Source organism: Bradyrhizobium sp. NBAIM01, assembly GCF_020194115.1.
Lineage (GTDB): Bacteria > Pseudomonadota > Alphaproteobacteria > Rhizobiales > Xanthobacteraceae > Bradyrhizobium > Bradyrhizobium yuanmingense.
Genome location: NZ_JADYVU010000014.1, coordinates 111,431 through 152,787 on the forward strand (window position 1 = coordinate 111,431; position 41,357 = coordinate 152,787).

The window sequence follows — 41,357 nt, forward strand, 5'->3', positions numbered from 1 at the left end:
TCACCCCCGAAGCAATCAGCGATAGAAATCTCCGGTAAGGTACATCGGCCGGCCTCCGCGCGCTGTATTCGAGGAGCAACACTCCGATACATTTGGTACTTCGATACTGTTTGATCACAACGCGCCGCAACACGGCGCCTTAAGCCTGATGACGGCGCTCCAGGCTGAACTATCCGATCGTCGGATGGCTTCGCACCGGCGCGGCCGAGTTCAGGTCACGCCCCTGCCTCACCGCCCCGCCGGAATCAGCGCCCGCATGATCTCCGGCTTCCAGCTTTGACGCGCGCTGTCGAAGGCTGCGAAATCATGATCGAATTGCCAATAGGCCCAGGCCCAGCCGAGCCGCTCCGCGCTTCGCGCCACGAACGACAGATATCTCGTCCGTGCTTCGGCTGGCGCGGCCTCGTATACGCCGAACTCACCGAGATAGATCGGACGCTTCTCCCGTTCGGACCAGGACCGGATCTTGTCGAAATCGGCGCGCGCCTTCTGCTCGTCCTCCGGCGTGCCCCAATCGAGCGGGCCTATTTGCGAGAACGTCGGCGACCACGGTGCGCCCTGATGGGTGAAGCGGATCGGCGCGTAATAGTGAAACGTGACGATGATATTTCGGTCATCCGGCGGCAGGACCAAGTCCTCGACGGGCATCTCGTCGACGTTGAGAACCGCGGCGATCACCGGCCGCCGGGGGTTGGTGGCGCGGATGATGCCGAGACATTCGTTCAGAAGGGCGTTCCAGGCGGCGGACGTCATCTGCCCGCCCGGCTCATTGAGCACCTCGAAGACGAGCCTCGGATATTTTCCGGCATAGCGCGCGGCGATTTGCGTCCAGAACGCTTTCAGCTTCCCGGCGCACGCGGAGACGTCGCGCTGACAGATATGGGTATCGTGCTCGTCCAGGATGGGGATGAGATTTCGGGCGAGCACCTCCTCGATCACGGCATCGAGCCGCCTCAAGACGATCTCATCCAGCGCATTCTCCGGGTCCATGAACTTGAAGCCGAAGAAATTGATCCGGACGTGCGAGAACCCGGCGCGCCTGATCGCGGTGAGGTTGTCCAGACGAAATGGCGCGTTCCGGCCTCCCTCCCAAATGCCGTCATAGCCGAGGATGTTGACGCCGCGCCCCAGTTTTGGGGGCGCGGACGCGGCCTGTCCGGCTGCTTCTGCCGGGGAGCAGATTGCAAGCACGGAGAGCGCGAAGGCGAGACCGAAAGTCACAGCCCAGCGGACGCAGATGGCATTCATCCTGGCTGCCCCATCATTGCTGCAGGCCTTGCTGTGGCACCGGCCTGCACACCGCGAAGAAGAATGCGACGAGCAGCACCGAAGTGAACATCGTCGAGCGAAGGAACATCGTCTCCGTGAAATTCGATTGAAAGCTGAGGACGACGAATCCGATGATGAGAGCGCAGTGGCGACGGTCGATCGTCCGCGTGGCGATCAGGTACAGGACCTTTTCCGAGAACAGATAGACGCTCGCCACGAACAGCACGTATCCCAGGAATCCGGTTTCCATCGCCACCGCGATATAGCCGCTATGATAATTGTCCAGCACCCAGCCGTGGTTCTGGTTGAAATAGTCGTAAATCGCAGGGCGCGTCCAGAACCCGTTGATGCCGAAGCCCAGCAGCGGCGCATCGTCGAAATGGCCGATGGCGTACTGCCAGATGAAGGTCCGCTCGGTCAGATTGATGGTCGATTCGCCGAGATGGATGGAATCGTAGCCCGTGACATAGAAATACAGGATCAGGAGCGCAGCCAGGATGCACATGACGACCGGCAGCACCGCGTAAATCCTCATGCAGCGGATCGACCATAGGGAGGTCATGAGTAGTGCACCGGCGGCAATTGCAACGGCACCGGCACCACGCGATTCCGAGGCGATGACGCATGTCGATGCCAGGAGAAACGTCAGCAGAAAAACTGTCCAGCCCTGGCCCGTCATCTTCTGATAGCAGGCAAAGAACATCAGATAGGCGCTGATGAAACCGAGGGTCTGCTTCGATTCGTAGATTCCCTGCCACTGGCCGTTGTGCATCCAGCTCTGATCGACGCCGATCTCGGGCACGAAAACCGCGCACAGGGCCGAGGCGGCGACCAAGATGAAGAGTCCCAGCGCCGTCGCTCCGACGATCTCGTCGATGTCGATCCGCGTGATCAGGCAGTACGCACCAAAGGTCGTCATCACGAGGGCCGCGCTCTTCATGATCGCCGCGGTGGCGAGGCCGGTCCAGAGCACAGAAACAGCGGCGAGAGCATAGAATGCGACCAGCGCGATGAAATCGGGATTGGGCTGCACGCGCAGGCAGGGTCGCACGAAGGCACTGGCGTAGATCAGGATGACCCACATCAACAGCGCAACGGCCTGTTGCACGAAGCTCCATTCTGCGGGAAGCAGCGCGGGCTGCAGGACACCCATCGACGCGATCACATTGACGGTGATCGAGCCACGCATCACGATTCTGGCGAGCTTCTCCACGCCGACGCGGGGCGCTGTCCAGATCGCGCTGGCGTCCTCCTCGGAATCGTGCAGGCTGGTCATGAGCGGACCGCCTGAAGCGCGGCGGATCTTCCCACACCGTGCACTACGAGCGCCTTCGCACGCGCGCCTACCGCGGGCATCGGCCGGTCGAGGCCTGATTCCCAGAGCCGCTCTCCCGCCGCGGCGGCGAGGCGCAACGGCGTCATTCCATTCCCAGTCACGTCCGCTCGGTCCACGGCTTCGAACGGCTCTCAGCGGATGTTGGCGCCGCCCACTGTGCCGTGCGTCTCAGGCGGGAAGATTGTCGTACCTTCTACCTTTGAGATCAAGGTGGCATGACGGGACGCCGCCCTCACAATCAGGTGCGAGACACGATTGGGCCCTTGCCGGGCGGGAAAAAAGAAAGGTTACGCCGCCGTTGCCGGCGGCAGCGCCAGCACGGAATAAATCGCCTGCGCATCGCGCGAGGCGCGGAGCTTCTTGGCGATGTCCTGGTCGCGCAGCAGGCGGGCGATGCGGGCGAGCGCCTTGAGGTGATCGGCGCCGGCGCCTTCAGGGGCGAGCAGCAGGAAGACGAGATCGACCGGCTGGCCGTCCATCGCCTCGAAGTCGATCGGACGATCGAGCCGCGCGAACAGGCCGAAGATCTTCTCCAGCTTGGGCAGCTTGCCGTGCGGAATGGCGACGCCATAGCCGACCGCGGTGGTGCCGAGCTTCTCCCGCTGCAGCAGCACCTCGAACACCGAGCGCTCGTTCTGCCCGGTCAGCTCGGCGGCCTTGGCCGCCAGCTCCTGCAGCGCCTGCTTCTTGCTGTTGACTTTCAATGCCGGGAGAATCGCCTCGGGCGCGACCAGATCGGTAATCGGCATGGAAGCTTTCCGAGGTGAATTAAACCGTCAGGTTCCGATTTGGCCAGCTTGATAGACCAAGCTCGGCCGGCGTCAATAACATGAAGCAGGAGGCGGACTTAGCCCCGATCCAGATGTGGGGGGCTTCTACTCCAACGCAATCCCGGTGCCAACTCCCGCGTGCGGCTTTGCCCCCGTCATTGTTAAGGGCCGGGATGGTACGGGCGCCGGCTGGCGGGCCTAGCCACCGCCCTGGCCGTCCACCTTGGCTCCCGGCGGGTCGATCCAACCCACATTGCCGTCCGCCCTGCGGTAAATGATGTTCACCCGACCGGACGAGCCATGCTGGAATACCAGGCAGGGTGCCCCGCTGAGATCGAGTTCCATGACGGCTTCGCTGACCGAGAGCCGCTTCAGCGACGTGGTTTGCTCCGCGATGATGACGGGGCTGTAGCCGGCGACTTCCTCTTCGCCCTCTCCGGGCGCTTCCAGCACATAGCTGGTGGCGTCGAGCGCAGCCATCGCCTCGGAGGCGGCATGGGCCTTGCGCGCGGAGCGGTCCTTGAGCCGGTTCTTGTAGCGCCGCAGCCGCTTCTCGATCATCACCAGCGCCTGGTCGGCACTGGCATAGGCATCCGGTGCGTTCGAATCGGCTTCCAGCGTGATTCCTGAATCGAGATGCAGGGCGCAATCGGTGCGAAAGCCGAAGCCGTCCTTGCTCAGCGTGATGTGGCCGGAATAATTGCCGTCGAAATATTTGCGCAGCACCTCGTCGGTGCGGTCGGCAACGCGGCCGCGCAGCGCCTCGCCGACGCTGATGCTCTTTCCCGAGATTCTGAGAGTCATGTGATGCCTCGCTTGGTTGGTGCCCAGCTTGGATCGGTCTCGATGGGGCATCGAGAGTAGCGCGATTTGGCGCCAGCGCAATCAGGCCGGTTCGGGATTGCGGGAGCGATCGGACAAGGCGGTAGAGAGGACGTTACCAAGAGCGCTCTGCTTGTCGCGGCGGCGTTGCACCGAGGAAGGTATGCGCATGGCTTCGCGGTACTTCGCGACCGTGCGGCGGGCAATATCAATGCCCGAGGCGCGCAAGCGTTCCACGATGGTGTCGTCCGACAGGATCGCGGAGGGCTCCTCCGAATCGATCAGCTGCTTGATGTGGTGACGCACCGCTTCCGCCGAATGCGCTTCGCCCCCGTCGGCCGAGGCGATCGAGGCCGTGAAGAAATATTTCAGCTCGAACGTGCCGCGGTTGGTCGCCATGTATTTGTTGGCGGTGACACGCGACACCGTGGATTCGTGCATCTGGATGGCGTCGGCGACGGCCTTCAGATTGAGCGGGCGCAAATGGGCGACACCGTGGGTGAAGAACCCGTCCTGCTGGCGCACGATCTCGGTCGCCACTTTCAGGATGGTGCGGGCGCGCTGGTCGAGCGCGCGCACGAGCCAGGTCGCGTTCTGCAACGCATCCGTGAAATAGGACTTGTCGCCGTCCTTGCCGATCTTCTTCGACAGCTCGGAATAATAGGTCTGGTTGACCAGCACGCGCGGCAAGGTGTCGCTGTTGAGCTCGACATGCCAACCGCCGTCGGGACCCGGGCGGACATAGACGTCGGGCACCATGGTCTGCAGGCGCGCCGAGCCGAACTTCATGCCGGGCTTGGGATTGAGGCGGCGGATCTCGCCGATCATGTCGGCGATGTCCTCGTCGTCGACGCCGCAGATCTTGCGAAGAGCCGCGATGTCGCGCTTGGCGAGCAGATCGAGATGCTCGACCAGCGCCTGCATCGCGGGGTCGTAGCGGTCGAGCTCGCGCAGTTGGATCGCCAGGCATTCGCTTAAGGAACGCGCGCAGACCCCGGGCGGATCGAATTTTTGCAGCACGGCGAGGACGCTTTCGACCTCGGCCTGCGACGCGCCGAGACGCTCGGCGGCTTGGCCGAGATCGGGCGGCAGATAGCCGGCCTCGTCGACGAGGTCGATCAGGTACTGGCCGATCATGCGTTGCGCGGGCGCGGTGAAGGCAACCGAGAGCTGCTCGGCGAGATGGCCCGACAACGTCGTCTCGGCCGCGACAAAAGCTTCGAGATTGTAGTCTTCGTCACCGGAGGCGCCGCCGCCCCATTCGGTATAGGTGGTTGGCGCGGCATCCTGCGCGTTGCGCGCGGCCGCCTCGGCCGGCTCCTCGGAGAAGACATTGTCGAGGCCGGTGTCCAGGGTTTGCTCGATCTCGGCGCGGGTGCCGAGATCCTTGCTCATCCATTCTTCCTGGCCCGGCTCGAAGCCTTCCGCGCTGCCGCCGAAGCCGTCCTCGCCCTGGCCATCGCCATGACCGTCACCTTGGCCGCCCCCGGAATCGCCGTAACTGCCGGCCTCGGCCGAAGCTTCGCCCGCGGGGGCCTCGTCACTGGCCCGTTCCAGCAGCGGGTTTCGCTCGAGCTCCTCTTCCACGAAGGTCGTGAGATCGAGATTGGACAATTGCAGCAGCTTGATCGCCTGCATCAGCTGCGGCGTCATGACCAGCGACTGCGATTGCCGGAACTCTAATCTCTGCGTAAGCGCCATGAAGCAAGAACCGATCCCAAAAGTTGGTCCGATTTTTGCTTATCCTAGTCTCAGCCCGATGTACACGGCTTGACGATTGGAAAAAAGGGCTAGAGGCGGAATTCCTCGCCAAGGTAAAGGCGGCGCACGTCCGGATCGGCAACGATCTCATCCGGGGTTCCCTCGGTCAAGATTTCCCCGGCATAGACGATATAGGCACGGTCGGTGAGGCCGAGCGTCTCGCGGACATTGTGGTCGGTAATCAGCACGCCGATGCCGCGATTGGTGAGATGGCGGACGAGGTCCTGGATGTCGCCGACCGCGATCGGGTCGATGCCGGCGAAGGGCTCGTCGAGCAGCATGTAGTTCGGCCGCGTCGCCAGCGCGCGCGCGATTTCGACGCGGCGACGCTCGCCGCCGGACAGCGCGATCGACGGTGATTTCCGTAAGCGCGTGATGTTGAACTCGTCGAGCAGCGAGTCGAGCTGCTGCTCGCGCTTCTTGCGCGAGGGCTCGACCACTTCGAGCACGGCGCGGATGTTCTGCTCGACGGTGAGGCCGCGGAAGATCGAGGCTTCCTGCGGCAGATAGCCGATGCCGAGCCGCGCGCGCTGATACATCGGCAGCTTGGTGACGTCGTGGCCGTCGAGCTCGATCGCGCCGCGATCGGCCTTGATCAGGCCGGTGATCATGTAGAACACGGTGGTCTTGCCGGCGCCGTTCGGGCCGAGCAGGCCGACGGCCTCGCCGCGGCGCACATAGATGCTGACGCCGCGCACCACCTGGCGGCTGCCAAAGGCCTTTTCCACGCTATGCACAGCCAGGAATCCGGGCCGCTTCAACAGCTGCGGCGCGCCGGCACCGTTGGACCTGGCGGCCGTTCGGACGGGATGAACCGCCTGCGGACGCAGCTCGGCCTGATAGTCGGCCTCGTAGTCGCCCGTGTAGTCACCTTGGAACTGGTCGGGCCCGCGGGGCTGGTCGCGGGCAATCGGCGTGTCCCTGACGGGACTGGGCACGAGGCCGCCGACGCTGTCCCCGAGCGCAGTGATGTCCTGACGCGCAAATCCTGGCCGGCCGCGCTTGGCGGGGCGCCGACGGAACATGCTGAAGAGATCGACCATCCCCGCCTTCTAGCCTTTGGCGTCGTCTTGCGCGAAATCCGCGCGATCTGTCGCGCCAGCCTGAGCGATTGGCCGACGCAGCATGGGTGAAGGAATGTCTCATGCCCAGTGAAACACGCCCGAATAGCGGCGGACCCCGCTTCGAAAGCCCTGCGCGCTAGATACAGGCTCGCCGGGCAGGCTTCAACCCTCGGTTCGGCCGCATCCGAACCAAGCCGTTGAATTCATTTTGGTTTACTTGCACCGGGTAACTGCAAAGGCGGCGCGCCGCCGGGCTTGCCCGAACCGCAATCGTTGCTGGAGCCCTGCGGCAGCAGGACCTGAACCCGGCCGCTGTCGGATTCCACACGTGACACGCCGGTCGTCATATCGACAGTCAGCCGATCGCCCCGCATGACGTTCTTGCACTGGGTCATGACGACTTGGCCCGAGCCCCCGCCGAACATGGTGATCAGGTTGGTCTTGGTGTCGAACACGGCGGTCTCCCCCGTCACCACCTGGTCCTTCTGGGTGACCACGACATTGCCGCGCGCCTCGAGCCGCTTGATCGAGGAGCTGCCGCCCGGACCCGGCTGCGCCGACTGCATCGGCGCGCTCTTGGTCGCTTTCGCCGCAGGCTGCGGCGCGGCCGGCTTGTCGCCGCCGCCCGAATCGTAAAACACCACCAGCGTCTTCGAGGTCATGGTGGTGTCGCCCTGCACGACCTTCACATTGCCGGAGAAGGTCGCCTCCTTCTTCTTGTCGCGCATCTCGAGCGAGGCCGCTTCGATCTGAATTGGCTGATCGCGGTTTTGCGTAAAGCCCTGCAGCGCGTTGTTGGGCGCAGTCGCCGAACTCTGCGTGCGGCCTTCACCGGATACGATCAAGACACCAAAGGCAAGCGCGGCTGCGCTGACGATCGCGCTGCGCCTGTTGTCGTTGCGCGAGAAGAACTTCATCATGAAAATCACTTCGAATTGGCAGACTTGTTCTGAGGCGTGCGCGTCTTCGTCGGCGCAGGCTCGGTTGGTCCAGGCTGAGCAGCGGCGGGTTCATCCAGCTTGTCCAGATGCATCACCACATTGCCCTCGAAGCGGATGACGTCGCCGCCTTCGGTAATTCGCAGGCGATCCGCACTCAGCGTGCCATTGGTCAGCTTGACGTCGACGCGCTCGTCCGAGGAGACCGTGCCCTTGCCCATGTCGACGAAGGCCGAGTTCAGCCGGGCTTCGTAGCCGGTCGAGGTGCGTAGCAAGATATCCTTGCGCAGATCGAGCTGCTGCTGCTTGTTGTCGAAGCGGCCGGTGCGGGCATCGAGGAACAGGGTCGACTTGTCCTCCATCAGCACTTTCGCACGCAGGTCATTGAGATCGACATGATCGGGATCGGTGATGTCCTGCGTCGCGGTCTTGGCCCAGAGCTCGTAGGGCCGCTGGTCCGGCGTGTAGCCGGCGAGGTGCGGCGATTCCATCGTGATCTTGGTGCCCGACACCACCAGATTTCCGGAGTCGAGCGGCAGCTTCGGCATCAGCATGCGGAACGGATTGAAGATCGAGACGCCGACGATGACAGCCATGGACAGCACCACAGCACCCGGGACCGCGATGCGCAGAATCCGCACCAGGCGGCTGTGGCGGGCCGCGCTGGCAAACTTCGCCGCAAGCGCGGCGTCGTAGGTGGGGTTCTGGGCCGAATTCACCGGGGTTCCTGCTTACCTGTCTCCTGACGTATCGCTCGCCTTGTCCGGTCGAGGGGGCGCACCCCATTCTATCCGGCGCCGCCCAAATATGCAGCCGGCGACAGGCCGTTACGAAAGTGTCCGAAACGGGGCGGCAATCCCGGGCCAACCGCCACGGGGGCCTTCAGGAGTGCGCGAAAATGTCCTCTTCCGCCCAGCCCTGGAGGTCCAGCAGGGCGCGGGTCGGCAGGAAGTCGAAACAGGCCTGCGCCAGGTGGCTGCGGCCTTCCCGCACCAGCATGGCGTCCAGTCGCTCGCGCAAGGCATGCAGATGCAGCACGTCGGAGGCGGCGTAGGCGAGCTGCGGCTCGCTCAGGCTGTCGGAACCCCAGTCGCTGGACTGCTGCTGCTTGGAGAGGTCGATGTTGAGCACCTCGCGGACGAGGTCCTTGAGGCCGTGGCGGTCGGTGTAGGTGCGGGTCAGGCGGGACGCAATCTTGGTGCAATAAATCGGCCCGGTCATGATGCCGAAGGTTTGGTACAGCACCGCGACGTCGAACCGCGCGAAGTGGAATATCTTCGTGACCCCAGGATTGGCGAGCAGCGCCTTCAGGTTCGGCGCGTCGGTGTGGCCCTTGGGGATCTGCACCACGTCGGCGCTGCCGTCGCCGGGCGAGAGCTGCACCACACAGAGACGGTCGCGGTGCGGGTTCAGCCCCATGGTCTCGGTGTCGATCGCCACCGCTCCGGTGTAGCGGGACAGGTCGGGCAGGTCGCCGCGGTGCAGGCGTACGGTCATGAAACCCTCGGGTCGAATCGGTGCGTCGATATCATAGGCTAGAGCATGATCCGGAAAAGTGTGCAGCGGTTTTCCGAAAAGATCATGCTCAATCAATAACCTAAAGCGCGATGTCGATTCATCTTAATCGCATCGCGCTTTAGTCGAATGGATCGCGATGTAGCCAGTCGCGACAGGTCACGCAAGCGGCCGTGACCTTACGGGTCGGTCAGATCGCGGCGAGCATGATGCAGACCATCGCCGCGACTGCGGTGCGGCTGGGGCCGTCCCGGAACGCGTACAGGATCGGATCGTCCGGCATCTCGCGGCGATGCGCCATCATCAGAGCACGGCCCAACCAGTACAGCAGCAGCGGCGTGAGCAGCCACAGCATCCAGGGGCGGCTGTAGAGCGGCGTCACCGCCGAGGACGAGACGTAGAGCGAGAACACGGTCACCGCGTTCATGGCGCTTGCCGCCGCCATCGCGGCGATGACGTTAAGGTCGGTGACGCGATAGTCGCGGTTGGAGGGATCGGCGAGGCCCACGCTCTCGCGCATGCTGAGCTCGCTGAAGCGCTTGATCAGGGCGAGCGAGGTGAACACGAACAGCGAGAAGATCAACAGCCATTCCGACAGCACCACGCCGACGCCGACTGCGCCGGCGACGATGCGAAGCGTGTAGAGGCCGGCGAGCGTGACGATGTCGACCAGCATCTTGCGCTTGAGCACGAGCGAATAGGCGATCGTGGTGGCGAGATAGAGGCCGAGCACGCCGAGAAACTGCGGCGAGATGCAGAGGCTGGCGGCAAGCGCGAACAACCACAATGCGGGAATGGCCGACAGCGCCGACGAGATCGGCAAATCGCCGGCTGCGAGCGCGCGGTGGCGCTTGCTCGGATGCTGCCGGTCGGCGGCGAGATCGAGCAGATCGTTCATCAGATAGGCGCCCGAGGCGCAGGCCGAGAACGCCAGGAATGCGAGCAGCGCGTAGCCGAGCGTCGAAAGGTTCAGCTGATGCGCCGTGAGCGCAGGCACGAACACCAGCGTGTTCTTGGCGTATTGATGGACCCGCAGCGCCTTCACCCAGGTGGCGAGGCCGGCTCTACGGACCTCGCGATTTTCGATGCGCGTGATGGAGGCACAATCGAACGGCACGCGCCCCGCCGCGAGATCGGCGTGCGTGACGACGCCATCGAAGCCGAGATGCGCTGAGATCGCCGCGGCATGAGCGGCGAGCCGATCCGCGACGAGATAGATCTTCTCACCGCGCGCCCGTGCCGCCAGCGCCCGGTTCATCACATCGGAATCATAGGGCAGATGGGCGTAGTCGATCTCGGCTCGCGCCAGGATCGCCGTGAGCGCCGCCATCCCCGCCCGTCCGCCCGCACCGAAGCGCGCCAGCATGCGGCCGGGGCTGGAGAACAGCGCCTCCATCAGCAGCTCGGAACGCAGCAGCGCGCCTTCGAGGTCGATGACAAGGGTCCGGGCCGGCGACGGCTCGGACACGCGAGGATCATACTGGGAGGCACGCTGCTCCATCCGAAAACGCTCTGACTTGCCGTGACATGACCGGCATTCGGCCGGGGGAGCAGGAAATTGGACGGCCAACCCTATGGGAACATTCACTAAAGGCGGATTAATTCACCTGGAGAGATGGGGGCGAGGCGCTGTTGCTCGGATCCCACAATCCGGCGCGAGCTTCCTGTCCCGGCAGAACTTTTGCTTCGCGTGCCGTGGACATCGTCCCGACCCACCCTATCTGCCAGTTTCCCTCGCCGGGGGGGCCCACCCTGAATCAGGTGCCATGACCGAACCAACGCTCGCTGCGCCGATCGACGACCAGCGCCCGCGCGGATTTTCGCGCTACCAGGTGCTCCTCATCGCGCTGCTGGCGCTGACGCAGTTCACGATCATCCTCGACTTCATCATCATGTCGCCGCTCGGCGCCATCCTGATGCCCGCGCTCGGCATCACGGCGGGGCAGTTCGGCGTTGCCGTATCGGCCTACGCGTTCAGTGCGGGACTATCGGGCATCCTCGCCGCCGGCTTTGCCGATCGTTTCGATCGCAAGCGCCTCCTGCTGTTCTTCTATGTCGGCTTCACGCTCGGCACGCTGCTGTGCGCGGTGGCGCCGAACTACCATGTGCTGCTGATCGGCCGGATCGTGACCGGATTGTTCGGCGGCGTGATCGGCGCGGTCGTGCTCGCCATCATCACCGACCTGTTCTCGTTGCAGATGCGCGGCCGCGTGATGGGAATCATCCAGACGGCGTTCGCCGCCAGCCAGGTGCTCGGCATTCCCGCCGGCCTGTTTCTCGCCAATTACTGGAGCTGGCATGTCTGCTTCATCGCCATCGTCGTGCTGTCGATCGTGACGATCGCCATCATCGCCTTTGCCATGGAGCCGGTCGACGCGCATCTGAAGCTGAAGCAGGACAGAAACCCGTTCCGCCATCTGGTCGCGACGGTCAGTGAGCCGCGCTACACGCTCGCCTTCGCCGTCACGACGCTGCTGGCGACCGGCGGCTACATGCTGATGCCGTTTTCCAGCGCCTACACCGTGCACAATCTCGGCATCGACATCACGCATCTGCCGACGATCTATCTCGTTTCCGGCCTGTTCAGCATCGTCACGGGACCGCTGGTCGGCCGCGCCAGCGACGCGTTCGGCAAATATCCGACCTTCGTGTTCGGCTGCGCCATGACCGTCCTCATGGTGCTGATCTACACCCATCTCGGCCACGTCTCGCTCGCGACCGCAATCATCGTCAACGTGCTGATGTTCGTCGGCATCTTCTCGCGCATGATCCCCTCGCAGGCGCTGATGTCGGCGATCCCGGAGCCCGGCCAGCGCGGCTCGTTCAGCGCGGTCAGCGCCTCGCTCCAGCAACTGTCCGGCGGGCTCGGCTCGGTGCTCGCCAGCGCGATCATCGCCCAAGGCGCGGACGGCGCGCTACTCCATTTCGACCGGATCGGCTACGTCGTCGTGACCACGACGATCGTCACGCTGGTGATGATGTATTTCATGCAGAAGGCGGTGGCGGAGCGGACGGGAAAGCGGGTGGTGTGAGGGGGAGAGGAGCCGCCGTCCGAATTCGTTTTCCGCGCGGTGGAAGTCACCTGCTTTGTGGTGGACACAGTGCCACACGTCACGCAGCCACGTTCTTCGCTAGTTTTATCCGATCGGTCCTCGCGACTCGACAAGAAACAAGACCAAGGGCGGGAAATGAGAAAGCTGACACGACGAACATTCGTGATGGGTTCGGCCGTCGCGTTGTGCGCGCCGGCTGTAAGGACCGAGGCGCAATCCGCGTGGCCGTCCAAATCGATCAGGATCATCGTGCCCTATCCACCGGGCGGCCAGACCGACGGCATCGCGCGCGCGTTCGGCGACTTCCTGGCGCGGCAGGTGGGCAAGCCGGTCATCGTCGAGAACAAGCGCGGCGCCGGCGGCGTCATCGGCGTGGCAGAAGCGAAACGCGCCGATCCGGACGGCACCACCATCCTGTGCACGATCTCGTCGTCGCTGATCCAGAACCGCGTCACGGTAAGAGACCTGCCCTACGATCCCGAAAATGATTTTACCTATCTGACGATGGTCATCGGCGCTGGCGGTCCGGTCGTGGCGGCGAAGAAGACCGGTGCGACCAATCTGCGCGAGTTCATCGAATACTGCAAGAAAGTCGGCAGCGTGAACTGGGGATCCTACGGCGTGGGCTCGACGCCGCACGTCCTGAGCGAGACGATCGCCAAGCAATACGGCATAAAGGTTCAGGTCATCCAGTATCGCGGCGAGGCGCCGATGTGGAATGACGTCGCCGGACAGACGCTTGATGGCGCCGCCGGGAGCTATGCCGCAGCCGCGCCCGTCATCCAGGCCGACACCGGCAACCTGATCGGCGTGGTCGGCACCCGTCTGCCGCCCCATCCGGACACGCCGACCATGACCGAGCAAGGCGCCGTCGGCGACTTCTACAATCTGCGTCCCTTCACCACGTTTGCGGTGCCGTCCGGCGCGCCGCGGGATATCGTCGATCGCCTCTCGCCGCTGCTGATCCAAGCCGGAACCGATCCGAAAGTTCAGCAGATGCTGAACAACTTCATCCTGTCATCGCCGGCCGATTTCGAAACGACGAATCGGATCTTCAAGCGCGACAGCGACGTGATGCTCCGCATCCTGGGCGATCTCGGCGTCAAGCCGTCGGATTAGCCGCGTCGCGGCCCAGCAGCCCAGTGCGCTTCCTGCTCCTCGTGGCTCTCCGTATTCGGCGCCTAGCCGACATCGAGCGTGTGGACCATGGCGACACTCCGGGCGTCTGCCGGCGTGTCAAATGCACGGTCGTCGTTGCGGAGCCGCCCAGATGGTTTCCAGATATGACGTGCAGAAGGCGGTGGCGGAGCGGACCGGGAAGAAGGTGGTGTGAGGAACGGCTCCTGCTCCACATTCGGGTGAACCCACGCCGGGCCTCCGGTGACCAAGGTTGCATCGATGCGCCGAACGGAGATCTCCCGTGAAATTCAAGCTTGCCGCCGCGATCCTCGCCGCAAGCCTCCCGCTGGCATCGATGGCTTTCGCCCAAGACACCGCCCAGAGCACCGCGCCAGCCGACCTTGCCGTGATCGATGCCTGCCTGAAGAAGGTGGAGAAAACCGGCGGTTTCGGCAGTGCCTGCGTCGGGCTCGTCGCCGACCCCTGCATCAAGGCGGCAGAGGGCGCGAATGACGATGTCGCCAGATGGAAGGCCTGCGCGGCGCGCGAACTCGCCGTCTGGACGCAGAAAACCAGTGAGGCGCTGAAGAAGGTTCAGGCCGGCGGGTTCGCCGACGCGATCAAGGCCGTCAATGACTCGCAGAAAGTTTTCGCCGCCTCGCGTGATCGCCTCTGCGCGGTCTTCGACAACGTCGACCCCGGCATGTACCGGGGCGGCGCGAGCTACTGCCGCCTGCGCGAGACCGCGAACCGCTCGCTGAGCCTCATCAAGCTGGGCGCTGCGGTCAACGAGCACTGAGGCTTCCTAGGGGGGCTCGGGTCACCGGCCTTGCCGGCACCTTCCGACGTGGCGACGACGGCCATTCGGCGCCATGAGCGCCGTGCTTCGGTGTCGCGGACCGGTCAGCAGCTCGATGTCCTGCGGATGAGCGATTTCAATCGCTTGAGCAGGGGATGGTGCCCAGGAAAGGACTCGAACCTTCACGGCCGTTAAGCCACTGGCACCTGAAGCCAGCGCGTCTACCAATTCCACCACCTGGGCATGCCGTTTGGGGCACGGAGGCGGTTACTACGGTTCGGTGACGCCGTTGTCAATTCATGCGTGAGGCCGGGGTCGGGATGCCGATTGCGCATCGCAAACCGGCCCGATACAAGCCTGACAAGACGCACTCTTTTCCGCAGGAATGGCTCCCATGGCATCGAATCTGGACACGCTGGTCACGGTTTTCGGCGGATCTGGGTTTTTGGGCCGCAGCGTCGTCCGCGCCCTGTGCAAGCGGGATTACCGGGTTCGGGTTGCGGTGCGGCGGCCGGAACTCGCCGGATACCTGCAGCCGCTCGGCCGGGTCGGGCAGATTCACACCGTGCAGGCGAATCTGCGCTATCCGGCCTCGGTCGAGGCGGCGCTTCGTGATTCGCATGTCGTGATCAATCTGGTCGGCGTGCTCACCGAGAGCGGCGGGCAGACGTTTGACGCCGTCCAGGCCAGGGGCGCCGAGACCGTCGCCAAGGCGGCGGCCGCCGCAGGTAGCGCGCTGGTGCATGTCTCGGCGATCGGGGCCGATGCGCAGTCGCCCTCACGCTATGCCAGGGCCAAGGCGGCCGGCGAAGCCGCGGTCCTGGCCGCGGTTCCCTCCGCCACGATCTTCCGCCCGTCCGTGATGTTCGGCCCCGAGGACCAGTTCACCAACCGCTTTGCCGCGCTGGCACGGATGTCGCCGGTGCTGCCCCTGATCGGCGGCGAGACCAAGATGCAGCCGGTCTATGTCGGCGACGTCGCCAGCGCGATCGCGGATGCGGCCGACGGCAAGGCCAAGGCGGGCGCCACTTACGAGCTCGGCGGGCCGGAAGTGCTGACCATGCGCGAGATCATCGAGGCGATCCTCGAAATCACCGACCGCAAGCGCATGCTGGTGCCGCTGACATTCGGCCTCGCCCGCTTCCAGGCCAACTTCCTGCAATTCGCGCCGGGCGCGTTCAAGCTGACGCCGGACCAGGTCACGCTGCTCGAGCGCGACAATATCGTGTCGGACGCGGCGAAGGCGGCCGGGCTGACGCTGGAAGGCCTCGGCATCCAGGCCGACTCGCTGGAAGCGATCGCCCCGCAATATCTCTGGCGCTTCCGCCCGCAGGGCCAGTTCCAGCGCATGAGCGTGTGAGGGATCTTCTTTACCTCGCCCCGCTTTGCGGGGAGAGGTCGGATTGCGCAGCAATCCGGGTGAGGGGTACAGGTCTCTCGAAGACCGCTCGTGCGGAGAGAGACCCCTCACCCCAACCCTCTCCCCGTAAGAACGGGGCGAGGGGGTGCACTGTCGCTGGAGCGAAGACTGGCCTGTTACACGACTTTCAAAACTTCAGCTTCTTGAACACCGCTTCCGGCAGCGTCTTGATGATCAGCATCACGAGACGCCATCTGCCGCTGACATAGACGATGTCGGTCTTGCTCTCGACGGCGCGAAGGATCTCAGCGCCGACGACGGGGGCTTCGACGGTGAGCGGGCCGATCAGCTTCATGCCTTCGGTCATCCTGGTGCGGACGAAGCCGGGCTTGACCGTGACGACGTGGACGCCGCCACGGCCGGCGCGGGCGCGCAGGCCGGACAGGAAGGCGGAGAAGCCGGCCTTGGCCGAGCCATAGACATAGTTGGAGGCGCGGCCGCGATCGCCGGCGACCGAGGACACGCCGACCAGCGTGCCGCTGCCGCGGCCCAAGAACTTCTCCGCGAACAGGCCGAGGATCAGGGCCGGACCTTCGTAGTTGGAGCGCATGATCGCGGTGGCCTGGGCGAGATCGCTCTGCGCGCTCTCTTGCACACCAAGCAGGCCGACGATCGAGATGACGACATCGGGCAGCGCGGGCAGGCCGCCGACGAAGCCCTCGAACGAGGCGGTGTCGAGCACGTCGAATGTGTGAACACCGACCTCGACATTGTAGCGCGCGCGAAGATCGGCGGCGTCAGGCTCCAGCGCGCCGACGTCGCGGCCGGCGAGCCCCACATCGTATCCCGCTTTGGCAAAGGCGCGCGCCGTGGCGCGGCCGATGTCGGATGAGCCGCCCAGCACCAGTACAGACTTGCGCGACGTCACGGCCTAGACCTCATCGAACAGACGTTGTGAAAGCTTGGAGCGGATGTTGCCGGCGGGGTCGAGCGCTTTGCGGATCGCGTTGAAGCGCGGCAGGGCGGGATAGCCGGCTTCGAGCGTCTCGCGCGACTGGCGCGCATCCTTGGCAAGATAGAGCCGGCCACCGGCCGCGACAACGAGACGGTCGATCTCGTCGAGAAAATTCAGGATGTCGCCGCGCACAGGGAAATCCAGCGCCAGCGTGTAGCCGGGCAGCGGAAACGACAGGATGCCCTCGCCCTCGCCGAGCTTCTTCAGCACCGCGAGGAAGGAGGCATCGCCGCGCCGCGCGACGCGACCCAGAATCTCGCCGACCACGTCCCGCGCGCCGTTCTCCGGGATCACGCATTGATGCTGCAGAAAGCCGCGCTTGCCGTAGATGCGATTCCAGTCGGCAATGCTGTCGAGCGGAAAGAAATAGGGATAGAGCGAGACCACATGGCTGCCGCCGGCGCGGCGCGCGCCCATGCGATAATACAGCTCGTTGAAAACGCGGATGCTGAAGCGGTTCAGCGTCATCGAGGGCAAATCGATGGGCACGCCAAGACCGGGATGCTTGCCGGCGGGAAACGCCGCGGCCCCGGCAGGAAGCTCGTCCTTGCCGGCGTGCTCGCCGAGATAGATCAGCGAGCGGCCGAGATCCTTGCCGCGGGCGGCGCAATCGATCCAGGCCACCGAATAAGTTGCGGCATCGCCTGCATCGAGCGCGCGCATCGCGGCATCGAGATCGGATGCCGAGATCACGCGCTCGCGGATCCATCCCGTTTCGACCTTGCGCAGCCGCAAGGTCGCTTCGAGGATGACCCCGGTCAGGCCCATGCCGCCGATTGTCGCAAAGAATGCGTCGGAGTTCTGCTCGCGCGAGGCTTCGATCAATTCGCCCTCGCCCGTGCGCAGCAGGATGCTGTCGACATAGCGGCCGAAGCCGCCTTCACAATGGTGATTCTTGCCGTGCACGTCGGCGGCGATGGCGCCGCCAATCGACACGAAACGCGTGCCGGGCAGCACGAAGGGCAGGAAGCCGCGCGGGCCGAAGGTCTCGATCAGGTCCGAGAGCAGCACGCCGGCCTCGAGGCGGATTCGGCCGGTCGCCGGATCGAACCACCTGATGCGGTCGAAGCCCGTCATCGTCACGGTCCTGACGGTCCCGATCGCGGCATCGCCATAGGCACGGCCATTGCCGCGCGCCACGGTGCCGGACACGATGGCGTCGGCAACCGACGCGAACGCGCGCGGACGCAGCATCTCGGTATCGACGACCGGGAAGCGCCCCCAGCCGCTGACGAGGGTCATGGCTCAGCTCCTGCGCCGGGCGCGCCGCCCGGCATTGCGAAACTGAGTACCGATCAAAAGCTTATATTGCGTTGAAGGCGTAGCCCGGATGGAGCGCAGCGTATACCGGGATCGTGCCCCAAGTGATGACGGACCGGGATGCGCTGCGCTCCATCCGGGCTACGGACCAAGGGCCTACCGTCCCAGCGCCAGCGCGATCAGGCCGAGGGTGCCGACGATCACGCGCCACCAGGCGAACAGCAGGAAACCGTGCCGGGTGACATAGGTCAAAAACGTCTTCACCACGATGATCGCGGTGATGAACGACACCACGAAGCCGATCGCGACGATGTTGATGTGGTCCATCGTCATCTCGGCGCGGCTCTTGTAGAAGTCGTAGGCGAACGCGCCGATCATGGTGGGGATCGCCAGAAAGAACGAGAATTCCGCCGCCGCGCGCTTGTCGGCTCCGAGCAACATCGCGGCGACGATGCTGGCGCCGGAGCGCGACACGCCCGGGATCATGGCCACGCACTGCGCGATGCCGATATAGAGATACATCAAGAGCGGAAATCTGGTGGCATCATACTCGCGCGGCTTGAGCTCGAGCTTGTCGACCCAGAGCAGGACGGCGCCGCCGACGATCAGTGTGAAGCAGATGACCCACGGATTGAACAGCAGGAGCTTGATGTACTTACCGGCGACGAGGCCGACGATGACAGCGGGCAGGAATGCGACCAGCACGCCGATCACGAAGCGGCGAGCATAGGCATCGCCCGTGAACAGGCCGATCACGACGTCCCACAGCTTGCGGAAGTACAGCCCCACGATCGCGAGAATCGCGCCCAGCTGGATCAGAACCGTAAACGAATCCCAGAACGCGCCTTCGCCGAGATGAAAGAAGCGCTCGGCGATCAGGAGGTGGCCGGTCGAGGATACGGGAAGGAACTCGGTCACGCCCTCGATGATGCCGAGGATCACTGCCCGTATAGCGTCTGACATATTTACGGTCCATTTCGGCTGGAAAAGCGGGGCTCTTCTCGCCTATTCGACCCCATGCCGCAATCGCAAAATGCCAAATCACGCCCTTGCTTCGAGGTTTTGAAGGACTAGTGTGGCGCCGCACAAACATTGATGGATTCTTAAGCACCATCACATAGTCAAAGGCTTCATGTTTACGCTGTTTCATCATCCGTTCTGTCCGCATTCGCGCTTCATTCGCCTGATCGCGGGTGAATACGGGCTCGACCTGAAGCTGATCGAGGAGCGCAGCTGGGAGCGGCGCGAGGCGTTTCTGCTGCTCAATGCGGCCGGCACCACGCCCGTGCTGGTGGACGACGAGCAGCCGCCGATTCCGGGCGCGGCCATCATCGCCGAATATGTCGATGAGGCCTATGGGGCCGGGATGGGCCCCAAGCGCCTGATGCCGGAGACGCTTGCCGAGCGTGTCGAGGTGCGCCGGCTGATGGCCTGGTTCAACGAAAAGTTCTTCGAGGAAGTCTCGCATCCACTCGTCACCGAGCGCATCTACAAGCGCTTCATGAGCGAGGAGAACGGCGGCGGGCCGCCTTCGGCCGACGTGATGCGCGCAGCGAAGGCCAATGTGCGCTATCATCTGGCCTATATCGGCTGGCTGGCGCAGACCCGCAACTTCCTCGCCGGCGACCGGCTCACCTACGCGGATCTCGCCGCCGCGGCGCACCTTTCGGCGATCGACTATCTGGGCGACGTGCCATGGAGCGAGGACGACGCAGCAAAGGCGTGGTACGCGCGGGTGAAATCCCGCCCGTCGTTCCGTCCGCTCCTCAGCGAATGGCTGGCCGGCGTGCCGGCGTCGCGGACCTATGTGGACCTGGATTTCTGAGCTGCGACCCGACTGAACTGAAGGCGGCGCTGGCGCGCGAAGCGCACGCGCTCGGCTTCGACTGCATCGGCGTCACCGCGCCGGGCTCGATCGATGCAGCCGGACAACACTTCCTCGAATTCATCGCCTCGGGCGGCCATGGCGACATGGATTGGCTTGCGAACCAGCCGGAGCGCCGCGTCGACCCGCGCGGGCTGTGGGCCGATGTGCGCAGCGTGATCATGCTCGGCGTCAATTACGGTCCCGACTCCGATCCGCTCGCGATCCTGAAGCAGCGCGCGCGCGCGGCGATCTCGGTCTATGCGCAAGGCGACGACTATCACGACCTCATCAAGAAGCGGCTGAAGGCGCTGGCGCGCTGGCTGGTCGCGACCGCGCCGAGCGAGGTGAAGGTGTTCGTCGACACCGCGGCAGTGATGGAGAAGCCGCTGGCGCAGGCCGCGCATCTGGGCTGGCAGGGCAAGCACACCAATCTCGTCTCGCGCGAGTTCGGCTCGTGGCTGTTTCTCGGCGCGATCTACACCACGCTGGAGCTGCCGCGCGACGAACCCGAGATCGATCATTGCGGCTCGTGCCGAGCCTGCCTCGACATCTGCCCGACCGCGGCGTTTCCAGCGCCCTACAAGCTAGATGCGCGGCGCTGCATCTCGTATCTGACCATCGAGAACAAGGGCCCGATCCTGAACGAGTTTCGCAAGAGCATCGGCAACCGCATCTATGGCTGCGATGATTGCCTTGCCGCCTGCCCCTGGAACAAATTTGCGCAAGAGGGGCGTGAGGCAAAACTCGCCGCGCGCGACGAGTTGCGCGCGCCCTCGCTCGCTGAGCTGGCACGGCTGGACGACGCGGCATTCCGTGCGCTGTTCACGAAATCGCCGGTGAAGCGCATCGGCCGCGACCGGTTCGTGCGCAATGTGCTGATTGCGATCGGCAACTCAGGCGAGGTGGCGCTGGCTGAGGCGGCGCGGCGATTGTTGGATGACGCAAGTCCGCTGGTGCGCGGCGCGGCGGTGTGGGCGCTGGGCCAGTTGCTGGCGCGCGAAGAGTTTGAGGCGATGAAGGGTGCTGCGATCAGTAACGAGCACGACGAGAGTGTGCGCAAGGAGTGGCGCGCCGCTTCCTAGCTCACCGTAGTCATTCCCCGCGAAGGCGGGGAATCCAGTACGCCGCGGCCTATCGATTCAATCACAACTGCCGCGGAGTACTGGATCGCCCGGTCAAGCCGGGCGATGACACTCGTGTTGTGGCTGGCACATGCTCTCACCACCCTTGATTTCCCCGCCCATTCCCGCAATCTCGCGCGTCATGACAAGCATGCCTTTCTTCACCCGCGACGGCGATACATTCCATCCGACGGAAGTCGCCAACGGTCCATGGGATCCGAAATCGCTGCACGGACGCGTCATCGTCGGCCTGCTCGGCTTCGTCATCGAGGAGCGCCATTCCGGGCCCGAATTCGTGCCGGCGCGGCTCACGGTCGACATGTTCCGGCTGCCGACTATCGACAAGCCGATCGAAGTGACGACGCGGCTGGTGCGCGACGGCATGCGCATCCGCGTGGTGGAAGCGGAGTTCTTTTCCGGCGGGGTCAGCATGGCGCGCGCCTCGTGCCAGCTGCTGCGCAAGACGCAAAATCCCGATGGCAATGTCTGGTCGCCGCCGAACTGGGACGCACCGAAGCCGGCCGAGATCCCCAAGCCGACCGATCCCAGGCTCGGCATGAACGGCAAATGGGCGACACGCCCGATCGTCGGCCATATGGGCTCGCTCGGCCCGCGCAGATTGTGGATGAGCGAGGTGCGCGAGCTCGTCGCGGGCACCCCGATGACGCCGTTCGTCCGCGTTGCCACCGGCGCCGATTTTGCGAGCCCGTTTGCCAATGCCGGCGACCAGGGGCTCGGCTACATCAACAGCGATGTCACGATCTATCTGCACCGCCTGCCCGTGACAGAGTGGATCGGCTTCGAGGTGGTGAACCACCAAGCCAGCGACGGCGTCGCGATCGGCGAATGCTGGCTCTATGACGAACAGGGTCCGATCGGCACCGCGACGGTGGCCGCGCTGGCGCAGCGCAAGCCGATGGTGAATCCGTCGAAGCGGTAGGAGCGCGCGCCTCTCTCCGGTCGTCATTCCGGGATGCGCCGTCAGGCGCAGACCCGGAATCCATCGGGCCGCAGGCCAAGAGTTGAAATGGATTCCGGGTTCGCGCTTCGCGCGCCCCGGAATGACGACCTAGTCCAAATGCCGCTGCATCTCCGGCCGCGCCTTCAGTTCGGCACCCTGCTTGGCGACGATCTTCGCGATCCGCTCCGGGGCGAAGTTCAAATCGACGAACGCCGGCGCGGTGTTGGCGACCTCGTGATAGCTCGCGATCCTGCCGCCCTTCAGCGTCATGATCGCAACGCCCTCGAACATCGCCCGCGCGCCGTTTGCTTCCGGCAGGGTCGATCTATAGCTGAAGGTGTAGCGCGCATAGAGCGTGGTGCCGTCGGTGACGGGATCATGCATGTCCCAGCGGAAATCGGTCGCCGTGCGGTAGAACCAGTCGTCGATCATCGCGGCGATCTTCGCGCGGCCGGCGAAGGCGCCGTAGAAGACATCGTGATAGACGCCGTCCTCGGTGAACAGCTGGGCGAAGGCTTCGCCGTTGCGCTGCTCGACGGCATCGCAGAAGGCGCGCAGCATGGCGGTGGTGGTCATTGGCGTTGCCTCCCAGTTGTTATGCCCTCTCCCCTTGCGGGAGAGGCCAGCTCCGCTCGTTGACGCGCATTTCGTTCGGGTGAGGGGTTGCTTCCGCGAGTCCAACTCTCATTCGGGCCCGTGGAGAGAACCCCTCATCCGACTTCGCTTCGCGAAGCCACCTTCTCCCGCAAGGGGAGAAGGAAGAGGACACATCACCCGATCTCAGCCACCGCCGCAAGAATGCGCGCGATGTCCTGCGGGCGGGAGAGGCGGTGATCGCCGTCCTGGATCATGGTCAGCACGACGTCGTCGGCCGGCAGGCGATGAGTCAGCGCAAACGCGTGCTGCCAGGGCACATCAGGGTCCTTCGCGCCTTGCAGGATGCGGACGGGGCAGCCGAGATCGATGGCGCTGCCGAGCACGAGGTGATTGCGTCCCTCCTCGATCAGGTTCCGCGTGATCGGATAGGGCGAGCCGTCGCCATATTCCGACGGGCGCAGCCAGAAACCCTTGGTCTCGATCTCCTTCTTCACTGCGGGCGAAAAATTCTTCCACATCAGCTCTTCGGTGAAATCGGGCGCCGGCGCGATCAGCACGAGCCCTGCAAGCGACGCTTTGCCGGCACGCTTCCTGATCTCGCGGGCGAGCAGCAGCGCCATCCAGCCGCCCATCGACGAGCCGATCAGGATTTGCGGGCCGTCGCAGAAGCGTTCGAACACCGCAACGCTATCCTCGAGCCAGCTGCCGATCGTCCCAATGGCGAAATCGCCGCTGGATTCGCCGTGGCCGGAATAGTCGAACCGGACGATTGCGCGGCCGCGCTCGTGGGCCCAGGCATCCAGCGCCACGGCCTTGCCGCCCTGCATGTCCGACTTGAATCCGCCCAGCCAGACCAGGCCGGGGCCTTTTCCGGGACGGCGGCGCACCGCGATCCTGCGTGCGGACGGCCCCTCGCCCACATCGATGAATTCAAGCGCGGCATCGGGAATTGCGTCGGTCATGGAACGTTTACTCTGGCTGTGCGGTTTGAGCTGTCCGGACCTGTTCCGAAAGCACGACCGGCATCGCTATTGGTCCTTTGGGACGCTTGCGGAACAGAGGCAAGGTGTCTATGTCGGTCAGCGTGCCGAGGGCCGTGACCAAAATGCCTCGCATTTGAGGGTTTTTCGCGCCTCGCACCAGCGACTTGCTTGCCGGCAAACGCATCTTCCTTCAAAATAGCCGCTTCTTTCACAACTTTGGAGAACCACCCATTCGCCGTCCTAATAAAGCTCCGCCCGCTGCCAGCAAAGACGGGCCGCGCATCAATGATGATATCCGCAATGCGCAAATCCAGCTGATCGACCAGACCGGTGACAACAAAGGCACGGTCGAGACCGTCGTCGCCATCCGCATGGCGCAGGAAGTCGGGATGGATCTGGTCGAGATTTCGCCGAATACCAGCCCTCCCGTCTGCAAGATCATGGACTACGGGAAGTACAAGTATTCCGCTCAGAAGAAAGCCGCGGAAGCCCGCAAACGGCAGAAGACCGTCGAGATCAAGGAGATCAAGCTCCGTCCGATGATCGACGACCACGATTACGACGTGAAGATGCGCGCGATGCAGCGCTTCTTCGAAGAGGGCGACAAGGTCAAGATCACGCTGCGCTATCGCGGCCGCGAAATGGCGCACCAGGAGATCGGCACCAAGTTGCTCGACAAGATCAAGACCGACGTCGCCGAGCTCGCCAAGGTCGAGCAGGACGCGCGGTTCGAAGGTCGCCAGGTCGTAATGGTGCTGGCACCGCGCTGACGCGCAACGCTTTAGGACCTCGAGAATTCAACGGCCCGTCCGGATCCCCGGCGGGCCGTTTTGTGTGTCAGGTCCTCGTCGCCTGCCAGGTTCCGCTGCACTGGTCGCCGGAGATAATTCCCTTCCACGACCCGGCGCCGTTCACGCCGGCGAGCCGGCCGCCGCCACTGGCGTGGGAGGCGCCGACCGAGACCTGCACGGCGACAGCGCCGGAACGGTTGACCCGGCCCGAGACCCGGCCGCCGCCGGCGGAGGAGACGCGGGTGCCGGTCACGGTGAAGGGAACGCTGTAGCCCGAGCTGCAATTGCCGCGGGTGGTGGCGAAGGTGACGTTCCAGATGCCGTCATAGCCGCCGGCGCGGGCGTCAGCCGCCTGTGGCAGCGCAGCCGCGGCGAGCACGGCGAACAGCGCCAGAGGGCGCGGGCGGACGAATGAAATCAGAAGTTGCGGGAAATGAGCCATTTTGGACCTGCTTCAGGCGAGAAGGCTTGGACATGAGGGGTGGCAGCGTTCAATAGTCGGCGGGCAGGTTGCGGCGGTTCATCGTTGCCAATTGGCCTCTCCTCTGTCATAAGCCCAGCCTTCACCGCCCGGCTGATTTACGGGCTGCCGTGGCGGTGTCTCGTGCGGGTTTCGCGCCTGTTCGCAAAACTTGAGCACAATCAACGCTCTAACGAGCATTTTTGACGGTCCAGCCGCCTTCGCGGGCGGATCTCTGTGGCCATTAGGAGAGCCAAATGCCCAAGCTGAAGACCAAATCGGGCGCTAAAAAGCGCTTCAAGGTGACTGCCACCGGCAAAGTGATGCACGCCCAGCGCGGCAAGCGTCACGGCATGATCAAGCGGACGAAGAAGCAGATCCGTCAGCTCCGCGGCACCCGCGTGCTGTTCAAGACCGACGGCGACAACGTCAAGAAGTACTTCTTGCCGAACGCCTGATCGGGTCCACGATCATTGCCACCTCTGCCGCGCATCCCGCGGCGATCCGATAACCAAGTCATCTCTGAAGGATCTCGTCATGTCTCGCGTCAAACGCGGTGTGACCGCCCACGCCAAGCACAAGAAAGTCTACAAGGCCGCCAAGGGCTTCTATGGCCGCCGCAAGAACACCATCCGCGCCGCCAAGCCGGCCGTGGAAAAGGCCCAGCAATACGCCTTCCGCGACCGCAAGCGTCGCAAGCGCACCTTCCGCGCGCTCTGGATCCAGCGCCTCAACGCCGCGGTCCGTCCGTTCGGCCTGACCTACAGCCGATTTATCGACGGCCTTGCCAAGTCGGGCATCACCGTGGACCGCAAGGTGCTGTCGGATCTCGCGATCCGCGAGCCCGCCGCGTTCCAAGCGATCGCCGAGAAGGCCAAAGCCGCGCTGGCGGCGTAAGCCGCCCCACTGCGCGACTTGCGCAGCGTTCAGCTTGTGATGGCCCGGGCAGAGGCGCGTGTCGCGCGTTCATCGCCCCGGCCGTCATCTCTCGCGCATACACTTCTCCGACGTGGATGCCCGGCGAATCTAACGCGAAGATGCGCTTCGCGCTTTTGGCCGGGCGTGACGGGCTAGGATCATCGGCTCAGCATCCTGGCCAAAAGGGATTGCCATGACCGATCTTGCCCAGCTCCAAGCCCAGATCATCGCCGACATCGCCGCCGCTGCCGACGAGGCCGCGCTCGAGGCCGTGCGTGTTGCAGCCCTCGGCAAGAAGGGCTCGATCTCGGCGCTGCTCGCCACGCTCGGCAAGATGTCGCCGGACGAGCGCAAGACGCAAGGCGCGGCGATCAACCAGGCCAAGGACGAAGTCAGCCAGGCGCTCGCGGTACGGCGCGATGTGCTGAAGTCGGCGGCGCTCGATGCGCGGCTGGCGTCCGAGACCGTCGACGTGACCCTGCCGCTGCGCGATGCGCCGGCTGAGGCCGGCCGCATCCATCCGCTGAGCCAGGTCTGGGACGAGCTCACCACCATCTTCGCCGACATGGGATTCTCGGTGGCCGAAGGCCCCGACATCGAGACCGACGATTACAACTTCACCAAGCTGAATTTCCCGGAAGGCCATCCGGCGCGCGAAATGCACGACACGTTCTTCTTCCATCCGAAGCAGGACGGCTCGCGCATGCTGCTGCGGACCCACACCTCGCCGGTGCAGGTGCGCACCATGCTGAGCCAGAAGCCGCCGATCCGCGTGATCTGCCCGGGCCGCACCTATCGCATCGATTCGGACGCGACCCACACGCCGCAATTCCACCAGGTCGAGGGCCTCGTCATCGACAAGAGCTCGCATCTCGGCCATCTCAAATGGATCCTGCACGAGTTCTGCAAGGCGTTCTTCGAGGTCGACCACATCAACATGCGCTTCCGGCCCTCGTTCTTCCCGTTCACCGAGCCTTCGCTCGAAGTCGACATCCAGTGCCACCGCGACAAGGGCGAGATCCGCTTCGGCGAGGGCGAGGATTGGCTCGAGATTCTCGGCTGCGGCATGGTGCATCCCAACGTGCTGCGCGCCTGCGGCATCGATCCCGACGAGTACCAGGGCTTCGCCTGGGGCATGGGCATCGACCGCATCGCCATGCTGAAATACGGCATCGCCGATTTGCGCCAGCTGTTCGACAGCGACGTCCGCTGGCTGAGCCACTATGGCTTCAAGCCGCTCGAAGTGCCAACGCTTGCCGGAGGGCTCAGCACGTGAAATTCACCCTCTCCTGGCTGAAGGATCATCTCGAGACCGACGAGCCGCTCGAAAAACTCGCCGACAAGCTCACCATGATCGGGCTCGAGGTCGAGAACATCGAGGACAAGGCGAAGGCGCTGAAGCCGTTCACCATTGCGAAGGTGATCTCGGCCGAGCAGCATCCGAATGCGGATCGCCTGCGCGTCTGCATGGTCGACACCGGCGACGGTGGTGCGCCGGTGCAGGTGGTGTGCGGCGCGCCGAATGCGCGCACCGGGCTCGTCAGCGTGTTTTCGCCACCCGGCACCTACATTCCCGGAAAGGATATCACGCTCGGCGTTGGCACCATCCGCGGCGTCGAGAGCCGCGGCATGTTGTGCTCGGCGGCCGAGCTGCAGATCTCCAACGATCATGACGGCATCATGGAATTGCCGGCGGACGCGCCAATCGGTGCTGCCTATGCCGAATGGGCCGGCCTCGGAGATCCCGTCATCGAGATCAATCTGACGCCGAACCGGCAGGACTGCACCGGCGTGCACGGCATCGCGCGCGATCTCGCCGCCGCCGACATGGGCAAGTTCAAGGATCCCACGATCAAGCCGATCAAAGGCGAATTCCCCTGCCCCGTGAAGGTCACGGTCGAGGATGCCACGCTCTGCCCGGGCTTCGCGCTCCGCCTCGTGCGTGGCGTCAAGAATGGGCCGTCACCGGAATGGCTGCAGAAGCGGCTGACCGCGATCGGCCTGCGTCCGATCAACGCGCTGGTCGACATCACCAATTTTGTGACCTACGACCGCGCACGCCCGCTGCACGTGTTCGACGCCAAGAAGGTGAAGGGCAATCTCGTCGTGCGCCGCGCGCGCGAGGGCGAGAGCCTGCTGGCGCTCGACGGCCGCACCTACAATCTCGATCCCGCCATTTGCGTGATCGCGGACGAGCACGGCGTCGAATCGCTCGCCGGCATCATGGGCGGCGAAGCATCGGGCTGCGACGAGAACACCACAGACGTGCTGATCGAATCGGCGCTGTGGAACGAGATCAACATCGCCCAGACCGGCCGCAAGCTCGGCATCAATTCGGACGCGCGCTACCGCTTCGAACGCGGCGTCGATCCGGCCTTCATGGTGCCCGGCATCGAGCTCGCGACCAAGCTGGTGATGGAGATGTGCGGCGGCACGCCGTCCGAAACGATCGTGGTCGGCAAATCATTCGCCGACGACCACATGATCGACTTCCCGGTCACGGAAGTGAAGCGCCTCTCCGGCATCGAGGTGCCGCAGGTCGAGATGAAGCGCATCCTGACCCATCTCGGCTTCATGATGGCGGGTCCCGGCCCGGTGGTAAAGGTCGCAGTGCCCTCGTGGCGCTCCGACGTGCACGGCAAGGCCGACATCGTCGAGGAGATCGTCCGCATCTTCGGCGTCGACAAGGTGCCGATGACGCCGTTCGAGCGCGGCGACGAGCCGCGCAAGCCGGTGCTGACGCCGCTGCAGCTGCGCAACCGCCGCGCGCGGCGCGCGCTCGCGAGCCGCGGCATGGTCGAAGCCGTGACCTGGTCGTTCATCGCCAAGCCTGCGGCCGAATTGTTCGGCGGCGGACAGCGCGAGCTCGAGGTTGCCAACCCGATCGCCTCGGATCTCTCCGACATGCGCCCGACCCTGCTGGCCGGCCTGATCGCGGCGGCGCAGGCCAATGCCGATCGCGGCTTCGGCGATGTCGCGCTGTTCGAGGTCGGCCAGGTGTTCAAGGGCGATCGCCCGCAGGACCAGTTCATGGCGGCGAGTGGCGTGCGCCGCGGCCTTACTTCGTCCGAAGGGCTCGGCCGGCACTGGACCGGCTCGGCGCAGGCCGACGTGTTCGACGCCAAGGCCGATGCGCTGGCGGTGCTGGCGGCAGCCGGCGCGCCGATGCAGGCGCTGCAGATCGTGGCGGGTGGTCCCGGCTGGCTGCATCCGGGCCGCTCCGGTACGATCCAGATCGGACCGCAGAACGTGCTCGGATATTTCGGCGAAGTGCACCCGAGAGCCCTCGAGGCGCTCGGCGCCGACGGGCCGCTTGTCGTGTTTGAGGTGATCCTCGACCGCATCCCCGAGGCGAAGAAGAAGCCGACGCGCGCCAAGCCCTTGATCGAGCTCTCGGCGTTCCAGCCGGTGTCGCGTGACTTCGCTTTCATCGTCGACCGCGCCGTCAAGGCCGGCGACATCGTTCGCGCGGCGCAAGGCGTCGACAAGAAGCTGATCACCGGCGTCAATGTCTTCGATATCTACGAAGGCAAGGGCATCGATGACGGCAAGAAGTCGATCGCGATCGCGATCACGCTGCAGCCGCGCGAGAAAACCCTGACCGATCAGGAGATCGAGGCCGTCGCCACGAAGATCGTGGCCGAGGTCACCAAGAAGACCGGCGGCACGTTGCGCGGATGAGTCCTGCTGACTTCCTTCCGAAGGACGTCAGCCTCACGATCGCGGCGGCGCTCTGCGCCGTCGCTTTCGTTTCGGGCACAGCGCGCGGCTTCTCCGGCTTCGGTTCGGCGCTGATCTTCATGCCGCTGGCGAGCAGCATCGCGGCACCGCGGCTCGTTGCTGCCCTGCTTCTCGTCATCGATTTCGTCGCAGCCGCGCCGCTGCTGCCAGATGCATGGCGGAAGGCCGATCGCAAGGCCACGGCCGTGATAGTGCTGGGCGCGCTGATCGGCGTACCCATCGGCACCTATTTCCTCAGCGTGCTCGAACCCGTTACCACGCGCTGGATCATCTCCTGCTTCGTAGCGGCGCTGCTCCTTCTGCTGCTGTCGGGCTGGCGCTATCGCGGCAAGGACCATGCCTGGCTGTCGGTGGGCATCGGCGGCCTCTCCGGCTTCTGCAGCGGGCTCGCGCAAACCGGCGGCCCGCCGATCGTCGGCTACTGGCTCGGCCGCCCGATCGCGCCGATGGTCGCGCGCGCCAATATCGTGCTGTTCTTCGGCGCCTCGGATTTCTTCTCGATGGTCAGCTACGCGACGACCGGCCTGATCAGCCGCGAATCGCTGGTGCTGTCGCTGATCGTCGGCCCGGTCTATGCGGTTGGCGTTGCGTTCGGCAGCTCATTGTTCGGCCGCGCCAGCGAGAGGGTGTTTCGCGGCATCTGCTACGCGCTGATTGCGATGGCGGTGATCTTTGGATTGCCGGTGCTGGATGGCGTGCTGCGATAACATCTCCGCTGTCGTCCCGGGGCGCGCGTAGCGCGAGCCCGGGACCCATAACCCCGGGGAGTGGTTATGGGGCAAGGTGGCAACTCCGAGTCTTCGCCAAACCACTCCCTGTGAGTATGGGTCCCGAATCTGCGCTCCGCTTCGCTGCGCCTGTCCGGACGACAGTGGAATTTATCGCGGCTTGATCGTCTTACTGCTTCGGCACGCGCCGCTTCTTCGTCGACTGGGTCGGCACGTCGGCCGGCTCGTCCTTCAGCGCGCCGATCTTGCGCAGGGCTGCATCGGCGGCGCGTTCGCCGCTTTCCCAGGCGCCGTCGACGGTGCCCCAGAGCGTCTCGTGCGTGGCTTCGCCGGCGAGGAACACATTGCCGATCGGCTCGGCCAGGGTCCTTCGCGACAGCTGGCCGCCCGGCGAGGCTGCCGACATCGCGCCCATGACGTAAGGCGAGGCGTTCCAGCGCGTGGCGCTGGTCTTCTGCACCACGGAAGCGGCCTCGCTGCCGAACAGCTTCGTGATCCATTCCCTGGCGAAAGCCACCATCGCCTTCTCGCCCTGCTCGGCGAGATCGCGGCCGAACGAGCCGCCGACATCGATCGAGCACAGCGAGGAGCCGCCGATATTGGCTAACATCAGCGCCGTGCGGGTCGAATTGCTCTGCTCGATCAGGATATCGTCGCGCGACAGGCCGAGCGGATTGCCCGGCAGCTGCAGCACGATGCGATCGTAGCTACCGAGGCTGAGCTTCGATGCCGCATCCAGCGTCCGCTTGGGAATGTCGGGCGCGAACTTGATCGCGCCCGATGTCAGCACATTGGTCGAGACCGTGACGATGGCGGCGCGCGCCGCGATCTTGCCGGCTTGCGTCTCGATGCTGACGTCGCGATTGCTCCAGGCGATGCGGCTCGCCGGCGTCGACAGCGCCACCGGCGCCTGCTCGGCGAGCCTAGCGATCAGTGTGCCCAAACCCTGCCGGCAGGCGATCGCCGCGTTGCGGTCCTGCGCGCGTCCCTTGTCGATCGCGGAGAGCTCCTTCAGGTCCTTGCCGGCAAAGCTCGCGCCCAGCATGAACTCGGCCGCGCCGGCCCAGTCGCCGAGATCCTTCGGCATCACCGATGCGCAGGAGGTGTCGAGCTTGCCCCGCCCGGCCTCGTCGATGGCGCGGTTGGCGCGCACCAGGGCGGCCAGGAACTGCTCGGTCTCGCCCGCGCGGGCATTGCGGCGGCCGATGCGCATTCTCTGGCCCGAGGGCGCCGGCAGCACGTCCAGCCCGGCACTGCGCGCCAGCCGGATCATCGGGTTGGTGTCCGGATTGTACATCCAGCGCGCGCCGCGGTCGAACGGCGTGTCGAAGGTCGTGCTGTCGGTGATGCAGCGGCCGCCGACTTGCGCGGCCGCTTCCACTACGATGACCTTGCGGCCCGTTGCCAAGATACGCCGCGCCGCGGCAATTCCCGCCGCCCCCGCGCCGATCACGACGATGTCAGCCTCGCGCGGCAGGGGCGCGGCGGATGCGCGCAGCACCGGCATCGCCGCAAGGGCCGCCGACGCCGAAAGAAAGCCGCGGCGCGTGATTGTCATGTCATGGTTTCCGGGGACTTGCGGCGAACGTGAACAGCCCGCGAACCTTGCCGTATCCGATGTTGCGCAGCAACCAGGATGGTGAATCAACCATGCTTGATCTCACAGAGTGATGAACCGAATTGCAACACGTTTCGACCATGATAGAGAAGGGAAAAAGACGGCCGGAAAAGGCCGTGGGGGGTTGAGATGGGGACGGTCCTGGATTCTGTCGGCAAGGTGATTGCCGCGTACCTCTCAAAGGAGGTGCCGGGCTATGAGCCGTTCACGCCGAGCGACCCCGAGCATCTGCGCGGCATCATCGAGCCCGGCGACGTGCTGCTGGTCGAGGGCAACAACCGCATCTCCGGCATCATCAAATACTTGACGCAGTCGACCTGGTCGCACGCCGCGCTCTATGTCGGTCCGATTGATGGGGCAGAGGAGTCCAATGGCGAGCCGCATGTTCTGATCGAGGCCAATATCGGCGAGGGCGTCACCTCGGCGCCGCTGTCGAAATATTTCCCCTATCATACCCGCGTCTGCCGTCCGGTCGGGCTGTCCTATGAGGATCGCACCACGGTGTGCCGCTATGCGATCAACCGCATCGGCTTCGGCTACGACACCAAGAACATCGTCGACCTCATGCGCTATCTGTTCCCGCTGCCGATACCGCAGCGCTGGCGCCGACGCATGATCGCGATCGGCTCGGGCGACCCGACCAAGATCATCTGCTCGGCGCTGATCGCGCAGGCCTTCGACGCCGTGCGCTACCCGATCCTGCCGAAGATCACCAAGGCCGGCAGCCGCGCCGCACGGCGCGAGATCCTGCACATCCGCGATTCCTCGCTCTACATGCCCCGCGACTTCGACATCTCGCCCTATTTCGAAGTCGTCAAACCCACCATCGTGCACGGGTTCGACTACACCGCCTTGCACTGGGCAGACAAGCAGAAGCCGCTCGAGGAGGTGGCGGGCTCATTCAGTGTGTTTCCAGAAGCGCTCGTGGCGCCGCCGCTCGCTCCTGAAGCGGCTGACGAAGCGACGTCGGGTGAAATTCCGGCTCAAGAAGTGAGCGCGCCGCCTGCGCGAGCCAGCGTGGCTTTCTCCGAGCATTTTGTACAACTGAGCGAGCTCGCGATGTATCGCGCGCGGGCGCGGGAGATGACGGCTTAGGTTCGCACGGTCTCGTAGGGTGGGCAAAGGCGCAAAGCGCCTTGCCCACTTTCTGGCGCGATCACTGATCGATGGTGGGCACGCTCCGCTTTGCTCACCCTACGAGACTTCGCCACGAGCGCAGCGAAGCAACGACGGTGGAGAGAGCGCGCGCTACCGATCCGCCCGTCCGATCACCGCCATCAGCTCCGCGATCTTGGCGCGCTGGTCGGCCTTGTCGCCGCTCGCGATGGCGTGTTCGACGCAATGGGCGACGTGATCCTTCAAAACCTCTTCCTCGACCCGGCGCAACGCGGCGCGCACCGCCGCGATTTGCGTCACGATGTCGATGCAGTAGCGGTCTTCCTCTACCATTCTCGAGAGGCCACGAACCTGGCCCTCGATCCGGCCGAGGCGTTTTCCGACGGATGCCTTGATGTCTTTGCGCATGGGGTCTATATACCCCTACCGGGTATAGGTTTCAAGAGCAAGCGCAAAGGCCGGAACATGGCAATGAACGACAACGAGCACGAGCATCGTCACAGCGCGGCAACGCATTCCGGATGCGGCTGTTCCACGAAAGCTGCAGCGCCGGCTGCGAAACCCGAGGCTTCCTCGTGCTGCGGCGGCCACGGCGATCATGCCGGCCACGACCATCACCACGGCGACGCCGCAACCAAGGTCAAAGATCCCGTCTGCGGCATGATGGTCGATCTCGCGACCTCGAAGCATCGCATCACACATCGCGGCGAGACATTCCATTTCTGCTCGGCCGGCTGCCGCACCAAGTTCGCCGCCGATCCCGCCAAGTATCTTGCCAAGGACAAGGCGCCCGAACCGGAGATGCCCGCGGGCACGATCTACACCTGTCCCATGCACCCGCAGATCCGCCAAGTCGGTCCGGGCACGTGCCCGATCTGCGGCATGGCGCTGGAGCCTGAGGTCGCAAGCCTTGAGACCGGCCCCAATCCCGAGCTCGCCGACATGACGCGGCGGTTCTGGATCGGCGGCGTGCTGTCCCTGCCGCCGATCGCGCTGGAGATGGGCGGCCATCTCGCAGGCCCCCACAGCTGGATCGATCCGACCGTGTCGAACTGGATCCAGCTCGTCTTTGCAACGCCCGTGGTGCTGTGGGCCGGCTGGCCGTTCTTCGTTCGCGGCTGGCAATCGCTGCTGACGCGCAATCTCAACATGTTCACGCTGATCGCGATGGGTACGGGCGTTGCCTATGTCTACAGCGTGCTCGGCACGGTCACGCCCCAGATCTTCCCCGCCACCTTCCGCGGCCATGAGGGCGCGGTCGCAGTCTATTTCGAGGCGGCCGCCGTCATCACCGTCCTGGTGCTGCTCGGCCAGGTGCTGGAGCTGCGCGCCCGTGATGCGACCTCGGGCGCAATCAAGGCGCTGCTGCAGCTCGCGCCGAAGACCGCGCGCCGCGTCGACGCCGACGGCAGCGAGCACGAGGTCGAGATCGACACGCTGCACGCCGGCGATCGCCTGCGCGTCCGTCCCGGCGAGAAGGTGCCGGTCGACGGCATCATCCTCGAAGGCCGCTCGTCGCTCGATGAATCGCTGGTAACGGGCGAATCCATGCCGGTCACCAAGGAGACCGGCGCAAAGGTCATCGCCGGCACGCTGAACCAGTCCGGCAGCTTCATCATGCGTGCCGACAAGGTCGGGCGCGAGACGCTGCTGTCGCAGATCGTGCAGATGGTCGCGGACGCGCAGCGCTCGCGCGCCCCGATCCAGCGCCTGGCTGACCAGGTCTCCGGCTGGTTCGTGCCGGCCGTGATCGTCGTTGCCCTCGCCGCCTTCGGTGCCTGGGCCTGGTTCGGACCGGAGCCGCGGCTGGCCTTCGGCCTGGTCGCGGCTGTCAGCGTGCTGATCATCGCATGTCCCTGCGCGCTCGGCCTCGCGACGCCGATGTCGATCATGGTCGGCGTCGGCCGCGGCGCGCAAGGCGGTGTGCTCATCAAGAACGCCGAGGCGCTGGAGCGTATGGAGAAGATCGACACGCTCGTGGTCGACAAAACAGGCACGCTGACCGAGGGCAAGCCCAAGGTGGTGACGATCGCGCCGGCGTCCGGCTTCGCGGAAGAAGACATCCTCCGGCTGGCGGCCACCGTCGAGCGCGCCAGCGAGCATCCGCTGGCCGACGCCATCGTGCGCGCGGCCAAGGAAAAGCAGCTCACCCTCGGCCAGGTCGAGCAGTTCGACTCGCCGACGGGCAAGGGCGCGACGGGCAAGGTCGACGGCAAGACCATCGTGCTCGGCAATGCCAGATATCTGTCGTCGATCGGCGTCGACACCCATTCGCTCGCCGCCGAAGCCGAGCGGCTGCGCGGTGACGGCGCCACCGTGATCAACATGGCCGTCGACGGCCGGCTTGCCGGCCTGTTTGCGATCGCAGATCCGGTCAAGGCCTCGACGCCGGAGGCGCTGAAGGCGCTCGCGGCGGAAGGCATCAAGGTGATCATGCTGACCGGAGACAACCGCACCACGGCCGAGGCCGTGGCGCGCCGGCTCGGCATCGCCGAGGTCGAGGCCGAAGTGCTGCCGGACCAGAAGAGCGCGGTAGTGACCAAGCTGCAGAAGGCCGGCCGCAGCGTCGCCATGGCCGGCGACGGCGTCAACGACGCGCCGGCGCTGGCGGCGGCCGAGGTCGGCATCGCCATGGGCACCGGCACCGACGTGGCGATGGAGAGCGCCGGCGTGACGCTGCTCAAGGGCGACCTCGTCGGCATCGTCCGCGCGCGAAAACTGTCGCAGGCGACGATGAGCAACATCCGGCAGAACCTGTTCTTCGCCTTCATCTACAACGCCGCCGGGATTCCGATCGCCGCCGGCGTTCTCTATCCGGCGTTCGGTCTGCTGCTCTCCCCGATCATCGCCGCGGCGGCGATGGCGCTGTCCTCGGTCAGCGTCGTCGGCAACGCGCTGCGGCTGCGTGCGACGCGGCTGTAAGGACGCTGTGTAGCCCGGATGGAGCGTAAGCGAAATCCGGGGGTCCTGCCGCATATTGCACCGTCCCGGATTGCGCTTCGCTCCATCCGGGCTACGGTTCAGAGGACATAAGCGGGAGCATCTGATGCAGCGGATTACCATCACGATCGAGGACGATCTCCTGGCGGAGATCGACGCCGCGGCCGAAGCGCGCGGTTACCAGAACCGCTCCGAGATCATCCGCGACCTCGCGCGCGCCGGCCTGCAGCAGAGCGCCGAGGACACCGCGCAAACCGGCCAATGCGTTGCCGGCCTCATCTACGTCTATGACCACGCAGCGCGCGATCTGTCGAAACGGCTGGTGCAGGAATTCCACGGCCACCACGACCTCGCGCTGGCGACGCTGCATGTCCACCTCGACGACAACAATTGCATGGAGATGACGGCGCTGCGCGGCGCGGCCTCCGAGGTCAGGCATTTCGCCGATCACATCATCGCCGAACGCGGCGTGCGCTACGGCCGCGTGGTGATGATCCCGACGGGGGACGGCAAGTCGGCGAAGGCGCGCAAGCACGGGCATAGACACGACTAGGCTGAATCTTACCCTCCAGGGGAGGGTAAAGAAGAAATCGCGCCACCTTCACCGACAAGGGGAGACGGCCCACCGCCCTTGCCGAAGCCGCATCCGGTGTCTACCTCTCGCGCAGTGTCTACCTCAGAGGGTCCCCCATGCTGGATGCCGCCATTAAGGCGCTGTCGCAATTGATCTCGCCGCCGATGCGCTCGATCCTGTGGCGGTCGATCGGGCTCGCGTTGGTGCTGATCACCGTGCTGGCGATCGGCTTGCAGCGGCTGCTCAGCTGGTTTGCGACCTCCGGCGAGGTGTGGCTGGAAGGCCTGCTCGGGCCGGGCTGGCATTCTTCGATCGAGGTTCTCTCCTGGATCGTCTCGATCGTGACGGGTCTCGGCGTCGTGTTCGGCGGCATCTTCCTGATGCCGGCGATCACCTCGCTGGTGGCGAGCCTGTTCGTCGACGACGTCGCCGACATCGTCGAGCGCGAGCATTATCCGGCCGAGCGGCCGGGCGCGGCACTGCCGTTCAGCCGGGCGATGCTCGAGGGCATCAAGACCGCGCTCGTGGCCATCCTGGTCTATCTCGCCGCTCTGCCGCTGGTGCTGTTCGCCGGCGCCGGTTTCCTGATCTTCTTCCTCGCCGCCGCCTGGCTGCTTGGCCGCGAATATTTCGAGCTCGCCGCGATGCGCTTCCGCCCGCCGGAGGAGGCCAAGGCGATGCGGCGCGACAATGCCGCGACCATCTTCACCGCCGGCCTGTTCATCGCCGCCTTCGTCTCGATCCCGATCGTCAATCTGGCGACGCCGATCTTCGGCATGGCCTTCATGGTCCACATGCACAAGCGCCTGTCAGGCCCGCGGCCCGAGTTGATCGAGCCGGCGCGGCAGGTGCGATAGCGGCGCCGAGGCAGCGCTGCCTCACACCGTCTTCTCCGGCCAGCGGCAGAGATCGTTGATCAGGCAGACTTCGCAGCGTGGCTTGCGCGCGATGCACGTATAACGGCCGTGCAGGATCAGCCAATGATGCGCGTGCAGCATGAACTCGGCCGGGATCACTTTTTCGAGGCCGAGCTCGACCTCGAGCGGCGTCTTGCCGGGCGCTAGGCCCGTGCGATTGCCGACGCGGAAGACGTGGGTGTCGACTGCCATCGTGTGCTCGCCGAAGGCCATGTTGAGCACGACGTTGGCGGTCTTGCGACCTGCGCCGGGCAACGACTCGATCTCGGCCCGCGTGCGCGGCACCTCGCCGCCGAATTCACTGAGCAGCTTGGCCGACAGCGAGATCACGTTCCTGGCCTTGGTGCGGTAGAGGCCGATCGTCTTGATGTACTCGCGCAAGCGCTCCTCGCCGAGATCGAGCATCTTCTGCGGGGTGTCGGCAACCTCGAACAGCGCACGCGTCGCCTTGTTGACGCCGGCATCGGTCGCCTGTGCCGACAGCACCACCGCGACCAGCAGCGTGAACGGGTTGACGTGCTCGAGCTCGCCCTTGGGCTCCGGATTGGCCTTGCGGAAACGGCTGAAGACTTCGTGGACCTCGGCCGGCGTCCACGGTCTTGTGGCTTTAAGTGATTTCTTCGCGGGCGCCTTCGGCTTGGTCGCGGCCGGTCTTGCCATTTTCTTCGGCACCGCCGCTTTGCGCGGGACCGGCTTGCGGGTGATTTTCGCCATGATCGGGATATACTGATGGACGATGAGCACAGGCAACGAAATTGCGCGATCGCGATCTGAGAGCGAGGATGAGCCTCAGATCTTCTCCGCGCTGCTGACGCCGCACCGCTCGCTGAACCGCACCGGCTTTCTCGCCGTGATGCTGTTCCTGAGCACCGTCGGCTTCGTCACGGGCCTCGCTTTCCTGATGATGGGCGCCTGGCCGGTGTTCGGCTTCTTCGGTCTCGACGTGCTCGTGATCTGGTGGGCCTTCAAGGTCAATTTTCGCGCGGCACGGGCCAGCGAGGAAATCGTGGTGACGCCGTCGGAATTGCGGGTGCGGCGCGTCAGCCATCGTGGCCAGGTTGCCGAATGGACCTTCAATCCGCTCTGGGTCCGGCTCGACCAGGAGGTCGATGAGGAATACGGCATCGAGCACCTTTATCTGATCTCCCGCGGCCGCCGCCTGCTTATCGCGGGCTTTCTCGGGCCGGCAGAAAAGGCCAGCTTTTACAATGCCTTGGTGGGGGCTCTCAACGCCGCGCGGCGTGGCCCGACCTATCATCCGGCGACCTGAGCACAGTCGGAAATCGGGTGGTTTCGCGCCAGTCCCTCCCCTACATTTCCGGTCATGATGACCCTTGCGATACATGACCAGCGCCTGGCCAGGCCGGGCACCCAGAACGCCGCGTTGCGCGACTATGATTCGGTGCGGCGGGCGATCGCCTTCATCTCGGCGAACTGGCGCGCGCAACCGACCATCGAGGCGATGGCGGATGCCGCTGGCGTCACGCCGGATGAGCTGCACCATCTGTTCCGCCGCTGGGCTTCGATCACGCCGAAGGCTTTCATGCAGGCACTCACCCTCGACCACGCCAAGAACCTGCTCAGGGATTCCGCCAGCATCCTTGACGCGGCGCTCGACTCCGGCCTGTCCGGGCCGGGCCGGCTGCACGACCTCTTCGTCACCCATGAAGCGATGTCGCCGGGCGAATGGAAGAACGGCGGTGCCGGCCTCACCCTGCGCTACGGCTTCCATTCCTCGCCGTTCGGCACCGCGATCGTGATCGCCACCGATCGCGGCCTGTCGGGCCTCGCCTTCGCCGATCACGGCGAGGAGAAGATCGCGCTCGCCGACATGACGCGGCGCTGGCCGAACGCCACCTATGTGGAAGATCACGAAGGCACCGCGCCGCTCGCCGCGCGCATCTTCGATCCAAAATTGTGGCGGCCGGATCAGCCGCTGCGCGTGGTGCTGATCGGCACCGATTTCGAAGTGCGGGTGTGGGAGACGCTCTTGAAGATTCCGATGGGCCGCGCAGTGTCCTATTCCGACATCGCCTGCAACATCAGGAATCCCAAGGCTTCACGCGCCGTCGGTGCCGCCGTCGGCAAGAACCCGGTCTCCTTCGTCGTGCCCTGCCATCGCGCACTCGGCAAGAGCGGCACGCTCACCGGCTATCATTGGGGCATCACCCGCAAGCAGGCGATGCTGGGCTGGGAGGCCGGGCAGCTGGGGCTGCAGTAGGCAAGATGCAGTAGGATTTCGAAGGGTGGGTTAGCGCAGCGTAACCCACCTCTCTGGTTTCCGCAGAACAGAAGTGGTGGGTTACGCCAGCGACTGCGCTTTGCGCAGTCGCCGTCTAACCCACCCTACGGCACCGCGCTTGCGGCAAAGTCTACCCCGCCAGATCCAGCTTCGAGGCCACGGTCGAATCCGCGTTGAGGCGGTAGATGATCGGCACGCCGGTGGCGAGCTCGCGCTTCAAAATGCCTTCGGGCGAGAGCTTCTCCAGCACCATGATCAGCGCGCGCAGCGAGTTGCCGTGGGCGGCAACCAGCGTGCGCTTGCCGTTGAGCACACCGGGCAGGATCTCCTGCACGTAGTACGGCAACGCGCGCGCGAGCGTGTCCTTCAGGCTTTCGCCGCCGGGCGGCGGCACGTCGTAGGAGCGGCGCCAGATCAGCACCTGCTCCTCGCCCCATTTCTTGCGGGCGTCGTCCTTGTTGAGACCGGAGAGATCACCGTAGTCGCGCTCGTTGAGCGCGAGGTCCTTCGAAGTCGGCAGACCCTCCTGGCCGAGCTCAGCGAGGATGAGATCGAGCGTGTGCTGCGCGCGCGTCAGCACCGAGGTGTAGGCGACGTCGAACACCAGGCCCTGTGCCTTCAGCTTGCGGCCGGCTTCTTTGGCTTCCTTCACGCCGAGCTCGGTGAGGTCAGGGTCCTTCCAGCCCGTGAACAGGTTCTTCAGATTCCATTCGCTCTGGCCGTGGCGCACGAGCACGAGAAGGCGTTCGCTCATTGACTGCTTTCCGTTGCTTGATTGGATCAGATATCGTCGAGGCCGAGCACGTCGGCCATGGTGTAGTGCCCCGGCTTCTTGCCGTGCGCCCACAGCGCGGCCTTGAGCGCACCATGGGCGAACAGCATGCGGTCCTCGGCCTGATGCGACAGCGTCAGGCGCTCGAACGGGCCGAGGAAGGTGACGCTGTGGTCGCCGGCCACGGTGCCGCCGCGCAAGGAGGCGAAACCGATATTGCCCGGCCGACGGGCGCCGGTGATGCCGTCACGGCCGCGTTCGGAATGGTCATCGAGAGTAACCCCGCGGCCGCTCGCTGCGGCCTGGCCCAGCATCAGCGCGGTGCCCGAAGGCGCATCGACCTTCATACGGTGATGGGTCTCGACGATCTCGATATCAAAACTCTGGTCGAGCGCCTTGGCAACGCGCTTGACCACGGCGGCGAGCAGATTGACGCCAAGACTCATATTGCCCGACTGCACCACCACGGCGCGATTGGTGACGCTCTTGATCACGGCATTGTCCGAGCCGGACAGGCCGGTCGTGCCGACGACGTGCACGAGGCCGCGCTCGGCGGCGATCGCGACATTGGCGATGGTCGCCGCAGGCACTGTGAAATCGAGGATGCCGTCGGCCTCCTTGCACATCGCCCAGAGATCGGCGGAGAGCTTGATGCCGTTGGCGGGCAGGCCGGCGAGCACGCCGGCATCCTTGCCGAGCAGCTGGGAGCCCGGCGCCTCCAGCGCGCCGGCCAGCACGGCGCCCTCGCTTTCAGCAATCGCCCGCACCAGCGCCCGGCCCATCCGGCCGCCGGCTCCCGCAACAATCAAGCGCATGTCGGACATGGTGTGATCCTCTTCGAGGCCGTTGTAGCGGGGGGAGGCAGTTCCGGCAACCGAGGCCCAAGAGGGCGATGCGTGCCTTTACCCTCCCCTGGAGGGGGAGGGTAAA

The 41,357-nt window shown here is 65.0% G+C and carries 40 protein-coding genes and 1 tRNA gene; 19 read left to right on the forward strand and 22 right to left on the reverse strand.

Annotated elements, in window-relative coordinates; genetic code table 11:
- Positions 1-228: 228 nt before the first annotated feature.
- The 10 genes from I6F31_RS30570 to I6F31_RS30615 all read right to left on the reverse strand — a co-directional run bounded on the left by I6F31_RS30570 (position 229) and on the right by I6F31_RS30615 (position 10,943).
- Complete coding sequence (locus I6F31_RS30570; protein WP_225144114.1) at positions 229-1,248, reverse strand: cellulase family glycosylhydrolase; 1,020 nt, start codon at positions 1,246-1,248, stop codon at positions 229-231.
- Between the two features lie 13 nt (positions 1,249-1,261).
- The gene (locus I6F31_RS30575) at positions 1,262-2,545 is read right to left on the reverse strand and encodes an O-antigen ligase family protein (RefSeq protein WP_225144115.1); all 1,284 of its coding nucleotides are present in this window, start codon (positions 2,543-2,545) and stop codon (positions 1,262-1,264) included.
- Between the two features lie 347 nt (positions 2,546-2,892).
- Positions 2,893-3,354: a PTS IIA-like nitrogen regulatory protein PtsN gene (gene ptsN / locus I6F31_RS30580; protein WP_008141251.1), complete on the reverse strand. Its 462-nt coding sequence runs from the start codon at positions 3,352-3,354 to the stop codon at positions 2,893-2,895.
- Positions 3,355-3,573: 219 nt separating this feature from the next.
- A complete protein-coding gene (gene raiA / locus I6F31_RS30585) occupies positions 3,574-4,179 on the reverse strand; it encodes a ribosome-associated translation inhibitor RaiA (protein ID WP_036009184.1) in 606 nt (201 codons plus the stop codon).
- 81 nt (positions 4,180-4,260) lie between these two features.
- Positions 4,261-5,898, reverse strand: a complete 1,638-nt coding sequence (rpoN, locus tag I6F31_RS30590; RefSeq protein ID WP_225128030.1) for an RNA polymerase factor sigma-54 — start codon at positions 5,896-5,898, stop codon at positions 4,261-4,263.
- 89 nt (positions 5,899-5,987) lie between these two features.
- A complete protein-coding gene (lptB, locus tag I6F31_RS30595) occupies positions 5,988-7,001 on the reverse strand; it encodes an LPS export ABC transporter ATP-binding protein (protein WP_225186581.1) in 1,014 nt (337 codons plus the stop codon).
- Between the two features lie 224 nt (positions 7,002-7,225).
- Positions 7,226-7,942, reverse strand: a complete 717-nt coding sequence (locus I6F31_RS30600; protein WP_225186582.1) for an LptA/OstA family protein — start codon at positions 7,940-7,942, stop codon at positions 7,226-7,228.
- A 5-nt stretch (positions 7,943-7,947) separates the two neighbouring features.
- Complete coding sequence (lptC, locus tag I6F31_RS30605; RefSeq protein WP_036003378.1) at positions 7,948-8,679, reverse strand: LPS export ABC transporter periplasmic protein LptC; 732 nt, start codon at positions 8,677-8,679, stop codon at positions 7,948-7,950.
- A 163-nt stretch (positions 8,680-8,842) separates the two neighbouring features.
- The gene (locus tag I6F31_RS30610) at positions 8,843-9,457 is read right to left on the reverse strand and encodes a ribonuclease D (protein WP_225186583.1); all 615 of its coding nucleotides are present in this window, start codon (positions 9,455-9,457) and stop codon (positions 8,843-8,845) included.
- Between the two features lie 208 nt (positions 9,458-9,665).
- Positions 9,666-10,943, reverse strand: coding sequence for a UbiA family prenyltransferase (locus I6F31_RS30615; protein ID WP_225186584.1), 1,278 nt, complete (start codon positions 10,941-10,943; stop codon positions 9,666-9,668).
- Positions 10,944-11,241: 298 nt separating this feature from the next.
- On the opposite strand from I6F31_RS30615, the gene I6F31_RS30620 reads away from it, so the two are divergent.
- The 3 genes from I6F31_RS30620 to I6F31_RS30630 all read left to right on the forward strand — a co-directional run bounded on the left by I6F31_RS30620 (position 11,242) and on the right by I6F31_RS30630 (position 14,446).
- Positions 11,242-12,507, forward strand: coding sequence for an MFS transporter (locus I6F31_RS30620; RefSeq protein ID WP_225186585.1), 1,266 nt, complete (start codon positions 11,242-11,244; stop codon positions 12,505-12,507).
- 186 nt (positions 12,508-12,693) lie between these two features.
- The gene (locus tag I6F31_RS30625) at positions 12,694-13,647 is read left to right on the forward strand and encodes a tripartite tricarboxylate transporter substrate binding protein (RefSeq protein ID WP_225186586.1); all 954 of its coding nucleotides are present in this window, start codon (positions 12,694-12,696) and stop codon (positions 13,645-13,647) included.
- Positions 13,648-13,948: 301 nt separating this feature from the next.
- A complete protein-coding gene (locus tag I6F31_RS30630) occupies positions 13,949-14,446 on the forward strand; it encodes a lysozyme inhibitor LprI family protein (protein ID WP_225186587.1) in 498 nt (165 codons plus the stop codon).
- A 156-nt stretch (positions 14,447-14,602) separates the two neighbouring features.
- Here the strand turns inward: I6F31_RS30630 and I6F31_RS30635 are convergent.
- Positions 14,603-14,689, reverse strand: a tRNA-Leu gene (locus tag I6F31_RS30635).
- 151 nt (positions 14,690-14,840) lie between these two features.
- On the opposite strand from I6F31_RS30635, the gene I6F31_RS30640 reads away from it, so the two are divergent.
- Positions 14,841-15,806, forward strand: a complete 966-nt coding sequence (locus tag I6F31_RS30640; protein WP_225144138.1) for a complex I NDUFA9 subunit family protein — start codon at positions 14,841-14,843, stop codon at positions 15,804-15,806.
- A gap of 187 nt (positions 15,807-15,993) precedes the next feature.
- On the opposite strand, the gene I6F31_RS30645 is transcribed toward I6F31_RS30640, so the two are convergent.
- From I6F31_RS30645 to I6F31_RS30655, 3 genes are all read right to left on the reverse strand, one after another.
- Positions 15,994-16,734, reverse strand: coding sequence for an SDR family oxidoreductase (locus tag I6F31_RS30645; RefSeq protein WP_225186588.1), 741 nt, complete (start codon positions 16,732-16,734; stop codon positions 15,994-15,996).
- Positions 16,735-16,737: 3 nt separating this feature from the next.
- Entirely contained in the window at positions 16,738-18,063 is a 1,326-nt protein-coding gene (locus I6F31_RS30650; RefSeq protein WP_225114671.1) for an FAD-binding oxidoreductase, read from the reverse strand.
- A 174-nt stretch (positions 18,064-18,237) separates the two neighbouring features.
- Entirely contained in the window at positions 18,238-19,044 is an 807-nt protein-coding gene (locus I6F31_RS30655) for an undecaprenyl-diphosphate phosphatase (protein ID WP_036003355.1), read from the reverse strand.
- 169 nt (positions 19,045-19,213) lie between these two features.
- Here I6F31_RS30655 and I6F31_RS30660 point away from each other — a divergent pair, with 169 nt between their 5' ends.
- The 3 genes from I6F31_RS30660 (at position 19,214) to I6F31_RS30670 (ending at position 22,009) form a co-directional block, all read left to right on the forward strand.
- Positions 19,214-19,906: a glutathione S-transferase family protein gene (locus I6F31_RS30660; protein ID WP_036024387.1), complete on the forward strand. Its 693-nt coding sequence runs from the start codon at positions 19,214-19,216 to the stop codon at positions 19,904-19,906.
- Positions 19,855-21,030 carry a tRNA epoxyqueuosine(34) reductase QueG gene (gene queG / locus I6F31_RS30665; protein WP_225186589.1) on the forward strand — a complete coding sequence of 392 codons (1,176 nt, stop codon included), beginning with the start codon at positions 19,855-19,857 and terminating at the stop codon, positions 21,028-21,030. The genes I6F31_RS30660 and queG overlap by 52 nt, the downstream gene beginning before the upstream one ends.
- A 181-nt stretch (positions 21,031-21,211) precedes the next feature.
- Positions 21,212-22,009, forward strand: coding sequence for an acyl-CoA thioesterase domain-containing protein (locus tag I6F31_RS30670; RefSeq protein ID WP_225186590.1), 798 nt, complete (start codon positions 21,212-21,214; stop codon positions 22,007-22,009).
- Positions 22,010-22,138: 129 nt separating this feature from the next.
- On the opposite strand, the gene I6F31_RS30675 is transcribed toward I6F31_RS30670, so the two are convergent.
- Both I6F31_RS30675 and I6F31_RS30680 read right to left on the reverse strand, forming a co-directional pair.
- Entirely contained in the window at positions 22,139-22,606 is a 468-nt protein-coding gene (locus I6F31_RS30675) for a nuclear transport factor 2 family protein (protein WP_036024382.1), read from the reverse strand.
- Between the two features lie 194 nt (positions 22,607-22,800).
- Positions 22,801-23,589: an alpha/beta hydrolase gene (locus I6F31_RS30680; protein WP_036045665.1), complete on the reverse strand. Its 789-nt coding sequence runs from the start codon at positions 23,587-23,589 to the stop codon at positions 22,801-22,803.
- A gap of 251 nt (positions 23,590-23,840) precedes the next feature.
- On the opposite strand from I6F31_RS30680, the gene infC reads away from it, so the two are divergent.
- Positions 23,841-24,380: a translation initiation factor IF-3 gene (infC, locus tag I6F31_RS30685; protein WP_074447655.1), complete on the forward strand. Its 540-nt coding sequence runs from the start codon at positions 23,841-23,843 to the stop codon at positions 24,378-24,380.
- Between the two features lie 67 nt (positions 24,381-24,447).
- Here the strand turns inward: infC and I6F31_RS30690 are convergent, their stop codons facing one another.
- Complete coding sequence (locus I6F31_RS30690) at positions 24,448-24,843, reverse strand: hypothetical protein (protein WP_225148374.1); 396 nt, start codon at positions 24,841-24,843, stop codon at positions 24,448-24,450.
- A 275-nt stretch (positions 24,844-25,118) separates the two neighbouring features.
- Here I6F31_RS30690 and rpmI point away from each other — a divergent pair, with 275 nt between their 5' ends.
- From rpmI to I6F31_RS30715, 5 genes are all read left to right on the forward strand, one after another.
- Complete coding sequence (gene rpmI / locus I6F31_RS30695; protein ID WP_008539890.1) at positions 25,119-25,319, forward strand: 50S ribosomal protein L35; 201 nt, start codon at positions 25,119-25,121, stop codon at positions 25,317-25,319.
- Positions 25,320-25,398: 79 nt separating this feature from the next.
- Positions 25,399-25,758 carry a 50S ribosomal protein L20 gene (gene rplT / locus I6F31_RS30700; protein WP_027550107.1) on the forward strand — a complete coding sequence of 120 codons (360 nt, stop codon included), beginning with the start codon at positions 25,399-25,401 and terminating at the stop codon, positions 25,756-25,758.
- 214 nt (positions 25,759-25,972) lie between these two features.
- The gene (gene pheS, locus I6F31_RS30705) at positions 25,973-27,055 is read left to right on the forward strand and encodes a phenylalanine--tRNA ligase subunit alpha (protein ID WP_225186591.1); all 1,083 of its coding nucleotides are present in this window, start codon (positions 25,973-25,975) and stop codon (positions 27,053-27,055) included.
- Positions 27,052-29,460 (forward strand): phenylalanine--tRNA ligase subunit beta, encoded by a 2,409-nt coding sequence (gene pheT, locus I6F31_RS30710; RefSeq protein WP_225186592.1) that lies wholly within the window; start codon positions 27,052-27,054, stop codon positions 29,458-29,460. The genes pheS and pheT overlap by 4 nt, the downstream gene beginning before the upstream one ends.
- Positions 29,457-30,227 (forward strand): sulfite exporter TauE/SafE family protein, encoded by a 771-nt coding sequence (locus tag I6F31_RS30715; protein ID WP_225186593.1) that lies wholly within the window; start codon positions 29,457-29,459, stop codon positions 30,225-30,227. Before pheT ends, I6F31_RS30715 begins: the two co-directional genes overlap by 4 nt.
- A gap of 190 nt (positions 30,228-30,417) precedes the next feature.
- Here I6F31_RS30715 and I6F31_RS30720 read toward each other — a convergent pair whose 3' ends face one another.
- Entirely contained in the window at positions 30,418-31,806 is a 1,389-nt protein-coding gene (locus I6F31_RS30720) for an NAD(P)/FAD-dependent oxidoreductase (RefSeq protein WP_225186594.1), read from the reverse strand.
- 189 nt (positions 31,807-31,995) lie between these two features.
- On the opposite strand from I6F31_RS30720, the gene I6F31_RS30725 reads away from it, so the two are divergent.
- Positions 31,996-32,961, forward strand: a complete 966-nt coding sequence (locus tag I6F31_RS30725; RefSeq protein WP_225186595.1) for a YiiX/YebB-like N1pC/P60 family cysteine hydrolase — start codon at positions 31,996-31,998, stop codon at positions 32,959-32,961.
- A 153-nt stretch (positions 32,962-33,114) separates the two neighbouring features.
- Here I6F31_RS30725 and I6F31_RS30730 read toward each other — a convergent pair whose 3' ends face one another.
- Positions 33,115-33,390 (reverse strand): metal-sensitive transcriptional regulator, encoded by a 276-nt coding sequence (locus I6F31_RS30730; RefSeq protein ID WP_036003300.1) that lies wholly within the window; start codon positions 33,388-33,390, stop codon positions 33,115-33,117.
- 63 nt (positions 33,391-33,453) lie between these two features.
- Between I6F31_RS30730 and I6F31_RS30735 the strand changes: the two genes are divergently transcribed.
- The 3 genes from I6F31_RS30735 to I6F31_RS30745 all read left to right on the forward strand — a co-directional run bounded on the left by I6F31_RS30735 (position 33,454) and on the right by I6F31_RS30745 (position 37,353).
- Entirely contained in the window at positions 33,454-35,904 is a 2,451-nt protein-coding gene (locus I6F31_RS30735; protein ID WP_225186596.1) for a heavy metal translocating P-type ATPase, read from the forward strand.
- A gap of 124 nt (positions 35,905-36,028) precedes the next feature.
- On the forward strand, positions 36,029-36,475 hold the full coding sequence (gene nikR, locus I6F31_RS30740; protein WP_109141916.1) for a nickel-responsive transcriptional regulator NikR: 447 nt from the start codon (positions 36,029-36,031) through the stop codon (positions 36,473-36,475).
- A 137-nt stretch (positions 36,476-36,612) separates the two neighbouring features.
- Complete coding sequence (locus I6F31_RS30745; RefSeq protein WP_225148381.1) at positions 36,613-37,353, forward strand: sulfate transporter family protein; 741 nt, start codon at positions 36,613-36,615, stop codon at positions 37,351-37,353.
- 21 nt (positions 37,354-37,374) lie between these two features.
- Here the strand turns inward: I6F31_RS30745 and nth are convergent, their stop codons facing one another.
- Entirely contained in the window at positions 37,375-38,127 is a 753-nt protein-coding gene (gene nth, locus I6F31_RS30750; protein WP_225174070.1) for an endonuclease III, read from the reverse strand.
- 22 nt (positions 38,128-38,149) lie between these two features.
- Here nth and I6F31_RS30755 point away from each other — a divergent pair, with 22 nt between their 5' ends.
- Both I6F31_RS30755 and I6F31_RS30760 read left to right on the forward strand, forming a co-directional pair.
- Positions 38,150-38,683: a DUF2244 domain-containing protein gene (locus I6F31_RS30755; protein ID WP_225186597.1), complete on the forward strand. Its 534-nt coding sequence runs from the start codon at positions 38,150-38,152 to the stop codon at positions 38,681-38,683.
- 54 nt (positions 38,684-38,737) lie between these two features.
- A complete protein-coding gene (locus tag I6F31_RS30760) occupies positions 38,738-39,634 on the forward strand; it encodes a bifunctional helix-turn-helix domain-containing protein/methylated-DNA--[protein]-cysteine S-methyltransferase (RefSeq protein WP_036024351.1) in 897 nt (298 codons plus the stop codon).
- Positions 39,635-39,785: 151 nt separating this feature from the next.
- On the opposite strand, the gene I6F31_RS30765 is transcribed toward I6F31_RS30760, so the two are convergent.
- Positions 39,786-40,409: a 2,3-bisphosphoglycerate-dependent phosphoglycerate mutase gene (locus tag I6F31_RS30765; RefSeq protein WP_036003261.1), complete on the reverse strand. Its 624-nt coding sequence runs from the start codon at positions 40,407-40,409 to the stop codon at positions 39,786-39,788.
- 26 nt (positions 40,410-40,435) lie between these two features.
- On the reverse strand, positions 40,436-41,251 hold the full coding sequence (gene dapB, locus I6F31_RS30770; protein ID WP_036046077.1) for a 4-hydroxy-tetrahydrodipicolinate reductase: 816 nt from the start codon (positions 41,249-41,251) through the stop codon (positions 40,436-40,438).
- Positions 41,252-41,357 lie beyond the last annotated feature (106 nt).

What these genes read in the sequence shown, in the direction of transcription:
- I6F31_RS30570 (WP_225144114.1), bottom strand. Translation starts at nt 1,248, where the DNA reads ATGAATGCCATCTGCGTCCGCTGGGCTGTGACTTTCGGTCTCGCCTTC.
- I6F31_RS30575 (WP_225144115.1), bottom strand. Translation starts at nt 2,545, where the DNA reads ATGACCAGCCTGCACGATTCCGAGGAGGACGCCAGCGCGATCTGGACA.
- ptsN (WP_008141251.1), bottom strand. Translation starts at nt 3,354, where the DNA reads ATGCCGATTACCGATCTGGTCGCGCCCGAGGCGATTCTCCCGGCATTG.
- raiA (WP_036009184.1), bottom strand. Translation starts at nt 4,179, where the DNA reads ATGACTCTCAGAATCTCGGGAAAGAGCATCAGCGTCGGCGAGGCGCTG.
- rpoN (WP_225128030.1), bottom strand. Translation starts at nt 5,898, where the DNA reads ATGGCGCTTACGCAGAGATTAGAGTTCCGGCAATCGCAGTCGCTGGTC.
- lptB (WP_225186581.1), bottom strand. Translation starts at nt 7,001, where the DNA reads ATGGTCGATCTCTTCAGCATGTTCCGTCGGCGCCCCGCCAAGCGCGGC.
- I6F31_RS30600 (WP_225186582.1), bottom strand. Translation starts at nt 7,942, where the DNA reads ATGATGAAGTTCTTCTCGCGCAACGACAACAGGCGCAGCGCGATCGTC.
- I6F31_RS30610 (WP_225186583.1), bottom strand. Translation starts at nt 9,457, where the DNA reads ATGACCGTACGCCTGCACCGCGGCGACCTGCCCGACCTGTCCCGCTAC.
- I6F31_RS30620 (WP_225186585.1), top strand. Translation starts at nt 11,242, where the DNA reads ATGACCGAACCAACGCTCGCTGCGCCGATCGACGACCAGCGCCCGCGC.
- I6F31_RS30625 (WP_225186586.1), top strand. Translation starts at nt 12,694, where the DNA reads ATGGGTTCGGCCGTCGCGTTGTGCGCGCCGGCTGTAAGGACCGAGGCG.
- I6F31_RS30640 (WP_225144138.1), top strand. Translation starts at nt 14,841, where the DNA reads ATGGCATCGAATCTGGACACGCTGGTCACGGTTTTCGGCGGATCTGGG.
- I6F31_RS30650 (WP_225114671.1), bottom strand. Translation starts at nt 18,063, where the DNA reads ATGACCCTCGTCAGCGGCTGGGGGCGCTTCCCGGTCGTCGATACCGAG.
- I6F31_RS30655 (WP_036003355.1), bottom strand. Translation starts at nt 19,044, where the DNA reads ATGTCAGACGCTATACGGGCAGTGATCCTCGGCATCATCGAGGGCGTG.
- I6F31_RS30660 (WP_036024387.1), top strand. Translation starts at nt 19,214, where the DNA reads ATGTTTACGCTGTTTCATCATCCGTTCTGTCCGCATTCGCGCTTCATT.
- queG (WP_225186589.1), top strand. Translation starts at nt 19,855, where the DNA reads ATGGCTGGCCGGCGTGCCGGCGTCGCGGACCTATGTGGACCTGGATTT.
- I6F31_RS30670 (WP_225186590.1), top strand. Translation starts at nt 21,212, where the DNA reads ATGACAAGCATGCCTTTCTTCACCCGCGACGGCGATACATTCCATCCG.
- I6F31_RS30675 (WP_036024382.1), bottom strand. Translation starts at nt 22,606, where the DNA reads ATGACCACCACCGCCATGCTGCGCGCCTTCTGCGATGCCGTCGAGCAG.
- I6F31_RS30680 (WP_036045665.1), bottom strand. Translation starts at nt 23,589, where the DNA reads ATGACCGACGCAATTCCCGATGCCGCGCTTGAATTCATCGATGTGGGC.
- I6F31_RS30690 (WP_225148374.1), bottom strand. Translation starts at nt 24,843, where the DNA reads ATGGCTCATTTCCCGCAACTTCTGATTTCATTCGTCCGCCCGCGCCCT.
- rpmI (WP_008539890.1), top strand. Translation starts at nt 25,119, where the DNA reads ATGCCCAAGCTGAAGACCAAATCGGGCGCTAAAAAGCGCTTCAAGGTG.
- rplT (WP_027550107.1), top strand. Translation starts at nt 25,399, where the DNA reads ATGTCTCGCGTCAAACGCGGTGTGACCGCCCACGCCAAGCACAAGAAA.
- pheS (WP_225186591.1), top strand. Translation starts at nt 25,973, where the DNA reads ATGACCGATCTTGCCCAGCTCCAAGCCCAGATCATCGCCGACATCGCC.
- I6F31_RS30715 (WP_225186593.1), top strand. Translation starts at nt 29,457, where the DNA reads ATGAGTCCTGCTGACTTCCTTCCGAAGGACGTCAGCCTCACGATCGCG.
- I6F31_RS30720 (WP_225186594.1), bottom strand. Translation starts at nt 31,806, where the DNA reads ATGACAATCACGCGCCGCGGCTTTCTTTCGGCGTCGGCGGCCCTTGCG.
- I6F31_RS30725 (WP_225186595.1), top strand. Translation starts at nt 31,996, where the DNA reads ATGGGGACGGTCCTGGATTCTGTCGGCAAGGTGATTGCCGCGTACCTC.
- I6F31_RS30730 (WP_036003300.1), bottom strand. Translation starts at nt 33,390, where the DNA reads ATGCGCAAAGACATCAAGGCATCCGTCGGAAAACGCCTCGGCCGGATC.
- I6F31_RS30735 (WP_225186596.1), top strand. Translation starts at nt 33,454, where the DNA reads ATGAACGACAACGAGCACGAGCATCGTCACAGCGCGGCAACGCATTCC.
- nikR (WP_109141916.1), top strand. Translation starts at nt 36,029, where the DNA reads ATGCAGCGGATTACCATCACGATCGAGGACGATCTCCTGGCGGAGATC.
- I6F31_RS30745 (WP_225148381.1), top strand. Translation starts at nt 36,613, where the DNA reads ATGCTGGATGCCGCCATTAAGGCGCTGTCGCAATTGATCTCGCCGCCG.
- nth (WP_225174070.1), bottom strand. Translation starts at nt 38,127, where the DNA reads ATGGCGAAAATCACCCGCAAGCCGGTCCCGCGCAAAGCGGCGGTGCCG.
- I6F31_RS30755 (WP_225186597.1), top strand. Translation starts at nt 38,150, where the DNA reads ATGAGCACAGGCAACGAAATTGCGCGATCGCGATCTGAGAGCGAGGAT.
- I6F31_RS30760 (WP_036024351.1), top strand. Translation starts at nt 38,738, where the DNA reads ATGATGACCCTTGCGATACATGACCAGCGCCTGGCCAGGCCGGGCACC.
- I6F31_RS30765 (WP_036003261.1), bottom strand. Translation starts at nt 40,409, where the DNA reads ATGAGCGAACGCCTTCTCGTGCTCGTGCGCCACGGCCAGAGCGAATGG.
- dapB (WP_036046077.1), bottom strand. Translation starts at nt 41,251, where the DNA reads ATGTCCGACATGCGCTTGATTGTTGCGGGAGCCGGCGGCCGGATGGGC.